The 57,671-nt window shown below is 32.0% G+C and carries 55 protein-coding genes and 1 tRNA gene (2 of these 56 running past the window's edge); 41 read left to right on the forward strand and 15 right to left on the reverse strand.

What is annotated here, in order from left to right:
* Both KFE69_06545 and KFE69_06550 read left to right on the forward strand, forming a co-directional pair.
* On the forward strand, window positions 1–466 hold the final stretch of the coding sequence (locus KFE69_06545) for an SGNH/GDSL hydrolase family protein (GenBank protein UTW43743.1). The gene continues 689 nt to the left of window position 1, outside the view; the window shows 466 of its 1,155 coding nt (coding positions 690–1,155); the start codon falls outside the window, past its left edge; it ends in the stop codon at window positions 464–466.
* 58 nt (window positions 467–524) lie between these two features.
* Window positions 525–2,201, forward strand: coding sequence for a S8 family peptidase (locus KFE69_06550; protein ID UTW43744.1), 1,677 nt, complete (start codon window positions 525–527; stop codon window positions 2,199–2,201).
* A gap of 21 nt (window positions 2,202–2,222) precedes the next feature.
* Here KFE69_06550 and KFE69_06555 read toward each other — a convergent pair whose 3' ends face one another.
* The gene (locus tag KFE69_06555) at window positions 2,223–2,627 is read right to left on the reverse strand and encodes a type IV pilin protein (protein UTW44028.1); all 405 of its coding nucleotides are present in this window, start codon (window positions 2,625–2,627) and stop codon (window positions 2,223–2,225) included.
* A 90-nt stretch (window positions 2,628–2,717) separates the two neighbouring features.
* Between KFE69_06555 and KFE69_06560 the strand changes: the two genes are divergently transcribed.
* From KFE69_06560 to KFE69_06610, 11 genes are all read left to right on the forward strand, one after another.
* Window positions 2,718–3,518 (forward strand): prepilin-type N-terminal cleavage/methylation domain-containing protein, encoded by an 801-nt coding sequence (locus tag KFE69_06560; protein UTW43745.1) that lies wholly within the window; start codon window positions 2,718–2,720, stop codon window positions 3,516–3,518.
* Entirely contained in the window at window positions 3,509–4,012 is a 504-nt protein-coding gene (locus KFE69_06565; protein UTW43746.1) for a hypothetical protein, read from the forward strand. The genes KFE69_06560 and KFE69_06565 overlap by 10 nt, the downstream gene beginning before the upstream one ends.
* Window positions 4,013–4,423 carry a hypothetical protein gene (locus tag KFE69_06570; GenBank protein UTW43747.1) on the forward strand — a complete coding sequence of 137 codons (411 nt, stop codon included), beginning with the start codon at window positions 4,013–4,015 and terminating at the stop codon, window positions 4,421–4,423.
* Window positions 4,424–4,517: 94 nt separating this feature from the next.
* Window positions 4,518–4,964, forward strand: coding sequence for a universal stress protein (locus tag KFE69_06575; protein ID UTW43748.1), 447 nt, complete (start codon window positions 4,518–4,520; stop codon window positions 4,962–4,964).
* A 21-nt stretch (window positions 4,965–4,985) separates the two neighbouring features.
* Window positions 4,986–6,125 carry a radical SAM family heme chaperone HemW gene (gene hemW / locus KFE69_06580; GenBank protein ID UTW43749.1) on the forward strand — a complete coding sequence of 380 codons (1,140 nt, stop codon included), beginning with the start codon at window positions 4,986–4,988 and terminating at the stop codon, window positions 6,123–6,125.
* Between the two features lie 227 nt (window positions 6,126–6,352).
* Window positions 6,353–7,591 (forward strand): hypothetical protein, encoded by a 1,239-nt coding sequence (locus KFE69_06585; GenBank protein UTW43750.1) that lies wholly within the window; start codon window positions 6,353–6,355, stop codon window positions 7,589–7,591.
* Window positions 7,592–7,700: 109 nt separating this feature from the next.
* On the forward strand, window positions 7,701–9,785 hold the full coding sequence (locus tag KFE69_06590) for a hypothetical protein (GenBank protein ID UTW43751.1): 2,085 nt from the start codon (window positions 7,701–7,703) through the stop codon (window positions 9,783–9,785).
* Between the two features lie 324 nt (window positions 9,786–10,109).
* The gene (locus tag KFE69_06595; protein UTW43752.1) at window positions 10,110–10,289 is read left to right on the forward strand and encodes a hypothetical protein; all 180 of its coding nucleotides are present in this window, start codon (window positions 10,110–10,112) and stop codon (window positions 10,287–10,289) included.
* Between the two features lie 59 nt (window positions 10,290–10,348).
* The gene (locus KFE69_06600) at window positions 10,349–10,531 is read left to right on the forward strand and encodes a transposase (protein ID UTW43753.1); all 183 of its coding nucleotides are present in this window, start codon (window positions 10,349–10,351) and stop codon (window positions 10,529–10,531) included.
* 129 nt (window positions 10,532–10,660) lie between these two features.
* Window positions 10,661–11,380 carry a hypothetical protein gene (locus KFE69_06605; protein UTW43754.1) on the forward strand — a complete coding sequence of 240 codons (720 nt, stop codon included), beginning with the start codon at window positions 10,661–10,663 and terminating at the stop codon, window positions 11,378–11,380.
* Between the two features lie 46 nt (window positions 11,381–11,426).
* On the forward strand, window positions 11,427–11,942 hold the full coding sequence (locus KFE69_06610; protein ID UTW43755.1) for a hypothetical protein: 516 nt from the start codon (window positions 11,427–11,429) through the stop codon (window positions 11,940–11,942).
* On the opposite strand, the gene hemL is transcribed toward KFE69_06610, so the two are convergent.
* The 4 genes from hemL to KFE69_06630 form a co-directional block, all read right to left on the reverse strand.
* On the reverse strand, window positions 11,939–13,231 hold the full coding sequence (gene hemL, locus KFE69_06615) for a glutamate-1-semialdehyde 2,1-aminomutase (GenBank protein ID UTW43756.1): 1,293 nt from the start codon (window positions 13,229–13,231) through the stop codon (window positions 11,939–11,941). The two genes, KFE69_06610 and hemL, sit on opposite strands and share 4 nt — an antisense overlap.
* A 17-nt stretch (window positions 13,232–13,248) precedes the next feature.
* A complete protein-coding gene (gene gshB, locus KFE69_06620; GenBank protein UTW43757.1) occupies window positions 13,249–14,214 on the reverse strand; it encodes a glutathione synthase in 966 nt (321 codons plus the stop codon).
* Between the two features lie 4 nt (window positions 14,215–14,218).
* Complete coding sequence (gene fmt / locus KFE69_06625) at window positions 14,219–15,175, reverse strand: methionyl-tRNA formyltransferase (protein ID UTW43758.1); 957 nt, start codon at window positions 15,173–15,175, stop codon at window positions 14,219–14,221.
* Window positions 15,176–15,243: 68 nt separating this feature from the next.
* Window positions 15,244–15,642, reverse strand: coding sequence for a hypothetical protein (locus KFE69_06630; GenBank protein ID UTW43759.1), 399 nt, complete (start codon window positions 15,640–15,642; stop codon window positions 15,244–15,246).
* A gap of 134 nt (window positions 15,643–15,776) precedes the next feature.
* Here KFE69_06630 and KFE69_06635 point away from each other — a divergent pair, with 134 nt between their 5' ends.
* The 4 genes from KFE69_06635 (at window position 15,777) to KFE69_06650 (ending at window position 20,879) form a co-directional block, all read left to right on the forward strand.
* Window positions 15,777–17,942: an anthranilate synthase component I gene (locus KFE69_06635; protein ID UTW43760.1), complete on the forward strand. Its 2,166-nt coding sequence runs from the start codon at window positions 15,777–15,779 to the stop codon at window positions 17,940–17,942.
* 70 nt (window positions 17,943–18,012) lie between these two features.
* Complete coding sequence (locus KFE69_06640) at window positions 18,013–19,119, forward strand: carbohydrate kinase family protein (GenBank protein UTW43761.1); 1,107 nt, start codon at window positions 18,013–18,015, stop codon at window positions 19,117–19,119.
* 34 nt (window positions 19,120–19,153) lie between these two features.
* A complete protein-coding gene (locus tag KFE69_06645; GenBank protein UTW43762.1) occupies window positions 19,154–20,383 on the forward strand; it encodes an MFS transporter in 1,230 nt (409 codons plus the stop codon).
* A gap of 61 nt (window positions 20,384–20,444) precedes the next feature.
* Window positions 20,445–20,879: a hypothetical protein gene (locus tag KFE69_06650; GenBank protein UTW43763.1), complete on the forward strand. Its 435-nt coding sequence runs from the start codon at window positions 20,445–20,447 to the stop codon at window positions 20,877–20,879.
* Window positions 20,880–20,883: 4 nt separating this feature from the next.
* Here KFE69_06650 and KFE69_06655 read toward each other — a convergent pair whose 3' ends face one another.
* Window positions 20,884–21,120 carry a hypothetical protein gene (locus KFE69_06655; protein ID UTW43764.1) on the reverse strand — a complete coding sequence of 79 codons (237 nt, stop codon included), beginning with the start codon at window positions 21,118–21,120 and terminating at the stop codon, window positions 20,884–20,886.
* Window positions 21,121–21,320: 200 nt separating this feature from the next.
* Between KFE69_06655 and alaS the strand changes: the two genes are divergently transcribed.
* The 3 genes from alaS (at window position 21,321) to KFE69_06670 (ending at window position 26,786) form a co-directional block, all read left to right on the forward strand.
* On the forward strand, window positions 21,321–23,933 hold the full coding sequence (gene alaS, locus KFE69_06660) for an alanine--tRNA ligase (protein UTW43765.1): 2,613 nt from the start codon (window positions 21,321–21,323) through the stop codon (window positions 23,931–23,933).
* A gap of 79 nt (window positions 23,934–24,012) precedes the next feature.
* Complete coding sequence (locus KFE69_06665) at window positions 24,013–25,347, forward strand: TolC family outer membrane protein (protein ID UTW43766.1); 1,335 nt, start codon at window positions 24,013–24,015, stop codon at window positions 25,345–25,347.
* A gap of 56 nt (window positions 25,348–25,403) precedes the next feature.
* Window positions 25,404–26,786, forward strand: coding sequence for a leucyl aminopeptidase family protein (locus KFE69_06670; GenBank protein UTW43767.1), 1,383 nt, complete (start codon window positions 25,404–25,406; stop codon window positions 26,784–26,786).
* On the opposite strand, the gene KFE69_06675 is transcribed toward KFE69_06670, so the two are convergent.
* Window positions 26,787–27,029: a BolA family transcriptional regulator gene (locus tag KFE69_06675; protein ID UTW44029.1), complete on the reverse strand. Its 243-nt coding sequence runs from the start codon at window positions 27,027–27,029 to the stop codon at window positions 26,787–26,789.
* Window positions 27,030–27,212: 183 nt separating this feature from the next.
* Here KFE69_06675 and KFE69_06680 point away from each other — a divergent pair, with 183 nt between their 5' ends.
* The 3 genes from KFE69_06680 (at window position 27,213) to KFE69_06690 (ending at window position 30,027) form a co-directional block, all read left to right on the forward strand.
* Window positions 27,213–27,995 carry an enoyl-ACP reductase gene (locus KFE69_06680; protein ID UTW43768.1) on the forward strand — a complete coding sequence of 261 codons (783 nt, stop codon included), beginning with the start codon at window positions 27,213–27,215 and terminating at the stop codon, window positions 27,993–27,995.
* A 7-nt stretch (window positions 27,996–28,002) separates the two neighbouring features.
* Window positions 28,003–29,052 carry an AGE family epimerase/isomerase gene (locus KFE69_06685; GenBank protein ID UTW43769.1) on the forward strand — a complete coding sequence of 350 codons (1,050 nt, stop codon included), beginning with the start codon at window positions 28,003–28,005 and terminating at the stop codon, window positions 29,050–29,052.
* Between the two features lie 147 nt (window positions 29,053–29,199).
* Window positions 29,200–30,027 carry a MipA/OmpV family protein gene (locus tag KFE69_06690; protein UTW43770.1) on the forward strand — a complete coding sequence of 276 codons (828 nt, stop codon included), beginning with the start codon at window positions 29,200–29,202 and terminating at the stop codon, window positions 30,025–30,027.
* Window positions 30,028–30,038: 11 nt separating this feature from the next.
* On the opposite strand, the gene KFE69_06695 is transcribed toward KFE69_06690, so the two are convergent.
* On the reverse strand, window positions 30,039–30,707 hold the full coding sequence (locus KFE69_06695) for a hypothetical protein (GenBank protein ID UTW43771.1): 669 nt from the start codon (window positions 30,705–30,707) through the stop codon (window positions 30,039–30,041).
* 22 nt (window positions 30,708–30,729) lie between these two features.
* Window positions 30,730–31,077 (reverse strand): (2Fe-2S) ferredoxin domain-containing protein, encoded by a 348-nt coding sequence (locus tag KFE69_06700; GenBank protein UTW43772.1) that lies wholly within the window; start codon window positions 31,075–31,077, stop codon window positions 30,730–30,732.
* Between the two features lie 98 nt (window positions 31,078–31,175).
* Here KFE69_06700 and KFE69_06705 point away from each other — a divergent pair, with 98 nt between their 5' ends.
* From KFE69_06705 to KFE69_06745, 9 genes are all read left to right on the forward strand, one after another.
* Window positions 31,176–32,525, forward strand: a complete 1,350-nt coding sequence (locus tag KFE69_06705) for a dicarboxylate/amino acid:cation symporter (protein UTW43773.1) — start codon at window positions 31,176–31,178, stop codon at window positions 32,523–32,525.
* 61 nt (window positions 32,526–32,586) lie between these two features.
* Window positions 32,587–32,662: transfer RNA gene (locus KFE69_06710), tRNA-Lys, on the forward strand.
* 213 nt (window positions 32,663–32,875) lie between these two features.
* Complete coding sequence (locus KFE69_06715; GenBank protein ID UTW43774.1) at window positions 32,876–33,286, forward strand: hypothetical protein; 411 nt, start codon at window positions 32,876–32,878, stop codon at window positions 33,284–33,286.
* 90 nt (window positions 33,287–33,376) lie between these two features.
* Entirely contained in the window at window positions 33,377–37,270 is a 3,894-nt protein-coding gene (gene hrpA / locus KFE69_06720; GenBank protein ID UTW43775.1) for an ATP-dependent RNA helicase HrpA, read from the forward strand.
* Window positions 37,271–37,346: 76 nt separating this feature from the next.
* Window positions 37,347–37,568: a hypothetical protein gene (locus KFE69_06725; protein ID UTW43776.1), complete on the forward strand. Its 222-nt coding sequence runs from the start codon at window positions 37,347–37,349 to the stop codon at window positions 37,566–37,568.
* A gap of 439 nt (window positions 37,569–38,007) precedes the next feature.
* Window positions 38,008–38,397: a hypothetical protein gene (locus KFE69_06730; GenBank protein ID UTW43777.1), complete on the forward strand. Its 390-nt coding sequence runs from the start codon at window positions 38,008–38,010 to the stop codon at window positions 38,395–38,397.
* Between the two features lie 239 nt (window positions 38,398–38,636).
* Window positions 38,637–40,364, forward strand: coding sequence for a hypothetical protein (locus tag KFE69_06735; protein UTW43778.1), 1,728 nt, complete (start codon window positions 38,637–38,639; stop codon window positions 40,362–40,364).
* A 75-nt stretch (window positions 40,365–40,439) separates the two neighbouring features.
* Entirely contained in the window at window positions 40,440–41,396 is a 957-nt protein-coding gene (locus KFE69_06740) for an AEC family transporter (protein UTW43779.1), read from the forward strand.
* Window positions 41,397–41,506: 110 nt separating this feature from the next.
* Window positions 41,507–42,676 (forward strand): hypothetical protein, encoded by a 1,170-nt coding sequence (locus KFE69_06745; protein ID UTW43780.1) that lies wholly within the window; start codon window positions 41,507–41,509, stop codon window positions 42,674–42,676.
* Here KFE69_06745 and rsmD read toward each other — a convergent pair.
* From rsmD to lptF, 5 genes are all read right to left on the reverse strand, one after another.
* On the reverse strand, window positions 42,668–43,231 hold the full coding sequence (gene rsmD, locus KFE69_06750; GenBank protein UTW43781.1) for a 16S rRNA (guanine(966)-N(2))-methyltransferase RsmD: 564 nt from the start codon (window positions 43,229–43,231) through the stop codon (window positions 42,668–42,670). The two genes, KFE69_06745 and rsmD, sit on opposite strands and share 9 nt — an antisense overlap.
* Before the next feature lie 8 nt (window positions 43,232–43,239).
* A complete protein-coding gene (locus KFE69_06755; GenBank protein ID UTW43782.1) occupies window positions 43,240–44,553 on the reverse strand; it encodes an insulinase family protein in 1,314 nt (437 codons plus the stop codon).
* Between the two features lie 73 nt (window positions 44,554–44,626).
* Window positions 44,627–46,000 (reverse strand): insulinase family protein, encoded by a 1,374-nt coding sequence (locus KFE69_06760; GenBank protein ID UTW43783.1) that lies wholly within the window; start codon window positions 45,998–46,000, stop codon window positions 44,627–44,629.
* Between the two features lie 37 nt (window positions 46,001–46,037).
* Entirely contained in the window at window positions 46,038–47,105 is a 1,068-nt protein-coding gene (gene lptG / locus KFE69_06765) for an LPS export ABC transporter permease LptG (protein UTW43784.1), read from the reverse strand.
* Window position 47,106: 1 nt separating this feature from the next.
* Entirely contained in the window at window positions 47,107–48,228 is a 1,122-nt protein-coding gene (gene lptF, locus KFE69_06770; GenBank protein UTW43785.1) for an LPS export ABC transporter permease LptF, read from the reverse strand.
* A gap of 170 nt (window positions 48,229–48,398) precedes the next feature.
* Here lptF and KFE69_06775 point away from each other — a divergent pair, with 170 nt between their 5' ends.
* The 4 genes from KFE69_06775 to KFE69_06790 all read left to right on the forward strand — a co-directional run bounded on the left by KFE69_06775 (window position 48,399) and on the right by KFE69_06790 (window position 52,916).
* Entirely contained in the window at window positions 48,399–49,898 is a 1,500-nt protein-coding gene (locus tag KFE69_06775; GenBank protein ID UTW43786.1) for a leucyl aminopeptidase, read from the forward strand.
* 111 nt (window positions 49,899–50,009) lie between these two features.
* Complete coding sequence (guaB, locus tag KFE69_06780; protein UTW43787.1) at window positions 50,010–51,470, forward strand: IMP dehydrogenase; 1,461 nt, start codon at window positions 50,010–50,012, stop codon at window positions 51,468–51,470.
* 81 nt (window positions 51,471–51,551) lie between these two features.
* On the forward strand, window positions 51,552–52,136 hold the full coding sequence (locus tag KFE69_06785) for a hypoxanthine-guanine phosphoribosyltransferase (protein UTW43788.1): 585 nt from the start codon (window positions 51,552–51,554) through the stop codon (window positions 52,134–52,136).
* 15 nt (window positions 52,137–52,151) lie between these two features.
* The gene (locus KFE69_06790) at window positions 52,152–52,916 is read left to right on the forward strand and encodes a TatD family hydrolase (GenBank protein ID UTW43789.1); all 765 of its coding nucleotides are present in this window, start codon (window positions 52,152–52,154) and stop codon (window positions 52,914–52,916) included.
* 33 nt (window positions 52,917–52,949) lie between these two features.
* Here KFE69_06790 and KFE69_06795 read toward each other — a convergent pair whose 3' ends face one another.
* On the reverse strand, window positions 52,950–54,950 hold the full coding sequence (locus tag KFE69_06795) for a glycosyl hydrolase 53 family protein (GenBank protein UTW43790.1): 2,001 nt from the start codon (window positions 54,948–54,950) through the stop codon (window positions 52,950–52,952).
* A 229-nt stretch (window positions 54,951–55,179) separates the two neighbouring features.
* On the opposite strand from KFE69_06795, the gene KFE69_06800 reads away from it, so the two are divergent.
* From KFE69_06800 to KFE69_06820, 5 genes are all read left to right on the forward strand, one after another.
* Window positions 55,180–55,416, forward strand: a complete 237-nt coding sequence (locus tag KFE69_06800) for a hypothetical protein (protein ID UTW43791.1) — start codon at window positions 55,180–55,182, stop codon at window positions 55,414–55,416.
* The gene (locus KFE69_06805) at window positions 55,416–55,835 is read left to right on the forward strand and encodes a hypothetical protein (GenBank protein UTW43792.1); all 420 of its coding nucleotides are present in this window, start codon (window positions 55,416–55,418) and stop codon (window positions 55,833–55,835) included. The genes KFE69_06800 and KFE69_06805 overlap by 1 nt, the downstream gene beginning before the upstream one ends.
* 12 nt (window positions 55,836–55,847) lie before the next feature.
* On the forward strand, window positions 55,848–56,441 hold the full coding sequence (locus KFE69_06810; GenBank protein ID UTW43793.1) for a phage baseplate assembly protein V: 594 nt from the start codon (window positions 55,848–55,850) through the stop codon (window positions 56,439–56,441).
* A 75-nt stretch (window positions 56,442–56,516) separates the two neighbouring features.
* On the forward strand, window positions 56,517–56,852 hold the full coding sequence (locus KFE69_06815) for a GPW/gp25 family protein (GenBank protein ID UTW43794.1): 336 nt from the start codon (window positions 56,517–56,519) through the stop codon (window positions 56,850–56,852).
* A protein-coding gene (locus KFE69_06820; protein ID UTW43795.1) for a baseplate J/gp47 family protein crosses the window boundary here: on the forward strand, window positions 56,849–57,671 show its 5' portion. The gene runs 26 nt beyond the window's last position; only the first 823 of its 849 coding nucleotides appear in the window; the start codon lies at window positions 56,849–56,851; the stop codon falls past the right edge of the window. Before KFE69_06815 ends, KFE69_06820 begins: the two co-directional genes overlap by 4 nt.

A 57,671-nucleotide genomic window follows, 5' to 3' on the forward strand; every position in this document is an offset into this window, starting at 1 on the left:
ATTATCAACACAGTCAATGGCGCAGTTTTATGCACCTCAAGGGGTTAAAATTGGTTCATATGATATGATGAGTTTATTCCATGATGCATTAACTTATCCTGAAAAATATGGTTTAACTGATACACGTCATGCTTGTTATACCGGTTCTATTTTTTCTATGACATTAACTGCAGACGGCCAATACACAGCTTCTGTAAGAAAACTTTCAAGACAGTGGAATGTGCCAGAAGATCAATTAGTTGAATTTTTAAGAAATAACCCTGTATTTGCTGATAGTATGCAATGGGTTTCTAAAGAGGATAATATTCAGTCTTTAGATGCGAGTGTTGCTTCATTTAATCCAGATGACTGTCAAGGGCATTTATTCTTTGATGAGGTGCATCCTACAACTGAAGTCCACCGCATTGTTGCAGATCATTTAAGGGATTACATGAATAACGAGTGGGTATATGAAAGCTTAAGTTAAACGAATGATATAATAGTAGGGGTGATTAACTTTTTATTAAATAATATGGAGATTAGATATGACCAAAAAGATAATCACACTGGTGATAGCCGGTATTTGCAGCTCTGCATACGCTGGTCAACTACAGTCAATTATTGGTTATACAGCAAAAAATAAAGTCAAGCATGAATATATTGTAGTTCTTAAGAAAGATAATAAGAGCTTATATGGTTATCAGACTACGTCAGATTTTGTTAATGCCCAAGCTAATAAAATGATCAATAATGGTATTAAGGTAATTGATCGTTATCAGCATGCATTAGCTGGCATGGCGATTGAAGCAGATGAGGCAAAAGTTAAACAGTTATTAGATGATCCAAATATTGATTATATTGAAGTTAATCAAAAGTTTCATATCAATGATGTTCAAGATAACCCACCTTCTTGGGGGTTAGATCGAATTGATCAACATGAATTACCAATGGATGGTGAGTATACTTATGATAATTCTGGGAAAGGGGTTAATGTTTATGTCATAGACACTGGGATTAATAGAACACATCAAGAGTTTAATAATCGAGTTGGTGTTGGTTATGATGCAATTGATGATAATAATAACCCTTACGACTGTCAGGGACATGGCACACATGTTGCAGGTACTATTTCAGGTAGTCTTTATGGTGTTGCGAAAAAATCGACCGTTCATGGCGTACGTGTTTTAGGCTGTGATGGTTATGGTACAACAGATGATATTGTTAAAGGAATTGACTGGATAATACAAGAGAATCAACATCCAGCAGTTGCTAATATGAGTCTAGGTGGCGGTATCTCACAGGCACTAGATGATGCGGTTAATAATGGTGTGGCAAACGATATTACATTTGTAGTTGCTGCAGGTAATGATAATCAAAATGCATGTAATTATTCACCTGCACGCGAAACAACTGCCATTACTGTTGGTGCAACGGATGAGTATGATCAGCGTTCAGTATTTTCTAATTATGGGAAGTGTGTAGATATATTTGCACCTGGTACAGATATTACTTCTGCTTCTAATAAAGATAATACAAGCTCAAGAGTTTTAAGTGGTACTTCAATGGCTTCACCTCATGTTGCTGGTGCTGTCGCATTGTATTTAGAAGATCATACCAATGCAAAACCTAGTGAAGTTAAATCTTATCTAATTGACCATTCGACTAAAGATGCAATTAAGAATGTGGGTTCTCGATCACCAAATCGATTATTATTTATTGGTAATAAAAAAGCACCAGATATTGAGAGTCTAATTCCAGCGGTTGCTAAATTAAATTTAGCTGGTGATACAGACTCAATGCAGTATTTTGTATTTACTGTTCCTGATAATCACCAAGGTTCAATTGATATATCTTTAGGTAATGGAGATGCTGATTTATACGTTAAGAAAGATCAAAAACCATCACTAAGTAATTATGATTGCCGTCCATATTTAGCAGGTAACGATGAGCACTGTACATTATCATCATCTGGAAAATACTATGTTATGTTACATGGCTATGATCAGTATTCAGGCTTAAAGCTTGTTGGTAATGTTTCAGGGGAGCCTGGTAATATTTGTCAAAATATTCCTTTGTGGTCAAATGATACGGTTTATCAACCAAATGACTATGCTCGTTATAATAAGAAGCAGTATCGATCATTAAAATTACATATGGGGGCTAATCCAGAAAATCCTTACTATGGTAAGCTATATTGGGAATATATTAGAAATTGTAGCTAATTTAGATAGCAATTATGCCATCTAGTGTTTCCAACAATTAGAAGGTTTGCGAATTGTTTTTTGATCATTAACTTCAAGGGTTAAAATAGAACAATTTGTTTTACCTTCTCGATCATCTTTTTGACTATCTATTGCTGATGCTTTTAAAATAAAGCTATTAGCTGAAATATTAGAAACACTTAATTGATAATAATGATTATCCGTTATGTTCGCATGTGATAGTTGTTTAAGTGTGGCATAAGTATCATATCTTAAATGGTGTTTTTCTTGTAGTAAATAAAGAGACTCTAATGCTGAGATGGCTTCATAACGTCGGCTGTGTTGAATATAGCTATAATATGAAGGAACGGCAATTAAAACAATAATGCTAATAATAACCATAACAATGATGATTTCAATGAATGTGAATCCTTGGTGTTGCTTCATAGTATATTTCCATTAAAGCGTCTAAGTTATCTATAATTATAGTATCAGTTGAGTATTTAAATTTAACTATGGCGTATTTAAGGGGCTAAATTGGATAGACAAAAAGGGTTTACTTTAGTCGAGCTATTAATTGCCTTATCATTAAGCTTTTTTATTATTACAGCTTTTCTATCTTTTTTTAGTTTTATTAATACTTATGAAAAAATTCAAACAAAGTCAGTTACTGAAAATGCAAAATTACAAAAAATTATTACTTCAGTCATGTCAAATGTAAGACGAGCTGGCTATTGGGCTTCTGCCAATAAAAATATAGGCATGGGGGTTAATAATAATCCATTTATGCAAGATAAGACAAATCTTTATGTTAACCAAGATAAAAGCTGTCTTTTATATTCATATGATGTTAATCAAGATGGTCAAATTTCACCACTTGGGCAAGTAGCTTCAGATGAACGTTTTGGTTTTCGCCTTAAAAATGGGCGTTTACAAGTGCGCCCTAAGTCATTAGCGACTTTTAGTTGTCAAGATGCTTATGATAAATGGATTAATTTAACTGAATTTGATGAGGTTAAATTCAAAGACTTTCAAATTAATTTGATCAAAATTAATCAAAATATTGAGACAAGTGGTTGGGTTGTTTCTCCAAAACTTCAAAAGAGATTAGTTCATATTCAATTTGAAAGTTTATTACCCCACACAAGTGATCCAATTGTAACAATAGATCAGTTAGTTTTTGTTAGGAATAATCAGTTTATTGCAGGTGTTAGAGATATTCAAAATATTATTATTTGTCATCAACTTAAAAGTAAGCATAAAGTAACACTGGCGGTTAAAAAAAGTGCCTTAAAAAATCATTTGGCTCATGGTGATCAGTTAGGAGTATGCCAGTGATTATTCAGTCATTAGATCAGTTAAGAAAACAACGGGGCATGATATCTACATTTGTTTCAATGATGATTTTAACTTTAATGTTTATTAGTGCATTTATTTTAATAAACTATTTACGTTTATTTTATAAGGAATCAGCTACTTTACTTAAAAATCAGCAAGCGCTAGATGCTGCGATATCAGGTATGGACTATGCACAAAACTTAATTAATCAAAATAAAAATTTAATAGTAAATCAAACTAAAAATGGTAATTTTCTATATACAAAAAATATACCAACTTCAATATCTGATATTCATACTAAAATTCAAATTAAAAATATAAAAATAAATGATTATAACTTAATCGAAATTCAATCAATTGTACAAATGGGTGATCAGTCAATTATTAAAAGTGTTAATGCGCAGTTTTTTTATCAAAATGATTATGGATTATCGGCTAAAGATAGCAATCAAGGAAAGTATGTAATGATTCCTGGGTCATGGAGGGATTTTTAAATGATTAAGCAAGAAGGCATTACATTAGTTGAAATTTTAGTTACTTTGTGTCTTATTTCGCTTGGAAGTGTTTTATTAATTATGTTATTAAATTCGGGTTATCAAAATATAAATACAATGCGCTCACAACAAAATGCTTATATGTTGGCTCAAAATAAACTAGAAGAGCTAAGTGCATTACCTAGTAATCAATCTGAGCTTACTTCTGGTAGTGATCAAGTAATTATTAATTTTGAAAAATTTAAACGGGTTTGGATGATTGATGAAAAATTAAAACCAGTTAAACATACATCAGTTGTTATTGATGTTAATTGGTTTGATGAAAAGAATAATCATAAGTCAGTTCAGCTAACGGGTGTACTACCACAAACAAATTCTAATTTAAGTGGAAAAATTTTGTTACCATTTTAGAATTTAAATAGTATTTTTGCTTTAAGGGTGGGTATAATAAAGTAACAAAATAAGTTTAATTCGACAATTGATTTTTATTTAGGAGCAATAATCAATGAAGCAATATCAGCATGTCTTACTGGCAACCGATCTACATAATGATAATGACTCTGTGATTGAAGAAGCTGTAGCATTAGCTAAACGTAATAGTGCAAAGCTTAGTGTTATTAATGTATTGCCTAAAATTCCTTATTATATGGCTTCAGGCATTCCTTCAGTTGCTGATTTGGAAGACCATCTTGAAGAAGAAAATTTGAGGAAATTAAAAACACTAGAGGCAAAGATTGATGTTGAAGCAGATTATCATTTATTGCATGGTTCACCTAAGCGTAAGATTGTTTCTTTAGCTAGAGAGTTAAGTTGTGATATTGTCGTTATTGGTAGCCATGGACGTCATGGTGTAGAGCGATTTATTGGCTCTACTGCAACTGGTGTATTGCAACGTGCGCATTGTGATGTATTAGTGATTAGAATTAATGCAAGAAAACCATCTCAAGTCTAATACTATAAAATAATTATATTTATGCTTCAACTGCCTCCATTATCCTTATATATCCATTTTCCCTGGTGTGTTAAAAAATGCCCGTATTGTGATTTTAATTCTCACCAACTAAAAACTAAATTACCTGATAGTGACTACCTCAATAGCTTACTAAATGATCTAAAAATACATTTAAATGATATGCAAGGCAGGCAGTTTCAATCAATATTTTTAGGTGGTGGAACACCTTCATTATTTCCAACGAATTCATTAAGTTTATTATTTAACTATTTATTTAATGAAAACCTAGTAGCTGAAAATGCTGAAATTACTTTAGAAGTAAACCCAGGTACAGTTGAAAGAGGTTTATTTAAAGATTATAAAGCTATGGGTATTAATCGTATTTCTTTGGGAGTACAAAGTTTTCAAAATGATAAATTAAAACAATTAGGACGTATTCATAATAAGGATGAAATTTATATAGCAGTTAATGAAATTAAAACAAGTGGCATTGAAAATTTTAATCTTGATTTAATGCATGGCTTACCAAATCAAAATACCAAAGATGCATTATTTGATTTATCAGAAGCAATTAAATTGAGTCCAACACATTTATCATGGTATCAGCTAACCCTAGAACCAAATACACAATTTGAGCGTCAACCACCATTATTGCCAGATGAGGCAATATTAGAGGCAATAGAATTACAAGGCAAAGCGTTATTAGCAGAGAATCAATTTAAACACTATGAAGTATCAGCTTATGCTAAAAATGGTTTATTTTCAGTACATAATATGAATTATTGGCAGTTTGGTGATTATATTGGAATTGGTGCAGGTGCGCACAGTAAAGTTACTTATGTTAAGCAAAATGCAATTAAGCGCTATTGGAAAGTAAAGCATCCTAAGTTTTATCTTAAATCAAATGCCTATGTTAGTGGATCAGAAATTGTTGATTCAAAACAGCTTATCTATGAGTTTGCTTTAAATGCTTTAAGGTTAAATTTTGGATTTAGCTATGATTTATTTGAGTCAAGAACTGGCTTAAATAGGAATGTTTTGACAACGATAATTAATAAAGCATTAAAATTAGAACTAATCGATAATACGATTGAAAATCAACTAATTCCAACATATAAAGGTAGACTTTATTTAAATAATTTAATTAACTTATTTTCATAGCCATTACATAAAATTAGTAAAAAAATCAAGAGATTTATATTTCAAATTTTTTGTATGATTTATCTATATTAGATTCAATATTTTTGAAAATAATATTTCACTGTTTGTTTTTTGTTCATTGATATTTATATTTGATTATTTTATGCTCAAAATGTCGGAACATGTAGGGGTGGGCCGATACCAAGGGGTTGCATCATGACAATGGATTGATGGTAAGGAGAAGTGTGATGCCTACAAGTCTTAATTTTAGTGAAGTCAGTCGATTACAATATGCATTTAGTTATATTAAACAGTATGGTTTATGCGCACCTGATGAAAATGTTTATAATTACTTTCGTTTTAGTGATCAAGTTCATCACAGAATTTCTAATTTCTTTTTTGTAAGTTATGATATGGCTTCATCAGATTTAACAAGAGAAAATTTGTCGCAATATGTTAGTTTAGGTGTTCCTTTTGGAGGTAGTGAAATATATAAAAAACCCGATAAAATTTTTATTAATCATGCAATTGATACCATTGCTGATCAAGAATCAGATAGGAGAAATAATTTATTTTTAGGCCTAGGGTTAAAAACTTCAGCAGATCGTTTAATTATTTTATCTAAAGTTTTAGAAAAGCTATATCAGCTTCAAAATGAAGAATCTCCATCAGAGCAGTTATTAGCATTGATTAATGTTTGTAATGTATTAGCTAGAGATGAACGAAATCAATATTCATCGAGACAAACTAATAATTTTAAATCATTATTAAAAATTGTTCGTGATGATTTATTAGTTGCATTAGGTGATATGTCAGTTATGGAATTACGTAAGACTTATGCTCAAACAGCTGAGAATGCGTTTAATTTCACTGATCGTGTTGCACAGCAACTAAGGCATAAATATAATTTTCAATCAGAAGAATTTTCTGAGTTTTGGCAATTATTAAAAAATAGCTATCGTGTTGAAGTTGCTGAAGGTAGTGAAAAAATAACAACAAAAATTCAACAAGTAAAAGATGCATTAAATGGTATGGCTAATGCTTTAGAAGATGAGCGCAGGTTAGCAAGTTCAATTTATAAGGATTATCCAGAGCTTAGTTGGTGGGATGTTTATTGGCACATCAATGAAGATCAAAGAGATGTTTGGAATCAGTTAAAGAATCGTATGCTTAAACAGGGTAATGATACATCTCATGTAAGTATCTGTCAGCAATTGGATGAGTATATTATTGATTTAAAAAATGATATTAAGCAGATTAACTTGTATTTAAATATAATTGAGGCAATGCCTAAAGTGAAAATTGCTCAATCATTAGAAGAGAGATTAAAACCAATTTCAGATGTTATAGAAGATATAAAAGTTCATGGAAATATTCCTGATGAACTTCAAGAAGAACCTTGGCTGAACCCATCCAGCCCAGATAATCCTTTTTTTCAAGCATTTAATTCAGCAGAAAGTGATCAACCCTATAATTTAAATGCATAAAATAGTCAGTCTGCTTGTCTAATTTTATATTTTTTATATTGTTATTTCATTAATATATATTTAAAATATTAATAATATTTCATTTATTTCTATTTAGAGGGTTGCTGATGTGAGTCATTTAATAAAATTTTTTAATGAAGAATATGATTTAGATAATAAAGATGACTATAAAAAATTACGAGTAAGATGTGATACGCTTTTAAGTGTTTATACATCAAGTGCTGGTTTAAGTAAGCACGAGCTCGGCTTATATATTCATACTTTAAAAGTATATTCAGAAGTACTAAAAAAACGCGAATATAATGATCGTTTAAATCAATTGAATCAATATAAAGAACAACTTGCTAATAGATTTGATAAAAATCAGATAAAAACAGCTTGTGATGAATATTGTAATTTGTTTTATGGTGGTGATGGGAATATAGCTGACTCAGATGAGGATGGAAATGAGTTTGATGATTATAATAGCCAAAGTAGTGTAAGGCAAAATAGATTAGACCCAGTATTACAAAGCGAATTGATAAGTTTTTTGTATAAATCTTCAAGTGAAAATGAAAATGAAGAAAATCTAGATAAAAATCAAATTAATGAAGAAGGACAAAAAAGTAAATTAAAGCATGGTATTTCAATTTTTGGTTTTGATGATGTTGGTGGTACTGATGCAGTAGGTGAATGGAATTTTACAAGGTTATTATCTAGTAGATTAAGATCAGCAGCAGAACTTTATGAAAAGTTAATTCAAGATAAATTTAATATAGCGGGTGAGGCAGCTAAAGAACACATTGGAAATGTAAATAATGGAACTAATGAATTTTTTAGTTATTTTGGTGCAGTCTATTTTGTGCCAAGATTACTTGAAAAGCTTGCTAATGGTATATATCACACTGGTAAAGATGGCGATCTTGATTATTTAGAAAGTAATATGAACACAGTGATTAATGACTCAACTTGGATAACTGCAAATACGATGGGATTATTTTCATCAGTAGCTGTCGCTGCAACTTTTGTAGGTGTTGGCTTTTATGCTATTGATTTTTTTAATGACTTACATAAAGGTTATAAGAAACTTAAAGCAATAGATGATATATTAGAACATTTAAGTGCGACAAACATTAGTGAAGGGAGTAAAGAGCAAGCTAAATTAGTTGCTGATATGAAACAACGCTTAATTAAGCGAAAAGAGTATGTTAAGGCTGAAACATGTGTTAATGCAGTCGTTAATACTTTATTTTATTGTGGTTCACTTGCTATGTTAACAAACCCATTAGCTGGCGCAACAGTTATGGTTGCAGCTAGTGGTGTACAATATTATTTAAACAACTATTATTTACCTCGAAAAGAAGTTGAATGTACACATGATCAACTTGGGCTGTTAGCGCATCGATTATTAGGGCATGTTGAAAAACAGATCAATCGGCTTAAAGGCGATACAAGTGGTAAACTTAATGCCTATCAAGAAGCTCATCAGCATTTAAAAGAATTATTGGCTGAAAATGAAGATTTAGATAAGGTTGAATTAAGAAAATGTCTAGATGAAGTAATTGCTGTAAGTAAAAGAAAAAGAGACCCATCATCATTAACTAATCCTAGTAGTGTTAAAGATCTTAGAGCAGTATTACGCCCTTTTTCTAGTGGTTTGATTAATGATGGTTTAAATAAAAGTGATTATCGAGCAATTCTTAAATCAATAGATAATTTTGAAAATGATCATTCAATGCTTACTTTTAACAAATTATCTTTTTCTGATGATCAGCATAATTGTAAGCTTTTGATAGAACAGTTATTAGTTCATGTTAGAAAACAACATAGTTATTTAATTAATCAGCATAAAAGATATGGTATACATTTTTCTAAAGCGGATAAATATAAAGAAGTTTATGATCAATTAAGTAAATTGAAAAATGAAAGTACGATTGATTCGGCTAAACTGAAAAGTTGTTTAGAAAAAGTTATTAAAGCAAGTGAAATGAAAAAAGATTTATTTCACTCATGGACAGATCCAAGTAGTATTAGAGATCTTAGAGAAATATTAGAACCTTTTACTGATGTTTTAGAAAGTAATGACATAAATAATATGATAAAAAATTATGATAAAAATCATGCAATACTACCTAAAGTAGAAATTTCTTTGCCAACAATTTTTGGTCCAAAAAATATTAGAAATGGAGCGTCTAGTGCAGCTCCAGAAGTGTAATTTTCATAGTTTAGTGCGCTAAAAAGCGTTGTAAGCGATGATAGGTTGAATCCACTTTAACTTTTAGTGGCAAAGCGATTAAAAGATTAACAAAACAATCCATTCTTCGCTTGTCCCAATTTAAAAATTTGTTTAAACTTCCTGTTAGCTCATTGGTCAATCTCATTTCCGTTATTCCTGAACAAGATTGTGAAAACTGTTATTATCAATGAGCCTATTGATTTTTAAAAGTTTTTTCTACTGTCTAATGCGTTATGTCGTGTACAGACTAATCAGAGTAAATTAATTGAACAGCTTCATGCAGAATTAAAATTGGCTTGGGCAGTGAGGTTTGGAAAATCATCTGAGCAACTTGTTGATCCTAATTATCCACAGGGATCGCTATTTGATTTACCTAGAAGTAGCATGTATCGTTGGCTTATCACATTAGGTCAAAAGGTACAACCAATTGTTGATGATATTATGGAGCAAATAAAAGAGTTACCTTATATTCAAGCAGATTAAACGACATTAACGGTATTAAAAGAAAAAATAAGCCTAAGCGGCTTACATAAAGGTTAAATATGGGTTTTAATAACTCCAATGGCTGTGTATTTGAATATAATTCATCTCGCAGTAGCTATGTGATTGACAAACTTGAAGAGTATACAGGCTATATTCAAACAGATGTTTATAGTGATTATAATCCTTTTATTCAAACATTTAATTCAGCAGAAAAAGATCAAGTTCATGATTTAAATACATAAAAGATTAACATGATCAAAAAACAATCAAAAATATATTGAATATAGTATATTATATATGTTATTATGCATTTTGTTCAGTTTTTACATACCTTCTGAGCATTTAATATAAATTTGAGTTTGAGGTGATTTATGAAAATAATAATAACAACTGCTCTAGTTAGTTTACTTGTATCATTTGCAGTGCCTGTTTGGGCAAATCAGTCAAATAATTTAGATAGAAATCTAATAAATAATCATACCATGAGTGGTTTTTTTGTTTCAGCATCAGCTGGTTTAGCTCAATCAAAATCAGTATATAACTATTCTTATTCTAATGTGCTTTATGGTTATAATATAAATACTAGTTTTCCTGCTCAGAATCAAGGAGCAGTTCATTTGGGTTTAGGGTATCAATTTGGTTTTGGAAACATAGATACTTTAAAGAATTTTTATACGGGCATGAGTGTTAATTATAACAATTATGGAAAAGTGGTTGACCCATTAACTAGTAAAGTTGTTAAAAAAGGTAGTAAAAAAGGAACAATACTTTCTACTAATTATATGCAGTTAAATACTATTAATTTTGAAGGGTTTATTGGAATGCATTTTGCTTCTCCAGTGAGTGCGCAGATTGGTTTAGGTGTTGGTAACAAGCTGGGGAATCAACAAAATTTTGGATGGTTTGGATTATTTAATGCTCAGATAGGATATAATTTAACAAAGCATCTTCAGTTATACTTACGATATACACATGCTGTTTTAGTAAAAGACAGTGTTGATCTACCAGCATTGTGTTTTTGGGTTGCCTCTTCAAGCGAATCTCAAATTAGAATAAATTCTGAGCAAATAGGTCTAAAGTATATTTTTTAAATAAAGAATCACAAAATTAATCAATAACTAAAAGAGGTATAAAAAAATGATTAATAAACTAATCACAATTGCTGGTTTAACATTAGTTGCATCATCAGCCGCATTTTGTCAGATTCAAAACACTTCCTCTAATAATCTTAGCCTTAGTCAAGGTACAGCTACTCAAGTTGATACTTTAGCTATTGTTTGTCCAGCATCAATTAAGATTAATAAAGGGCTTGAAAATTCCGTTGAAGGAGATCGGAGTATAGAAGTAAATGCTAAATACCTTTTACAACCAGGTAAAACTCAAGAGCAATGTTCTCTTGATTTGCGCGCCATTAAGAGTATGTCAATTGGTCCAAATTTTAAGACAATAGAGTTAGCAACATTTACATTATTTTCAGATGGTGTAATTACAAATGAAAAAACAAGTTATAAAGTAGGTGATAAACTAGGTCTTTTTTATATGGATGTTTATAAGAATGATAAATTAGAGCCTTTATCTGTTAAACAGTTAGAAGTGGTTAGCCATAAAGTTCTTTTTGTTGATAATTCTAGTCCAGCTACTGAATATAACTAAACATGGTTGTGCATATAAGAAAAATATGCTTTTGCCATGTTAATTGTGTTATCAATATCTTCGATACTATGTGCATTTGAAACAAAACCTGCTTCAAATGCAGAAGGTGCAAGATAAATACCTTGTTCTAACATATAATTAAAAAATGCTATAAAGCGATTAATTTCAGATTGATTAACTTCATCAAATGTTTTAGGTATATGATTAGAAAAGTATAAACCAAACATACTGCCGATTGACTGTGCTTTAAAATCAATTTGATGATCTTTAGCAACTTGGTTAAGTTGTTCAGTTAAGTAATTTGCTTTATTAGATAGGGTATCATAAAAGCCATTAGCTTGAATTAATTGTAAGGTTGTCAATCCTGCAGCCATTGCAATAGGATTACCTGAAAGTGTGCCTGCTTGATAGACATCACCACAAGGTGCTAGTCGTTGCATAATTTCTTTTTTACCACCAAACGCACCAACTGGCATGCCACCACCAATCACTTTACCAAGGGTAATTAAGTCAGCATTGATATTAAAGATACTTTGAGCACCATTAAGTGCAACACGAAAGCCTGTCATCACTTCATCAAAAATTAGCAAAGTACCATATTGATCACAGAGTTGACGTAATCCTTGGATAAATTCAATATCAGGAACAATTAAATTCATATTACCTGCAATGGGTTCAAGTATAATACAGGCAATTTCATCTGGATAAGTTTCAAAGCACTGTTTGACAGAATCTAAATCATTAAAGTTTGCAGTTAAGGTATCTTTAACTGTATCTTTCGGAACACCAGGTGAGCCAGGAATGCCAAGTGTTAAAGCACCAGATCCTGCGGCGACTAATAAATGATCTGCATGACCATGGTAACAACCTTTAAATTTAATCAATTTATCACGATTTGTATAAGCGCGGGCTAGACGAATAGCGCTCATTGTCGCTTCAGTGCCTGAATTAACAAAGCGTACCTGGTCCATATTAGGTATCAGTTCACAGACAGTTTCTGCTAATTGAGCTTCTAATTGGCAAGGTGCGCCATAACTTAAACCTTTTTCCGCTTGAGCTTTTACAGCTTCAATAACTTGTTCATTTGCATGGCCAACAATCATAGGCCCCCATGAACCAACATAGTCAATATAGCGATTGCCATCGACATCATAAATATAAGCACCTTTTGCATGATCAATAAATTTAGGTGTACCACCCACAGCTTTAAAGGCTCGAACTGGTGAGTTAACACCACCTGGAATGACAGTTTGTGCTTGTTTGAATAGTTTCTCTGAACGAGTTGTCATTATATTTGGTCCTTTCTTTATTTTTTATAGTTGGATTCAATAAAGTTCATTAATTCATCTGCAGCATTGTAGCCTGTGCCAAAATCTAGTTCTCTAACACAGGTAGGGCAAGTAATATTAATTTCAGTAATATACTCTCCAATAACATCAAGACCACAAAAAACAATACCTTTTGCTTGTAAAGTTGGTACAACTTGCTCAACTAACCAATGGTCACGATCTGTTAATGGTTTAACGATTGCTTGTGCGCCTTTAGCAAGATTAGCTCTTGTTTCTCCCTCTTTAGCTATTCTAGCAACCGAGTGGGTTGGTGCTTTGCCATTGACTAAAAGAATTCGTTTGTCACCTTGAGTAATTTCTGGGATATAACGTTGAATCATTGTATAACGACTTTCAAATGCTGTGATCGTTTCTATGATAACATTAATATTTGGATCACTTCGATTTAATTTAAATATTGAGCTACCTGAGCTGCCATCTAATGGCTTTAAAATAATATCACCATGTTCATATAGATAATCTTTAATATCACAAGCACTTCTAGTAATTAATGTTGCTGGTATACATTGTGGGAAATGAGTAATAAACATTTTCTCATTTGCATCACGTAAACTTTGAGGTTTATTAATTATCCAGCTACCTTTTCGTTCTGCTAGCTCTAAAATATAAGTTGCAAAGACAAATTCCATATCAAATGGAGGCTCTTTACGCATTTGAATGACATGAAAGTTTTCTAGCTTTGTTATTATTGGCTGATCAATTTTATACCATACTTTTGCAGTTATAAAATGATCGTTTAAAGTAATGGGGTATGCTTTTGCATAAGCGCTACCATCTTGTATATAAAGGTCATTCATTTGAATGCTATAACATTGCCAACCCTTTTTTAAGGCAGATTCAATCATTGCAATTGAACTGTCTTTTTTAGGGTTTAGTTGATCAAGCGGATCAAGAATAAATGCCATTTTTAAGTTAGTAGACATCTGTTTATACTCCTATGACCGTGCCAAGAACATCATTTAGTTCTCTGCCATTAATTAATTCACTAAGAGACATTGGCTTTTTTCCAGGAAATTGTAGTTTTGTGATTGCTAATATACCATTGCCTGTAGCAATCTGAATATCTTTTTTTGATAAATTAATTACTGTGCCTGGTTTGTATTTATGTGTTTGCTCAACAATATAGGCATCAAAAAGTTTGACATTTTTACCATTGATCAGTGTATAAGTACCAGGCCATGGTGTAAAAGCTCGAATTTTACGTTCAATTTTAACTGCACTTTGATTCCAATTGATTTTACCTTCTGATTTAGTAATTTTTTCAGCATAAGTTGCTTTTGTATTGTCTTGTTTGCTTGGATTAAGGCTATTATGTTGAATTTGATCAATCGTTTTGATAAGTGGGGTGATAGATAATTTTGCTAATTTATCATGTAGTGTTTGAGCGGTATCATCCTCTGAAATTTCGCAGCTAACGGTATTTAATATATCACCTGTATCTAAACTGTGATCCATTTGCATAATACTAACAGCAGTTTCTTTATCACCAAATTCAATTGCTCGCTGAATGGGGGCAGCGCCTCGCCATTTAGGTAGTAAAGAGACATGAATATTAATACAACCATATTTAGGTATATCAAGTACTGTTTGAGGCAAAATTAAGCCATACGCAATTACAATCATTAAGTCAGGTTCTAATAATTTTAACTGTTCAATTGCTTGAGGTTCTTTTTTGAATGACGATGGTTGAAATATGGCTATATTATGTGCTTTAGCAATTGTCTTTACAGGGCTTTCTTTTAATTTCTTGCCACGACCTGCAGCACGGTCAGGCTGTGTATATGCTGCTATAATGTTAACGCTATTTGATTGGATTAAATCAGTTAATACAGTTGCTGCAATATCAGGCGTTCCAGCAAAAACAACTGAGAGTTTTTTGTTCATGGTTTAAGCTCACTGGTAAGTTTTATAAGTAATTGTAAGATAAAGTAAAATGATTATATTTAGAAGATTTAGTAATTTAGTCGATATGCATAAGCTTGAATTTGTATTGCATCTAAAATACCTTGATTAGGTGTACGTGCAATTTGAACTGGACCAATTGCATTGGCGCCATATTTAGCAGCAAGTTTTTTTGCATAAGCAACTGATTGGTCAGCATCTGATTCTAATTCAGTTTGATTTGTGGATTGAAAATGCATTTGTGTATTGATTAAGCCAATCGGTTGGGCATTGGGTGGTACATTAATCATTTCTACTGCACTTGCTGGAATGCTTGAGTAGGTTTGTGTTGTTTGCGGTAGATAAATCCCATGAGGCGAATAAGTAGTTTTTGGATAAAATGCATAGAATAATATAAGGATAACGGCAATAATAATAAGGTGTAAAATATTTTGCAATTGTTGATTCATATGAAAATACCTATTATGATAGTAACAATATTATTGTTTTCAATGATAAGGGCTCGATTGAATAAAAACAATCTTTTTCAACTAGATTATGATTGTGTATTAAAGCCTTTAATTCACTCAAAAGGGGTAATTAAATGAATGTAATTGATAAGAGAGAAGAACTAATCACATCAAATGGTATTTTTGCACTGTTACAAAAGCACAAAATGAAATATAGTGAATCGTTGGATGATATCAAAGTAATGCTTAATCGTGCAAGGGGTATGTTGATGTCATCTGGGATTGAGTATCCAGGACGTTATAACCGTTGGGAAGTTGGTTTTATTCACCCGCCAGTTGAGTTTATTGCTTACGATGGCTTAGTTAAAGTTCGTGCTTTAAATCCCAGAGGCAATATGATTTTATCAATGATTAAACCTATTATGTCAGCGCCTGAGTCAGTCGAGATAATTGCTGAAGATGAGCATGAAGTTGATTTAAAAATTCATGCAAGTCGTGAAGCATTTCCAGAAGAGAAACGTAGTTTTCAACCATCTGTAATGACGCCGATTAGAGCTTTAACAACTGAGTTTAATCAGTTAAGTGAAAACATGTTAGGTTTATTTGGTGCATTTGGTTATGCTTTGATTTATCAGTTTGAACCAGTAGAAGAGGCAAAAGAAAAAAATCGTGATCAAAAGTTATATCACTTATATTGGGTGGATGAACTTTATGCAATTGATAAAAAGAAAGAAGAATCTTTTCTTTTAACACTTGAGTTAAAAAAGGGCCAGTACTCTACGCTAGGTACATCGACGGACCCATATGAACCGATGGAACCCGCGTATAATTATGATAAACCGTTTCAAGCACTATCAAAAATAACTTCTTCAATGTCGGATGATGCATTTGCTAATATGGTTGATAAAGCGCGTGAACACATGCGAGTTGGTGATGTTTTTGAAGTTGTTTTAAGTCGTCGCTTTGAGGCAAAAGTTCAGGGGCGTTTAAGTGAATTATTTGATAAAATGAAATCTCAAAATCCTTCACCTTATGAATATTTTTGTCAGTTTGGTGATGAACAGCTTATTGGTACATCACCTGAAATGTTTGTTCGTGTTGAAGGAGATCGAATTGAGTCTTGTCCGATATCTGGTACGATTCGTCGAGGCGATAATGCTATGGAAGATTCTGAAAGAATTGTGAAGTTATTAAACTCATATAAAGATGAAGTAGAATTAACCATGTGTACTGATGTTGACAGGAATGATAAATCACGTATTTGTCAGCCTGGTAGCGTTAATTTACTTGAGCGTCGAACCATTGAGCGTTATGAAGGGCTGTTTCATACGGTTGATCACGTAGAGGGAACTTTACGATCTGAATATAATGGTTTAGATGCATTTATGTCTCATATGTGGGCCGTAACATTAACTGGTGCGCCAAAGCCTCGGGCAATACGTCTAGTTAATCAATATGAAACCATGCCAAGAAACTATTATGGTGGCTCTGTTGGTGCAATTGGCTTTAATGGTGATATCAATTCAGCCATTACGATTCGTACAGTACATATCAAAAAAAATAAAGCAACTTATCAAGCTGGTGCAACATTAGTATGGGACTCTGAAGGCAAGGAAGAAGCAAAAGAGACGCATACTAAAGCAACAGCATTTAAACGAGCTTTAGGTACGATTCAATCAATTAAGAAAAGAGAGAAAGCTGTGTTTCAAATATCTAAACCTATTAAAGCCATTATGATTGATCATGAAGATTCTTTTGTTCACACGTTAGCTGATTATTTTAGGCAATGTGGTGTTGAGCTTGATACTTACAGAAGTGGTATTACCATTGAGGCTATCAAGAAAATTAACCCAGATATTGTTATATATTCTCCTGGCCCTGGTAAACCTCAAGATTTTAATTTGCCACAATTAATTAAAGATGTTACAGAAGCTAAAATACCACAGTTTGGTGTTTGCTTAGGATTGCAGGGAATGATAGAGGCGTTTGGTGGTCAGTTAAAATTACTAGATGTGCCTCATCATGGTAAAATATGGAAGTTAAAACATCAAAATCAAGGTATCTTTAAAGAAGTAGAGCCTGAGTGTGAAGTTGCAGCTTATCATTCTATTATTGCCGATGATAGCGTTATAGTAGATGATTTAGTTGTTACTGCAGTGAATGAGCATGGTCATATTATGGCTGTTGAACATAAAAATTTACCCTTAGCAGCAGTACAGTTTCATCCAGAATCTATTCTTACAATGAAAGATGATACAGGCTTAAGAATGATTTATAATGCAATTGAGCATTTAACTTGATCTTTAAATTCAAAACGTTAGACTCTGTTAAAAATAAATTTATTTATGCTTTTTTAAAGGAATTTTTACTATGGCGTTTAAACGCGTTTTAACAATTGGTGGAGCTACAGTAGATACAATTATCTCTTATGAAGAAATGGAAACAATGCAGATTCATAAAGCAAAAAGTTTGGAATCGTATTTGTTACTTGAAGAGGGAGCAAAAATAGAAGTAACTGATCAGAAAATTTATAGTGGTGGTGGCGCAACGAATGCTGCTGTATCTTTTAAACGACAAGGTTATGAGGTTGCTCTTTTTGGTAAAGTAGGTCATGATCGTTATGGAGATATGCTCTTAGATGAATTAAAAGATGTGGGTATAAATGTCTCTTATGCAAGGCGCTCAAATACCTATGCAACGGCTAATTCATTTATCGTTCCATCACTTAAAGGGGATCGTACTGTATTCGCTTATCGTGGTGCAAATACCTCAGTATTAACAGAAGACTTACCAGAAGAAGCGATTCAATCAAGTGACTTTGTTTATGTAACCTCTTTGAGTAAAGATTCTGCAGCTCGTTTTCCTGAAATTGTTAAATTAGCTAATCAATGTGATTCAAAAGTAGCAATTAATCCAGGAAATAGTCAATTAGTATTAGGTGGTGGATTTGTTAAATCAGCACTCGATGGTGTTGATATTATGCTTTTAAATTATGAAGAAGCGCAATTGTTGATGGTGTCATTAATTTCTACTGATAAACACATGAAAGAAACTTTAGCAGAAATGAATGACCACCATGGTGAAGAGTTATTGGGAAATCAATTTCAATATGAAGGTGTTTTTTTTAGTTTGAGGCAGTTTTTTAAAGTTGTATTAGGATTAGGTCCAAGAATTGTTGTTGTTACAAATGGTTCAGAAGGTGTTTACGTTGCCACCAATGAAAAACTGTACTTTCATCCACCATATAAGTATGGCAAGATTGTCAATACATTAGGTGCAGGAGACGCATTTGCTTCAGCTTTTGTTGGTACTATCTATGCAGATCAACCAGTGGAAGAAGCCATTCGTCATGGGATATTAAATAGTGGTTCTGTAATTTGTTATCCTGATGCAAAAACTGGACTATTAACAACAGAAGGATACACTCAAGCATTAAATCAACTAGATAAAAAATTATTAGTTACGATGGATTGGTAAATGTCTAAAATTGATGGAATATGGATAAAAGCTTATGTCGTCAAAAAAAGTTATTCTTCTAGCAGCTATAGGCAGTGCACTAGATTATTATGATTTTATGGTGATGGTATTTGTTTCTAATATTATAGGGGCTCAATACTTCCCTTCACAATATGTTTACAACTCAGTTTTAGCTGTATTTATGACGTTTACAGTTGGGTATTTAATGAGGCCATTAGGCGGTATTATTTTTAGTCACTTTGGTGATAAATATGGGCGGCGTATAGCATTCTATTTTTCAATTATATTGATTGCCATTCCTTTGTTTTGTATTGCTCTTTTGCCTACATACCAGGAAATAGGGGTGTTGGCGCCAATATTGTTAATTATTCTGCGTTTAATTCAGGGGTTGGCGTTTGGAGGTGAGCTGCCAGGAGCAGTGATCTATACATTTGAACATGTGGATTTAAAGTATAGGACAGTTGCAGTTGCCTTTATTTTTTCTATTTTGACATTTGCAGCTCTATCAGGCCAGCTATTAGTGACATTAATTAGTCATATGTTATCTAAGGAGGCATTTTATTTATGGGGTTGGAGGCTTGCATTTATTATAGGTTCGATTTTTTGTATCGCAGGTGGGTATTTGCGAAAAAACTTATCAGAGACGCCAGCCTTTATTGCATTAAAATCAAGAAAAAAAACTTTGCCAATAGCGCAGTTATTTGATAGTGATTTTATAACCTTGATTCAGGGCATATTATTTGCGTCAATCGTATCAGTCAGTATGTTTTTAATTTTTATATTTATGCCAATTTTTCTGATTGATTTTACTTTAATAGGTAATCATGGCCATATTGTAAATGCGGTTAATTTATTGAATGTTGCGATTTTAACTATGTTCTTTGGTTATATTTCAGATAAATTTGGCAAAAAAAATATATTCAAAATATCTTTATTTTGTATGGTCGTTATTGCTTATCCTGTATTTTGGGTTGTAACCAATACAACATCATTAGAAGTTGTAATGATTATGATTGTATTATTGGGCATTCCATATGCTATGATGCTTAGTACATATGCAACAATAGTTTCTGAACTATTTCCCACATCAGTTAGATATACGGGATTAGGGTTAGTTTATAATGTTTCAGCTATTTTATTTGGCGCGACAGCTCCTATGATAGTTATTTGGTTAATTAAATTAACATCTAATCCTATTAGCGTGGCATTTTATTTAATCTTTTTTTCATTTTTAGCATTGCTTGGCTTTAGGTTTAAAACATAATCTTATAACATTTAAGCAGAGTATATCGGAAAAAAACTAAAACACATGGAGTATAACTCATATGAATAAATATATAAGTGCAATGATAGCAGGTCTTATAGGCACAGTTGTTTTGTCTATTTTAATGATTATTAAAGCTAAAATGGGCGTTGCGCCACGGTTCGATGCCATAGGTGATCTTAGTCATTTTTCTGGTACTAACAGTATGGCGGTTGGTTGGATTGGCCATTTTGTAATAGGAATAGTTGTTTGGGGTATTTTATTTGCGATCATAGAAGGTTTTTTACCTGGTAAATACTGGCTACGTGGCTTTATCTATGGAATAATCCTTTGGCTTATTATGATGATTATTTATATGCCAGTAATGGGTTGGGGATTTTTTGCAGCAAAGCTTGGGGTTCAGGTGGTCATTATGACTTTAGTGTTACACATTATTTTTGGTTGGGTGATCGGTATTGTCTATGGTGCTTTAACTAAGAAAAAAGCTAAAGGTTAGGCCATTATGAACAACTAGGTATGTCCATTGTTGTTAATTGATCCCATGACGATTGGCTACAGTTCTCTGGTTTAGTATCAGGTATGCAATAAGATTGCCAAGTGCCCATATTTTTGGTGCTCAAGCAACTTTGAAAGCCATCAACACTTAGATATTCAGGTGGCATAACTGCAAAAGCATTATTGAAATAATAAAGACTCATTGTTAACACTGTAAATACTGTGAATTTTAGTTTATGCATTATCTTGCCATTAATTTAGTCTAATTACATAATCACATTTTTAGTGTTTATTTTTAATTATGCAATTACTTTTATAGCAAAATCTGCTCAAGATAAATATTAATAAATTGATAAAAACGCTAACGAAAATAATGCAAGTTGATTTAAATTTAGGTATCCTTCGTGTATTCTATTTTGATAATTTAATCGTAACTATATAAATGACTATGAATGTAAAAGATATCCGCCAAAAATTTATTGATTATTTTGTTAGTGAAGGTCATAAACATGTGCCTTCAAGTTCTCTTGTGCCACATAATGATCAGACATTATTATTTACAAACGCAGGGATGGTTCAGTTTAAAGACGTATTTTTAGGAAAAGATAAACGAGACTATACTAAAGCTGTAACATCACAACGCTGTGTTAGAGCTGGTGGTAAGCATAATGATTTAGAAAATGTTGGTTATACAGCAAGACATCATACCTTTTTTGAAATGTTAGGTAATTTTAGCTTTGGTGATTATTTTAAAAAAGAAGCCATTGAGTTTTCATGGAAATTTCTAACTGAAGTTGTCAAAATTCCAAAAGAGCGCCTTTGGGTAACTGTTTTTACTGAAGATGATGAAGCAGCTGATATTTGGTTAAATCATATTGGCGTAGATAAAAATCGTTTTTCTCGTATTGGCGAGAAAGATAACTTTTGGGCGATGGGTGATACAGGTCCTTGTGGCCCTTGTACTGAAATTTTTTATGATCATGGTGAAGATGTTCCTGGCGGTCCTCCAGGCTCAAAAGGTGAAGAGCTAGATCGTTATATCGAGATATGGAACTTGGTATTTATGCAATATAATCGCTTGCCTGATGGAGTACTTGAAGCTTTACCGAATCCATCAGTTGATACTGGAATGGGAATTGAGCGTTTAGCAGCCATTTTACAAGGAGTGCATAATAATTATGAAATTGACTTATTTCAGTATATTATTACAGCCATTGCCAATATATTAAACGTTAAAGATTTAACATTACCATCACTTAAAGTAATTGCAGATCATATTAGAGCGTGTAGCTTTCTAATAACAGATGGTGTTTACCCTTCTAATGAAGGTCGTGGTTATGTATTAAGAAGAATTATCAGACGTGCAATTCGTCACGGTTATAAGCTTGGTGCTAAAGAGGCATTTTTTTATAAAATTGTACAAGCATTAGTTGATCAAATGGGAGAAGCTTACCCTGAATTAAAAATAGCTCAAAAACAAATAGAGGCTACCTTAAAGAAAGAAGAAGAACAATTCGCTAAAACACTTAATTCAGGTATGCGCCTCTTAGATGAGGCCTTAGCTAAAATTCAAAGTGACAAGTTATCTGGTGAAGTTGCATTTAAGCTATATGATACTTATGGATTTCCAGTTGATTTGACTGAAGATATTTTACGAGAAAAGTCAATGACTGTGGATATTGATGCGTTTGAACAATTAATGCAAGGGCAACGCGATCGAGCTAAAAAAGCATCATCATTTAAACAAGACTATAGTCAATCAATTCAGACACATACTCAAACAGACTTCTTAGGGTATGCTCATGCAGTTAGTGATGCAGTTGTAGTTGAGTTACTAGATGATGAAAAAAAACCAGTAAACTTATTAGCTGAAGGTAGTAAAGGTTGTATTATTTTATCTCAAAGTCCATTTTATGCTGAAAGCGGTGGTCAAGTTGGAGATAAAGGTATAATAGAAGCTTTAGGCGCTAAATTTGAAGTTGTTGATACACAGAAAATTAATGATGCGATTTTACATCAAGGTATTGTCAAATCTGGTACATTTAAAATTGACCAAGAAGTCACAGCAATTATTGATTTATCATTTAGAGAGCAAACAGCATTAAATCACTCTGCAACGCATTTATTACATGCAGCTTTAAGAAAAGTATTAGGTCCACATGTTCAGCAGAAAGGATCATTGGTTGCACCAGATCGTTTACGCTTTGATTTTACATCAAATGAGCCTATGACATTAGAGCAAATAGAGTTAGTTGAAGATTTGGTTAATGAGCAAATTAGAAAAAACCATCTTGTTGAAACGATTGTAACAACACATGAGCATGCTAATGAAATAGGTGCCATGGCATTATTCGGTGAAAAATACGGTGATCAAGTTCGTGTGTTACGTATGGGTGATTTTTCAATGGAGCTATGTGGCGGAACACATGTTTCAAGAACCGGTGATATTGGCTATTTTACAATTATATCTGAAGGTGGTATTGCAGCAGGCATACGACGTATTGAAGCAGCAACTGGAAAAAATGCCGAGCAGAAAATAAAACAAGAAAAATTATTATTACGTCAAATTACTTCTGAGTTAAAGGCAAAGCCACAAACGGTAATTGATAAGTTAAGTAAAATGAAAACACAGCTTAAGCAACTTGAAAAAGAAGTATCAGAATTGAAAGTTGCATTAACTAAAGGTTCAGGAGTAGATTTATCAACTCAAGCAACTACCATTGGAGATATTGCAGTCTTAAGTGCTGAAGTTAAAGGTGGTGATATGACAGTACTCAGATCGCAAATGGATCAACTGAAATCTAAATTAAAACGGGCTGTGATTGTTTTAGCATCAACAAAAGATGATAAAGTACAGCTTTGTGCAGGTGTCACAAATAATTTAACAGATCAGTTTTCAGCAGGTGAGCTAGTTAATTATGTAGCACTACAGCTTGGAGGTAAAGGTGGTGGGCGACGAGATATGGCTCAAGCAGGTGGTAAAAGCCCTGAAAAACTAACTCAGGCACTTCAAAGTGTGAAACCTTGGGTTGAAAAGTATTATATTAATGCCTGATCAACTTTAAAAGAAGTGCTAAAGTTAAACTAGGGATTAAATATTAAGTATAAATATGATTAATTTTGGATGATGAAATATGCTTAAACGAGTTTCACAAGTTGCAATCTCTGTTACGCTTGGATGTATGGTGGCACCACAGGCTTGGGCAGTGAATTTGCTACAAGTCTATCAACAGGCATTAAAAAATAACTATTCGATTCGAAGTGATTATAATAGTTATCAATCAACTGCAATGGCAGAGAAAGTTAACCTTGGTGCATTATTTCCGAGCTTTTCTGTTACAGGTACAGCAAGCACAAATAACATTGATAATTTAAATGGTAGTGGTAACTATCAAAGTGTTGGTTATCAATTAAACGTTAGTCAAGTTTTATTCGATTATGGTTTGTATAAAACTTATAAAGCATCAGAGAAAACTACTTTACAGTCTTTGGCTAGTTACCGATACAGTAGGCAACAATTGATGTTAAATGTTGCTCAGGCTTATTTTAATATTTTATTAGCAAAAGATCAGTTAGAGTTTGCAGATGCCAATGTTAAAGCATTAAAAAGTGCTTTAGATCAGGCAACGGTTAAGTTTAAAGTTGGAGTTTCTACTGATACAGATGTTAAGCAAGCTGAAGCATCTTATTATAATGGTTTAGCAGAGCAAGTTGCTGCTCAAAATAATTTAGATACCAGTTACTATTCTTTGTATCAATTAACAGGTAAGCTAGAGAAAGACTTAGCACCACTAAAAACGAATATCATATATAAAGAACCAACGCCAAATAATATTAACGACTGGGTTAAAATTGCTAAAGTAAACAATCAAAATTATTTGTCACAAAAATATCAACAATACGCAGCGTATGATACCATGCAAGCAAGCTATGGTGCATTTTTACCATCGATTTCTTTAGTTGCTCAATATAACAATACTTTTAATTCTGGTGATGAAGATGCCTATCGAAGTGCAGCAGGATTAACGAATCATCCAGTGACAGGTTATGTTGGTTTATCACTTACTTGGAATATATTTAATGGTGGAAGTGATTATGCCACTAAAGTTCAAAATGCTAGATTATATACAGCAGAAGAATTTAACTCTTTAGATGTATTAAGAACATTAATTCAAGATACGCGTTCAGATTATTTGAATATTCAAGCATTTATTAGTCAGATTGAAGCATTACAGCAATCTGTAAAAGCATCTGAATTGGCATATCAGCAGTTTGTTGAGCAATATAATGTTGGTACAGCAACGATTACTGATGTATTAGATCAGTTAAAAACATTATTTGAAAGTAAAAGTAATTTGGCTGAAGTTAAATATAATTACTTTAACGGTTTATTGCAGTTAAAGTTAGATGCAGGCACATTATCTGTTAAAGACATTCAATCAATTAATCAACAGTTGCAGAATACTTAGTTTAAATTCTAGGTATGCGGTAATCAAACTAAAAACTTACTTAGAGAGATTTTTTTATGAAACATGATTTGTTTTTTGATGATTTATCAGAAACCTATATAAAATTAATTCCAGTTGACAGCCATCATTTAAATGAACTTCAATCACAAATTAGTGAAATGCAATGGCAATACCTTTTAGACGTCGGCTTTAATGCACAAGCAAAATCATTTTTACACCTGCCAGATGCAAATGGCAAGGTTGATTGTGTTTTATGGGGTGTTGAGGGGTTAAGCCAATTAGAATTATTAGGTTATTTAAAACGTTTATTGCCTGAGGGAAATTATAAATTAGATGATGTATTGAATTTAATTTCTACGCCAGAACTTGCGTATTTAGGCTTTGCTTTAGGTAGTTATCAATTTGTCAGCTACCATACCTCAAGAGCATCAAAAAGCGTTAAGTTATATTGGCCAGAATCTGACATTGATGCCGTTATTCTAAAAGAGATTGAAGCAGTCTATTTTGTTAGAAATTTAATTAATACACCAGCAAATGACTTAGGGCCAATTCAGTTTGCAATGGAAGCAGAAACAGTTGCTAAATCATTCAATGCTGACTTCGAATGTATTGTTGGAGACCAACTTTTAGCTGAAAATTACCCATTAATTCATGCGGTAGGCAGAGCTTCAATTACACCACCGCGATTGGTTAAATTTAGTTGGGGAGATAAAACAAACCCACATATAGCATTGGTAGGTAAAGGTGTATGCTATGACACAGGTGGCTTGTCATTAAAACCGACAGCTGGTATGAAACTAATGAAAAAAGATATGGGTGGAGCTGCACAAACTTTAGGTTTAGCCCAGTTAATTATGAGTTATCAATTACCGGTAAGGTTAACAGTCTATCTGCCTATGGTTGAAAACGCTATTGGGGGTAATGCTTATCGACTAGGCGATGTTATTAATGCACGTAATGGTAAAAGCGTTGAAATTTTAAATACAGATGCAGAAGGCCGTTTAATATTAGCAGATGCATTGACAGCTGCCAGTGAAACAGATGCGGAGTTAATTATTGATTTTGCGACACTAACGGGCGCATGTCGTGTCGCTTTAGGAATGGATATTGGTGCTATTTATTCAAATAATGATACAATTGCAAGAGCAATTGAAACACGTTCTGAAATTGTAGAAGATTTGTTATGGCATATGCCATTATATTCACATTATAAAAAAGGTTTAAAAGGTAGAGTTGCTGAATTAACGAATGTTAGTAGCTCACCTTATGCAGGTTCTATTGTCGCAGCACTATTTTTAGAAGAGTTTGTTGGTAATAAACCATGGGTACATTTTGATATTTCTGGATGGCGTGATACAGAGCAAGCAATTTCTGAAATAGGAGGAGACGCAATAGGGCTAAGAGCAGTCTTTGATTATTTATGTTCCAGGTATGCCTAATTATGATTGAATAATATGTATATTTAATGCATGAATGTCTGTTTCAAATAAATCTATAACCGACTGATAGATTTTTTGATGTGCTTTTAATCTAGTTAGTCCCTCTAAACTTTGTGCTTTTATTTTTACAATAAAATGACCTTTGCCTGATTTAGCACCTGGATGGTTTTTATGTCTTTGTGAATCATCAATAATTTCAATTAGCTCTGGAGATAGTGATTGGGTAATTCTTTTTTTAATCAATTCTATACGTTTACTATTATCCATATTATCTCATTTTAGATTATTAATTAAGTTAAGTAGAGAGTAGCAGCTTTTTAAAAAATAAGTCAATCATTAATGGAAATCGAATCTTACTTGACGCTTATCAATACTATCCGATAGAATGCTTTCATATCATTGATAATGACGGAGTAAAATAATCTTATGGGATTTCTACAAGGTAAAAAAATCTTAGTTGTTGGTTTATTAAGTAATAAGTCAATTGCCTATGGTGTTGCTGAGGCATTACATCGTGAGGGCGCAGAGTTAGCGTTTACCTATCAAAGTGAGCGTTTTAAAGATCGAGTTCACAAATTAACGGATAAATATAATCCATCAGCGCTTGTTGAGTGTGATGTTAGTAATGATGAACAAATCGAAAATGTATTTAAAGTTTTAAGTGAAAAGTGGGATGGTTTAGATGGAATTGTACACTCTGTTGCTTATGCACCAGCCGATCAATTAAGTGGTGATTTTATATCAGCAGTTAATCGTGATGGTTTTAAAATTGCTCATGATATTAGTGCTTATAGCTTTGCTGCTTTAGCGAAAGCTGGTAGAGATATGATGAAAGGACGAAATGCATCTCTAGTTACAATGACCTATTTAGGTTCTGAAAAGGCTATGCCTAACTATAATACGATGGGTGTGGCAAAGGCATCATTAGAAGCAACTGTTAGATATTCAGCTTTAGCACTAGGAGAGGACGGTATTAGAGCCAATGCAATTTCAGCTGGACCAATTAGAACATTAGCAGCTTCTGGTGTTGGCAATTTTAAAAAGATTCTAGATTATAATACCAAGGTTGCACCATTAAAGAAAAATGTAGATATAATGGAGGTTGGTAATACTGCTGCATTTTTATGTTCTGACTTATCTAGTGGCATTACTGGTGAGGTTATTTATGTTGATGCAGGCTATCATTGTGTAAGTATGGGAGCTATTTAATTAGATCATGAATCATGTTATTCAAGCAAAAGCACGACAATTAATTGATGTTTATTATGAATGTTTAAAAGCTCATATTCAAAGATATGGGTTTTGTGGTGAATTTATAGAGTCAGACTATACGCCAGATTTAAAAGAAACGCGCCTTTTATGTCAGTGTCGAAGTATTTTCTTTTTACTTGATTATGCAGAAATAACTGGCGATGAAACTTGCATTGAGCTTGCATTTGAGCTTTATATTGTTATTCAAGCAAATTATTTTAATGATGAGAAGCTTACTTGGAGTCAGTATCCAGGCGGGAATTCTAACACATTATATGAATATGCGTTTGTCTTATTAGCATTTACAAAATTATACAAAGTAAAATCGCTGGATTCATTGAACAATGCGATTAATCGTGTTGATGAAATATTGCAAAATGAATATATATCATTTAAGAGTAGTTTTGCAAATTTACAAGGCTCTGATGGAAGACTGTGCCAGAATGCTTTAATGCATTTATTTGAGGCTTATCTTGAAGCCTATAAAACATTTCAAACCAATCACTACTTGAATACAGTTGAATTATTATTAGATACGTTAATGAATTTATTTTTAAGTCAAAAAATGAATTTAATTAGTGAGTATGCCCCATTAGATAATGTAAATGATATTTTTGAACCAGGACATTCATTTGAATGGGCTTCCTTATTATTTGAGGCAGAAAAATTAGGTATTAAAGTGCCTACGCATAGTAAACATAAACGAATTGTTGAATCTGCTGAGAATTTAGGTGTAATTGATAATACATTGGTTGTAGGGCAATTAAAAATAAATACAGAGAAAGATCAATCACGTTTTCGCGTTTGGCCATTGTTTGAACGTTTAAGATATTATGCAATGACTGATGATCAAACTAAAATTGAATCTATTTTTAATTCGTTTGTAGAGATCTTTTTTGATACTAATAACTTTCCAATTGAATATGTTAATCAAAACCTTAAAGCAGACTTTCAGCATATTAAAGCGACAACTTCTTATCATTTAATCAACTGTTTTAAATATTTATTACCTTAATTTTTGGTTGTTAACTACTTTCTATGGTTTAATGAAATAACAAAAAACAATAAAGATATGATAAAAATTACAAAAATATAAAGAAATTGTTTTATTTTCGACTATACTAAGCACGGAAAAACACAGAGAGGCGATTAGGGTAGAAATATGAAACTAAAGTTATTGGGTTTAGCTGTTGCATGTACGATTACAACAACAAATCTTTATGCAAGTGATAGTCAAAACACAAATACTACAAATACTGATACAGATCAAACTTTAGATAATCAAGATAAACCAAATACATGGGGTGTTGGAGTTGCAGGTTTAATTTCTCCTGTGCCTTATAAAGATACATCTTCTACAATTCTACCTTTACCTGTAATTAGTTATCAGGGAGAAAACTTAAGAATTTCTGGCCCTTTTGTTAGCTATAAGTTTTTAAACTATGAATATGCTAAAACATCTGTGCAAGCGTTTTTATATCCGCAGCATTTCCGTTCAAATAAGTCAACTGATGGACAGATGAAAAGGTTAGACAATAGAAATTATATTGTGATGGGTGGTATTAATCAGAAGTTTTTAAGTCCATATGGTATTTTAAATTTCTCATTTAATGTTGATATGACAGGTCAGTCAAATGGATTTAGTATTATAACTCGATATAATATCCCATTTGTATTTAATAAAATCTTTGGTAATGACCGTTTAGTCTTAAATCCAGGTATTGGACTTCAATACAGCAGCCACTTATTAACGAATTATTATTATGGTATTTCGTCATCAGAGACAAATAGTTCAGGTTTAGAAACTTATCATCCTAGTGGTGCAATCTCGCCATTTTTTAGTTTAACAACGGCTTATTCATTTGCCAATCACTGGACTTTAGCTTTAGTAAATACATTTACGCGCTTAGATAATACAGTTTATGATAGTCCTATGGTTGAAAAACGTTATATTATTACAACTTATGGGTCAATTGTTTATAAGTTCTAAACACGGTTAGCTTAGCCAATAATGTCGCTATTAATATCACTAATTATATGTAATTTGCTCATAAGGCCGGTATTGGTTAAGTAAATATTATATTGTGCATGATTAATAAGTGGCATAAAAACAGCATTGCCATATTTTGCCTCTACAAACCAAGAGGTAATCGTTGGGTAATTTGTTAATAACTGCCATAAATCAATGCTGGAACGTTGCTCAATTGGGTAAATCGTTTTATGTTGAGTCTGTTCCATTTCTATATTATCATAAATGCCACTTAAAGTGCCTAGGCGATATAATGGTTTTAAATTTAAAAACCTAAGCCAAGGTTTTAGTTGTATTACTTGAGCGCTAAACATCCATTGATCGCCTGAAATATGATAACAGCGATTTGGTTTATTGGTAATTTTATTAGATTTAAAGTTTAAATTTATACAGTAGTCATGCTCTGTTTTTTGTGTAATATAAAGACTTGCAATAAGCGTGTTTTCAGATGCACTTTGCCATTGGTTGGTTGCAATTGATAATAAAAATAATGTACTGGATAAAATTGAAAAAATTAACGTGCTGGTGAGATGCTTTATTGTTGAGATTGTTTTTGCTTGAAAGGCACTTTTAATGATTTTATAGAATGAATAAATAGCACAGAGTGCAAAAATTAGACATATTATTTTAATGACAACCACATTAAACCTTAAAGCAATTTTTTTATTCTTTATCTAATAAGTATTCAGTTACAATATTACCATTAATTATATGCTCTTGAATGATTCTTTCCAGTATTTTTGGTGAACAAGAGTGATACCAAATACCTTCAGGGTAGACAACGGCAATAGGACCATTTTGACAGACTCTTAAACAATTTGCTTTTGTCCGGTATACATGTCCATGTTGACTTAATTGTAATTCTTGTAGTCTATTTTTTAGGTAACTCCAAGATTCAAGTGATTGTTCATGATTACAACATTTTGGTTTAGTTTGATCACAGCATAAAAAAATATGGTGTTTTATATTTTTGATTCCTAACTTTTTTATCTTTTCTTCAATTGTTAACATGATAATTATTCCTAAATTTGCATTTCATAAATTTTTTAATTGAGCTATGATATCAGATTCCAACAACAACATAAACTAGCTAAAAGAGGATGATAGTTATGTATACCAATTATCTGGCATTGATTGTGCTGGGCATTATTTTAATCATATTTGGCATTTTGCAAAAAATGAAAGTCAGTTTTGCATCTCGTTCGTTATTGTCACTGGTTGTTGGGTTAATTTTCGGTTTCTGTTGTAAGTTTTCATCCTCACTTTCGACTGACCAATCTTTAATCATGCAAGTATTAGCATTTATTGGTGATTTATATTTAAGCCTAATTAAAATGCTAGTTATTCCTTTAGTATTTACTGCAATTATACATGCAGTGGTTAATATGCGTCATCAACAAGGTGAGTATTTAACAAAAATATCAGTTAAAGTCGTCGCAATTTTATTAATTACGACAGGTATTTCAGCTTTTATTGCTTTTGCATTGGGTGTTGCATTAAATATTGGTCATGGGTTTGGAATTCCTAGTGAGATATGGCAACCGAATCATGTTAACCCAGGGATATTGGGTACGTTATTAGAGATGCTACCTACAAATCCTGTAGCGATTATGGTTAATGGTAATGTGATGGCATTGGTTATTTTTGCATTATTAATCGGCATTGCATCATTAAGAGCTTATCGTGAAAATAAAACATTGGCTGAACCATTTATTAACTTCATTCATTCAACGTTTGATGTAATAAAAAAATTAGCTAATATGGTGATTGGATTAACGCCTTATGGTGTGATTGCATTAATTGCGCATACTGTTATGATGCAGGGTATTTCATCATTACTGACAATGCTTTCATTTATTGGTGCTGTATATTTAGCATTAGTATTAGTATTAACAATGCATATACTGTTATTATTAGCAGTAGGTAAAAACCCCATTAGTTATTTTAAAAATGTCTATCGTGCTTTATTAGTTGCATTTACAACTAGATCTAGTTTTGGAACACTACCTTTTACAATGGATGCACTAAAAAGGGTAGGCGTTAATGATAGTATTGCTAATTTTGCACCAGGAGTTGGTGCAACAATTGGTATGAATGCATGTGCTGGCGTTTTTCCTGCAATGTTAGTTGTTTTAACGATGGTTGCCTCAGGTTATCCAATATCGTGGGAGTATTATATTATTGTGCCATTAGTAAGTATGTTGGCATCTATGGGCGTTTCTGGAATCCCTGGCACTGCTTATATTGCCGCTGGCGTTATGCTAACAACACTTGGTTTGCCATATACTTATGTTGCTTGGGCTATTGCTGTTGATGCAATCTTAGATATGGGGCGTACTATGACAAATATTAATGGTGTTATGGTTGCAGCAGTAGTAACAGATGCAACAACAAAAGTTGATGAAAATGCTTTTGAAGTCTCTGATGATAGTACCTTAGAAGCAAACTTAGCTAAATAATTGATAAACGATTAATTAATGGTTGACAACACATATCAGTGACTTATAATGTCATCCCGTTGGGTCGTTAGCTCAGTCGGTAGAGCAGCTGGCTTTTAACCAGTTGGTCATAGGTTCGAATCCTATACGACCCACCATTTTTCATAAAAACCTTACTTGTAAATACCATTTATAATTTTAATTATTTCAAAATAGGTTATCGATTTATATAGAAAAAAGTTAATTTAAAGAAATAATCGTTACAATACAACTAGCTTTAGTACTTTTCTTAAATAAGCAATTTTGCTAGAATAACATGCGAAGAAGATTATAATTGATAATAACAATAAGTTATAAAGAGGTATGAGAAAATGACTGAGAAAAATAAACTTGCAATGAGCATTATAGAGCGGATGTTGATTGATTCTAATATGTCATTGGAAAACTTAACAGCTGAACAAATTCAATTTGTATTGCAAACTGCAATTGAATCTGGAAAGTTAACATCAGATCAAGTGGCTAAATTAATTCAGCAAGCAATTGCTACTGGTAATATGACTGCAATGCAGCTTGCAATGATACAGCGTGAATTTGCTAATTTACAGACAGCTAATGTAAATACTAATCATCAGTTTAATGTAATATTTCAGTCTGCTAGTGATCTTCAGGTGAAAAATGCAGAGACTGCTATGAAAGAGAAAGCAGAAAATGATTTATTTTTAGCTGAGCAGCAAAAAAAACGTCAACAACAAAACAATCAAAGTTTTGATACTAAAAAATAGAATAGGGAAATTCTTTTAAGTCAATAGTCGCTTTCTTTATAATCTGTTACTATGAGCCATTATTTATATTAAATAGTTTATGATATTAAAATGGCATCTTCTATTTTAGAAATTCAAAATAAATTAAATTTGATCACCACAGAGTCAAGGGCACTTGTGATCACCTATTTGCGTCAATTAAGGGCATTAGAGAAACAACAAAAACCAATTGACCAAGAATTAGAAAGCCTCAATGAAATTATTGACTCTCTATTGGCATCTGTTGAAGAAAAAAAATTAAATCGTCCTAAAATTGCTTATCCAAAATTACCAGTTACCGACAGATTAGATGAAATTAAATCAGTTATTTCTAATCATCAAGTGATTATTATTGCAGGTGAAACAGGCTCTGGAAAATCAACTCAATTGCCTAAAATTTGTCTTGAACTAGGGTTAGGCTGTAGGGGATTGATTGGTCATACACAGCCAAGAAGACTAGCAGCAAGATCGGTTGCTCAAAGAGTCGCTGAGGAATTAAATTGTGAGTTTGGTAGTTATGTAGGTTATAAAGTAAGGTTTAATGATAAAACATCTGAGAATACCTATATAAAAGTTATGACGGATGGTATTTTACTAGCTGAGTTACAAAATGATCGTTACTTAAGCAAATATGATACAATTATTATTGATGAAGCGCATGAACGCAGTTTAAATATTGATTTTATTTTAGGTTATCTAAAACACTTATTGCCTAAGAGACCAGAGTTAAAAATTATTATTACATCAGCAACGATTGATCATAAGCGATTTTCCGAGTATTTTAATCAAGCACCAATTATTGAGGTTTCAGGTCGAACCTATCCAGTTGATATTCGTTATCATGCAGATTGGCAAGAAGGTGAATCAAGTGATAAGTCTCAACCTGAGCGTATTTTGGATGCCATCGAAGAGTTAACTTTAGATGGGAATGGCGATATATTGGTATTTTTTGCGACCGAACGCGAGACTCATGAAACAAAAGAGTTTTTAGAAAAAGCAAATTTAAAACATACAGATGTTTTACCCTTATATGCACGCTTATCTTCTAAGGAACAACAAAAAATATTTCAACCATACCATAAACGCAGAATTATTTTATCAACTAATGTTGCGGAAACTTCAGTTACAGTGCCTGGTATACGCTATGTTATAGATACAGGTAAGGTAAGGATTAGTCGTTATAACTATCGTAATAAGGTGCAGCGTTTGCCAGTAGAGCTAATTTCACAGGCATCAGCTAACCAAAGAGCAGGTCGTTGTGGACGGGTAGCAAAGGGTATTTGTATTAGGCTATATTCACACGAAGATTATTTATCTCGTAATCAGTTTACAGACCCAGAAATTTTAAGAACCAATCTTGCATCAGTCATATTGCAAATGAAAGCACTTAAATTAGGTGATATAGAAGCATTTCCTTTTGTTGAACCACCAGATAACCGCTTTATCAAAGATGGTTTTCGCCTTTTAGATGAATTAAATGCTATTGATGATAAAAAGCAATTAACAGAGATTGGTAAAATAATGGCTCAAATACCAATAGAGCCAAGATTTGCGCGCATGTTGATTGAAGCTAAAACAAAAGGTGTATTAAATGAAGTATTAATTATTGTCAGTTTTTTAAGCATTCAGGATCCAAGAGAGCGTCCTAAGGAATTTCAAGAGGCATCTTATCAAAAACATATAGCTGATCGAGATAAACAGTCTGACTTTATGAGTATTATTAATCTATGGCAGCGTATTCAAAGACAAAATAAAGCACTATCAAATAATCAGTTTAAACGTTATTGTCGTAACGAATTTTTATCCTATTTGCGTATTAGAGAATGGCGTGATATTTATCAGCAACTTAGAGAGTTAACAAATCAATTTAAATGGCCTCTCAATCAAAGTAAGGCGAATAATGATTTATTACATCAAGCTATTATCTCTGGATTATTAAGTCATATTGGCTTTAACCATGATGAAAGAGAATATCTTGGTGCAAGGGGATTAAAGTTTTATATTTTTCCAGGTTCATTTGTATTTAAAGAAACACCCAAATGGATTGTTGCATCTGACTTAATTGAAACGACAAAACTTTATGCACGTGTTGTTACAAAAATTAATGTTGATTGGTTAGAAAAACTAGCAGCACATTTAATTAAGCGTCATTATTTTGAGCCACATTGGCGCAATAAGGCCCAGGATGTTGCAGCATTTGAGCGTGTTAGTTTATATGGATTAGATATTGTACAAAAACGTATTGTTTCTTATGGTAAAATAAAACAAGATGAATCAAGAGAAATTTTTATACGTGATGCATTAGTTGAAGGTAATTTAAATACAGATGCAGCATTTTATCAGCATAATTTGAAATTATTAGATGATATCGATGATTTGGAAAATAAAGCTAGACGTAGAGATATCATGGTAGATGAAGCAGCATTATATGAATTTTATCATCAACATATTCCTGAAAATGTTTATAATTTAGCAACCTTTAAATCTTGGTATAAAGCATTATTTAAAGAAAAGCAAAAGTATCTTTATTTTGATTTCAATGATGTGGTTCAGAATGATACTTCAAATATTAATGAAAAAAATTATCCCAATTATTTTGAAACAAATGGCTTAAAGTTACCATTAACTTATCATTTTGATCCAACGAACCATGCTGATGGCATTACAATGACCGTACCACTACCACTAATAGAGCGTGTATCAGTTGAACAAACTGATTGGTTAGTTCCTGGTATGCTAGAAGATAAAATTACAGCATTAATGCGTGCGTTACCAAAGCATATACGTAAACATGCATTACCGATTGCACATTATGCAAGAGCATTAACAGAAAGTATTACCTACAACCCGAATAATAATTTACGTCAACAACTTGTCAAAGAACTTATAAGGATTACTGGCGTTAAATTTGGCTTATCGGTTTGGGATAATGTTGAGATTGAACCTTTTTTGATGATGAACTATCGTATTGTAGATGAGAAAGCTAAATTTTTAAAAGAAGGTAGAAATTTAAGGCAATTAATAACGCAATTAAAAAATAAAAATAAGCTATCTGATCAAAGTATTAATAAATTAAAAGATCAAAAAATAAGTCAACAGCTCTATCAACGCTGGGAATTTGATCGCTTAGATGATAAGAAGCAAGTCAAACGCTTTGATGTATTATTAGATGTTTATCCATGTTTGGTTGATTGTAAAGAGGGGGTAAAAATTAGCCATGAAAATACATTAGAAAAAGCACAAAAGATGCATTTTCTTGCTATTAAACGATTGCTTGATTTTGAATGTAGATATTTATATAAAACAATAAAAAATAATATTAAAAATAGGCAGAAATTAGCATTATATTTTTCACTGATTACTAAAACTGAAGAGCAATGGTTAGAAGATTTATTTCAAACAAGTTTAATTTATGCCTTTCTATTAACTGAAGAAAGAGCTTGGCAAATTAAAGGCTATGATGATTTTGAGAAATTAGTTAAACAAGGTAAAGGTCAATTAGTTGAGGTATCAGAGCAAATTACGAAAATATTAAATCAATTGATGCCATTATTTTATGAAATTAATAAAAATCTAACAGCTAAAAATATTGCCTTAGACTTAGTTAAAAGCTATCAAGATATGAAGTCACAACTAGAAGCAATGATATATCAAGGTTTTATGAGTAAAACAGATAAAAAGTGGTTTGATCGTTTATCTATATATTTATTCAGTATAAAAGAACGTATATTAAAGCTTTCACGCAACTTAAATCAAGATAAAGCGTTTATGCTTAGTGTAGATGAAATTTATGAGCAATTAGATCGACAAATAGAACAAAAAAATATATCTGATGATGATAAGCGTATTGTAGAGATTGAATGGTTAATCCAAGAGTTATGGGTTTCATTTTATGCACAGCAATATAAAACAATTCAACCTGTATCTGCAAAAAGAATTTTAAAAATAATTAATAATCTTCAATAATGCTATAAAAAAATTCACATCTAAAGTAATTTAAGTGCTATAAAAATAATAAATTTAATATTGGTTGCGATTATAGATGACTTTAGAGGAATTTTTATCTGGAGTAAGAGAGTTTACTGTTTGGGTAGCTGAAAATGATCCAGAACTAAATTATATTGCTGGTACTGGTGTTGCTTTGGCAACTGATGGGACTGTATCTAATCATTTATTAAACACACACGCAAATATCTCTGAAGGTGCATTAAATGATATTGGTAGGTATGAGATCATGGAGGTTTGTTGTATCTACAGTATGTGACTTTAGTATTGCTGTATGGGATTTTTATAAAAGTGCTAGAAAATATTGGGATTTTGATTATTAGTTTGAAGAACAATTATGTGAGTTAGATTATTTAAGTTGCAAAATTTCTGAAATTGACGATATATTAGAAAAAGAATTAATTGAGGATGATAATCAAAGAAATAAAATTTATGATCAGTTAGATAATTATAAAACTAGAAAAAATAATCTAATTGAAGATATTAAAGTCTACTCTGCTTATTATTTTTATCAAAAACTTCAAAACTCTAATTTAGATGATAAAAGAAAGTATGCTAATCAATTTGTAGTATCTTTTAATTTAAGCTTTAATAAAGCTTATGCAAAACAAAATCTTGTTAATATTCATGAAGATGATCGAAATACTATTTTAAATCAAGTATCAGCAGAAAATATTCAAACAAAACCATCTTCAGATGTGATTGAAAGAGCTCAAAATATTAAAGAGAGTTTAAAAAATGACACTAAAGACAAAGGCATTAAGCTTACTTTAAAAACATTTAGTATGGTTGGTATGACATTACTTGCCGTTGGTGCAATTTGTCATCCAATAGGGCTTGCAATTACAGCTTTAGTTGCTGCAGATTATTTATTATATTCATTTGGTCTTCCTGCAGCAAAAAAATTATGGAATAAATGCTTTGATTCATCTGAAAAAATGATGCCAGCTAACCCAGTATATAATGAAGATGATAGTCAGATAGTAGATGACCCTCCAATGTTGATGAGTAATGGAGATAATTCTAACATATCTTCAGATGAAGATTATTATGGTGATGATGAAAGCTATGCAGTCGTTAATGGATAGTTTATCTAAATTAACGGAATCTTCGCTTTAAAACCTGTAATGAATTATTTCATAATTTTAATTATATAAGTTTATGATTTGTATCTATATAATAGGTTGTCTCTAGTTATAATTAATAATATAGTTTCAAGTTTGCATTAAATTAACCATGCATTAATTAACTAGTCATATTTTTTTGTTATAATTTGCCATATATTTGCTTAGTAGGTCGCTATTTCATAGGTTGGGTTGCGTTTATAATGACGTTAGAAGAATTTTTATCAGGTGTACGTGAGTTTACAGGGTGGGTTGCAGAAAATGACCCTGAATTAAACTATATCGTATTTACAGGTGTTGGCTTAACCACTGATGGAACAGTTCCTAATCACTTATTAAATACGCATGCAAATATTTCTCAAGGCACATTAAACGGTATCGCTGCAGGATGGAATTATGCTGATGCTGCTTGCTCTATTATTACTGTAGGTGAATTATTATTACAAAATTATTTTGATGAGGTAAATGATAAAAATCGCATTGAAAATTATGCAAAAGCTGCGGTTTTAACTGCATCAGTGACAACTCTAATTGCAATGACTGCTGCAGGAATGGGTGCTTGGGGCTTTGCTATAGCAACGATTTGTGATTTTGGCATTGCTTCTTGGGATTTTTATCGTAGTGCTAGAAAGTATTGGGATTTTGATTATTGGTTGGAAGAACAGCTTTATGAATTAGATTATTTAAGCCGAAAAATCAGTGAACCAGATGTCGGTGATAAATTAAGTTATTTTCAAGCTAGAAAAACTCATATAATTAAGAATATCAAAGCTTATTCTACTTATCATTATCATCAAAAATTAATAAAGTCTGATGTAGAGGATAAAAGCAAGGAGGCTAGAGAGTTTGAAGCAAATTTTAATGAAAGTTTTAATAAAATATGTGCAAGCTATAACTTTACTCATATCAAGCGGAGTGATAAAGCTGAAATCTTAACTCATGTTTCATCGAAATATATTCAGATACCAAGAAATTCAGATAAGTTTAGAGCTAAGCAAATTAAAGAAAATCTAAAAAAAGATACTCAGGATAAAGGCATTAAACTTGCTTTAAAAACAGCAAGTATGGTTGGTATGATATTATTAGCTGTTGCTGCCTCTTGCCACCCAGTAGGGTTGGCAATAACAGCCGGTGTTGCTGCTGGGTATTTACTTTATTCATTTGGTTTTCCAGCAGCAAAAAAATTATGGAATCATTGTTGTAAAGCTCCTGAAAAAACATTATCAAAGTTTCAGTTACAAACTGATGAATTGTTGAGAGTTGAAGATAAAATTATTTCAAATAATCTTGATGATGATAAAATTGATCTTTTTGATTTGTTAAATAATAATGGTTTGTTTTATTCAAACAAAAATGCAACAAATATTGATGATAAATTTAGTTCTTATGCTAGAAGAGTTCTTGCAAGTATAGATAATGAAGAAGCTAATGATTTTCTTGACTTTTTTTATGATCAAGTAGATGAACAGCATCAGGAAGAATTATTACCCGTATTACTAGATGATTTTATAATATATAAGGATATTGGCAGGATTAGTCAATTAAATAAGTCTTATGATAATTTAATTAAAGGTCAAGCAACTAATGATCATAAATATTCTAAAGTAAATGGTTATCTTGAAGATACAATTACTGAAAGTATTGCTAAATATGCAAAAAGATTGAGACAAGATGAAACATTACCAGTTAAAATTCAGCTTGATAAGTTTAAAAAATTCAATGACTTATTAATAAAAAGAGAAACAGATATGATGGGGTTTTATTTAAATCGAAAAAATAAAATTGGTAGATTAGAGCTTGAAATTGATGTCAATGAGTTTATTTCATTTGTTGAGCATGGTCTAAATTACAAACATACACCAGCTAAGTTATTTTATAGTGAAAGTAGCTATCAGAGAGATGATATTGATAGCTTAACAATGGTTGGCTGATTTAATTATAACTGTAGTTTTTTAAGATTTAATTTATAATAAAACCATGACTTAAAAATGGAATTATATTTAATAATGCTTAGCGTATTTAGCACTACTTTTGTTTTATTCTTTACTATATTTCTTGGGATGATTTTAGGAAAAACGCGTATTTTTGATACAGGTTCAGATAAAGTACTAATTCATTTTGTTTTCTATATTGCACTTCCAATGCAATTATTTTTAAGTTGTTATAAAAGTAGTTTGGAATTATTTAATCCAGGTTATATAGCTTCTTATTTTATTTCTATGATTATCATAATTGTAATTACCTGTTTTATTAGTATAAAGTTTTTAAAAACTTCATTTGCTGCTTCTGCATTAAATACGATGTCAGTAACACAAATAGATGGTGCATATTTTACAATTCCTCTTTTTATGTTGGTATTTTCTTCAGCAGCTTTTGCAATCCCTTTAATGGCAATTCAGAATGTTATATTTTTTACATTTACTGTTTTAATAATAGAGTTGACAAGTCAAAACAATAAATTAGCTAGTAATACTAAATTTAATAGCTATACATTTATCTTAAAGCGCATCATTAAAGTAATTACAACAAACCCTATTATTGTATCTTCTATTTTAGGGTTTGTTCTTGGAGCAACAAAAGTTCCTTTGGAAAAGCATTTAATTGATGTACTTGGATTCTTGGGAAGAACTTCAGCACCTGTTGCACTTTTTTCATTGGGGTTATCATGTTCATTTAGCTTTGCACATATAAGAAATTTTGATGAGAGTATAATAGTCATAGTTCTATCTATTATGAAATTGATATTATTTCCAATAGTTGCTGTAATTATTGGTCTTTTATTTGGCTTAGATCATCAATTACTGCTTGCTTTAGCTTTATTAACAGCAAGCCCTACCGCAACGCATAACTATATTATTGCTAATCAATATAATTTAAAAGCTGAAATTCAAACATTTGTTGTTGTATTAACAACTATTCTAAGCTTTATTACAATCAATATTTGGCTGTTTTTACTGCAGTAATTGTTTATAGCTATTTATATATTATTACTTGTTATGATATAATATATTAAAATGTTTTTTAATCAAAATATAAAATAGTTGATTATGTATTAATAATCATGGGGGGTGGCATGTCATTTTTAGATGATTCCTGGAGTTATTTAGTTGAAGTATCAGCTAAAGTTCCTGATTTAGACTATATAGTTGGTACGGCTGTATCAACGACAGCTAAAAATAATGGTTTATTTCGCACATCAACACATATTGGTTCTCAGACTGTAACAAAAGTAGGTAATGGTTGGAATTATTTAGATTCAGCTGTTTTGCCATTTTTGATTGGATATTTATATTATCAAAATGAAACGGATCAAGTTAATGACAAAGTAAGGCAAGAAAACAAAGCTAAAATGGCACTTTTATCATTATCGTTTGTAACTTCTATTGCATTAACAGCGACAGGGTTTGGCTCTATTGGATTTGCAATTGGTACAGGCTTAGACTTTTTATCTGCAAGTTATGATTTTTATGATAGTGCTAGAAAATACAGGGATTATGAATATTGGTTAGAGTGTGAGTTATTTAAGTTAGATCATATCAACAGACATATAGATAAACTAAATCAGATAGATAGAGATCTTGAAGATAAAGAAAAATCTCTTTTAGATCAATTAAACAAACTGATTGAGCAGAAAATTAATATATTATCTGATATAAAAAATAATACGATTAGCCATTATCACAATAACTTTCAATCTAAATATATGGGTGCTGTAATATTACATGATGTATCATATAAAGATGATTTTGATCAAACATTAAAAAAGATAATCAATAAAAATAATTTTGAAACAATTGAATCTAATAATGATATTGGCACTTATATAACAAGCAATCAATTATCATTTAATCATGACAGTAAAGATTCTGAAGGAATCAAACAAGCAGAACAAAATACTCAAAAAATTAAATCATCTCTAAAAGCAGACTTAAATGATAAGGGTGTTATGTTGGTATTAAAAACAGCTAGTATGGTGGCAATGACTTTATTAGCTGTTGGTACAATATCTGCTGTTGCTGCAGTACATGCAAACCCCATTGGTTTGGCGATTAGTTTATCTGTTGCAGCTGGTTATCTAGTTTATAGTTTTGGTTTGCCCGCAGCAAAAAAATTGTGGAATAGCTATTGTGATAAACAAGAATCAAGCAATCAGCAAAATAAGGCTGAAGCACCAACATTTTTCGATAAAGTGCTAAATTTTTTGCCAAAAACAAAAGAAGAAAAAATAGTGCTTTCAACTTAACTTTAAGAGGCCATAGTGGACGTTACCAGATACTTTATTTTTAACTAGCTGCCAATGATCACTGTCTAAAATTAATTTAAGCTCATTTTGAGCATCTATTTCAAAGTAGACTAATCCATTGGGCTTGAGTAGTTTATTTTCAATAATAATGGCTAATAGTTTAGCCAATAAATCTTGTGAAAATGGTGGGTCAAGAAAAATAATATCGTAATTATTATCAAGTTTAGCTAAAAGCTTTAAAGCATCACCAGATAAGCAAGTTGTATTTTGGGCATTTAGTAATTTTAAATTTTTTTTAAGCTGTAAATATGCCCGATGAGATTTCTCTATAAAAGTACAAGCATTTGCACTACGAGATAGTGCCTCAATGCCAAGCGCACCGCTACCAGCAAATACATCTAGGCAATTGTTTCCAATAATATCTTGCTGTAGCCAATTAAATAGAGTTTCTCGAATCCGATCAGCAGTTGGACGTAGGTGTTGAACATTACTTGGGAAGTTAAGTTTACGGCTACGCCATTGACCACCAATAATACGTAGTATTTGATTTTTCATCGTATTAATTAAGCTTTATCTGTATGCTTGGGAATATTACCAACTGTAACGGTTATCATATGATCTAAGTTAATAATCTCATCAAATGTATCTTTGACTTGAGATTGATTTAATGAGTTAACTTTATCTATATATGTATTAAGATAATTAAGTGGTAAATTATAAAATCCAATCACACTTAATAGGCTTAATTTGCTGCGATTGGTTGCTACAGATAATGGAAAGCTACCAATCAAATAGCGTTTTGCTAAAGTTAATTGTTCTTCTGTTGGGCCTTGTTTATTAAAGTTAGCAAGTACTTGATTGATTGTTTCGATACTTTCATATGCTTTGTCATTACGCGTTTTCGCCTCGATTAAAAATACGCCTTTAACTTTCATTGTTCGAATAGCACTGTGAACACCATAGGCTAAACCTTTATCTTTTCTTACATTTTGAAATAATAGTGAAGTCATGCCATCACCACCGAGTATTTGATTGGCAACCATTAAAGCAAAAAATTCGTCACTGCCTTTTTTGATACTTAAGGTTCCTTTTAAAATGGTCGTTTGATTGGATGGGAAAGGAATATGAATGGATTCTGACTTAGTTAAGGCTTTAGGTTCTGCAATTGCTGGTGCTTGTTCACCTTTAGGCATGCCTTCAATAATTTCATTTGAGATATCTCGAGCAGTTTTTTCGTCAATGTCACCAATGATCGCAATAGATGCATTACTTGCAACATAATACTTATGGTAGAAATTAATAGCATCTTTAAGTGAAATCTCTGTTACAGACTCACTAGTTCCATCAATTGGGTGGCCATAAGGATGCTCAGGATAAAGCGCTTTGATTAAAGCTTTATAAGCAACTTCATCAGGGTATTGCTCTTCTATAGCAATTGATGTTAAATGTTGTTTTTTAGCCCGTTCAAATTGTGACTCAGGAAATGTTGGTGTAGTTAGAATTTTTTTGAACAAGTCAATTGAAGGTGTTAAATATTCTGGCATTGACATTGAGCGTAACGTAAATGTTGCAGCGTCTCGTGATGACTGTTCACTAAAATGTGCACCTTGTAGTGTTAATTGATTGATAAGTTCATCTTCATCCATACCTTTAACACCAGTTTCAAGTAAACTTGCAGTTAATGATGCAAGTCCATATTGTTTAGCATCATATGCAGAACCAGCTTGAAAGCTAATTTGAATATCAACAATTGGTACTTCATTACTTTGAATAAAATATACTTTAGCACCATTTTCTGTATGCCAACTATGTATATTAGGTTGGTGTGTTTGTTCAGTAATTTGAGATGATTTTGTTTCAGATGCGATTGCATTCATAGTTATGCTAACTCCAATAATAATCAGTAAATTTTTTAGAAGATACTTAAGTTTTAAAGACATAATTAAACCCTTAAGGTGACTCTGACTCTTTCTGTTTTAAGTACGTAACTACCATATTGTCTTCTGTTAAATATTTATTTGCAACTTGTTGTATTTGCTCAGGGGTTACTTCTAATAAGTATTTAAGGTAATTTTGAGCTTGGTTAGGATTTAAGCCAATAGAAGCAAATGATCCAAGTAAAAAAGCTTGTGAGTTTAAAGAGTCTATTGAATAGATTTTACTGGCTAATACATTTACTTTAACACGCTGTAATTCTGTGTCACTAATGCGGTCAGTTTTTAAAGTTTCTATTTGACTTAAGATTCCTTTTTCAAGTAATTCTAATGTAAAATTAGGTGTTGGTAATGCAAAAACAATTAATTGTGTTCCATTAAGCGCAAACGGTTCGTATTCTGAACTGACAGTTGTAGCAACTTCTTTTTTTCTAACTAAGTTGGTTTGTAGTCTTGATGAAGCATTACCACCTAAGATGGAATCTAATACCATAAGTGCATACGGCTCCCAGTCATGTTCAGCAGTTTTTATACTTGGGGTATTATAGCCAATGATAATAGTAGGTACTTCAACTTTAGGGCGTTTGACCTCGATACGCTGAATACCAGATGCAGGCTGTACATAATGTGTTTTTGTCTCAGGTAAAGTAGATTTTGGGATATCATTGAAATAATATTTTGCATCTTTATAGACACTTTCAGGGTCAACATCACCAATAACAACTAAAGTAGCATTGTTAGGTGCATACCATTGTTTGTACCAATTATTTAAATCATTTAATTGATATTGTTCAATATCACCTCTCCAGCCAATAATTGGATGGTGTCTTGGGTTTGATAAATTAGCTGCAGCCATATGACGTTCAAATGCATAACCAATTGGATTATCTTCAGTACGCATGTTTCTTTCTTCTAAAACAACTTGTTTTTCGTTATTAAACAATTGTTGATCGAGTTGTAACTGATGCATGCGATCTGATTCAATTTTAAAACTTAGTTTTAAATTATCTTTGCCCCAGTATTGATAATATGCAGTGTAGTCATAGGATGTAAATGCATTTTGTTGACCACCATTTTCTTCAACTAGTTTATCAATATCACCTGGTTTGAATGTTGCAGTACCTTTAAACATCATGTGTTCAAGCATATGAGAGATGCCTGTAATACCATTTGGCTCATAAGTAGAGCCAACACGATACCATATTTGTGATAACACTACTGGTGCTCTATGATCTGGTTTAACAATAATTTTCAGTCCATTATCTAAGGTGTATTCATAGACTGGATTACCTTCTGGAAGCGTAATTTCTTTTGCTGAGTCAGCATATGATGACGTCATTGACAGTAAGCTTAAAGTTAATGCAGAAGACAGTGTAGTTTTAAAAGTCATTGAAGTGATTACTCCTTTAGTAAAAAATGTTTTAAGTTTATTCTCTCATTTTTATAAATAAAAAGATAAGTACGATTATAAAAATAACACTTGGTGATGCAGCACCAATTAATGCAGGTAAGTTATAAACTTCAGAAAATGGTCCAAAGAATTGATTAATAATAAAAAAGACAAATCCTAAAAATAAACCGGCTAATATTTTTAAACCCATTGCTGAAGAACGCATAGGGCCAAATACAAATGGAACAGCCATTAACATTAAAATAATCACTGAAATAGGTTGAAATATTTTTTGCCAGAATTGTAATTCAAGTAAGTTAGTATCTTCTAAATTTTGTTTTTTAAACGAAATATATTCCCATAAAGCTATCAAATTTAAATAATCTGGATTAACACCAATCACATTAACAAGTTTGGGTGGAATTAAATTTTTCCATATTGCTTTATTTTGTTTGGTTGTTTTAACTTGATCAAAGGATAAGTCCGTTGTTGTTATATTATTAACTTTCCAACTACTTTTTTCAAACTCAGCATTATCAGCAAGTGTTATTGATTTTACTTGACTATTTTGGATGTTATAACGGGTTATGTTAATTAGTTCATGTTGTGCAAAAGAGCCATTTACATGAATAAAATCATTACCACTTTTAAACCATAATGACTGGTTTCCTGAAAGGGCAGCACTACTATCACCTGATGCTAATGCTTTATAAATATCAGCTTCTTTATTGTATTTAGGGCCGAACCATGCGCCAAGTAATAAGCAAAAAAGCATTAATAATACACTAGCAACAATAACCCCTTTTGATATTTGAAAAATAGATAAACCTGAAGCACGCATAACAATTAATTCACTATTATTTGCAAGTATGCCTAACCCCATCAATGAGCCTAATAAACAACCCATTGGTAAAATTAAATAAAGGTTATAAGGTATTTCATAGATAACATAAATAAATGCGCTCAGTGTTGTGTAATTACCGGTACCAACATCACCCATTTGAGCAATAAAAGTAAAAATAATAAATATAGCAATAATACTTAAAGTAACGATAGTAGTTGTCATCAAAACTGTTTTAGCAACATAACGTGTTAATCTCAGCATTTTAATGTCCTATCATCTTTTTCTTTGCAGTTGGTGACGTATAGTTAAATATAGGGCCATTAAGCTTTAAAATAGCAAGTAAAGCAATTAGAGCAAATACAAGGTGCACCCACCATAAACCTATCCAGGGAGGAATGAGGCCACTATCTAACCAAGACTTAGCAATTGATAATAAATTAAAATAAGCAACAAAGACAATCACAGCAGGCAAAATACGACCATATCGACCTTGCCTTGGGTTAACTTTACATAACGCAACGGCAATCATAGTCGTTACAAAAAGTGCAATTGGAAAACTAAATCGCCATTGAAACTCAGAAGCTGCTTCAAGCGAATGATCTTTCATTAAATTTGTAAAGGACATACTTTCATAGGATTGGTATCGTGAAGTATTTTCAGCCCCTGTATTTATAAACTGGGATGCTGTTTTAAATTTTGCTTGCTGGTAATTATCTTTTCCAGGGGTGCCTTGATAAAAATAACCATTTTCAAGTACAACATATTTGTTGCCTTTTTCATCAGTTTTTTGATAACCAGATGGTGCAATAATTGTAACTGCTTTTTGAGGGCTTGATTGTTTGTCATTTTGTTGGTGAATAAATACGTTATGTAGTGTGTTATCATTTGTATTAATTTTTTCAATATAAATAACCTGTTTACCATCATTAAATGTCATAATTTTTCCAGGCTGTAAAAAATTAAGTACATTTTCACTACTAACCGTGTTTTGTACTGAGTTTTTAAAGCTTAGCATATAAGGTATTAACGACAAACTAAGATAGCATTCAATCACAAACAGAAAAATAACAGGGAAAAATGTAATTGCAAGTAACTTAAGCCAGCTCATACCACAGGCAAATGCAACTGTTAATTCATTATTGCTGAATAAGCGACCATAGACTAAAAGAATAGAAAAGAAGTAGCTAACAGGCAGTAAATATGCGATATATTTGGGTAACATAATACCTAAAAGTTGAACAACTGCAGAACCAGTTAATCCACCACTAGCAGCAATGTTTAAATAACGAATAAACATATTACTGATAACAAGTACCAATAAAATTGTAACAACCGCTAGCATTGCATGAACAACTTCACGATTTAAATATCTTAAAATTTGCAAATTGCTTTACTCCGATAAGCTATCATTTCTTTCCCTTGCTTATCATAATTGAAACTTAGATCATAGCCAAATAAATTGCAAAAAAAATGCTTATTTACTTGAAAAAAATAATAAACGCTGCAAAATTGATCTTAATTCAAAATATCATATAACATACGATGAGGTGAATAATGGAGTATGTTGTTAAAAGTGGCAACCCTGAAAAACAAAGAACTGCGGCATTGGTTTTAGGTGTTTTTGAGGGGAGAAAACTTTCACATGATGGTGAATCAGTAGATAAAGCATCTAATGGGACGTTAAGTAAAATTTTACGTCGTGGTGATATTGAAGGTGGTATTGGCCAAACTTTGATGTTATTTAATATTGAGGGAACTTTAGCAGATCGAGTTCTTTTAATTGGATGTGGAAAAGAAAAGGATTTAGATAGCAATCAGTATCGTCAAATTATAAAAAAAATGGTATCAACCTTAAATGAGACAGGCTCAATGGATGCTGTTTGTTATTTAACACAGTTAAGTGTTAAAGGTGCTGATAATGGTTTTAGAGTTCGTCATGCTATTGAAGCAACGATTGAAACACTTTATAGCTTTGATCAATTTAAATCAAAAAAGAAAGAAGTTAGAAGACCTTTACGTAAATTAACGCTAACAGTGCCTTCAAGAGCAGATCTTGTGCATGCTGAAAAAGCTTTAATTGAAGGTAAAGCAATTGCAGAAGGGGTTTCTTTTACAAAAGACTTACAAAATATGCCACCAAATATTTGCTCTCCTAAATATTTAAGAGATCAAGCTAAGGCGCTTGCTAAGAATTATAAATCACTTGATTTTGAAGTATTAGATAAAAATCAAATGAAAGAAAAGAAAATGGGGGCGCTATTAGCAGTATCAGATGGTAGTGATTTTGATCCTTTTTTAATTTCTTTAAAGTATCAAGGTGCTAAATCAAATCAAAAGCCTGTTGTATTAGTAGGTAAAGGATTAACTTATGATACAGGAGGACTGTGTCTTAAGCCTTGGACAGGAATGCCGGCAATGAAAATGGACATGTCAGGTGGTGCAGCGGTAATGGGGATCATTAAAACGATTGCTGAATTACAACTACCGATTAATGTTGTAGGTGTTGTTGCTGCTGTTGAAAATTCTATTGATGGGAAATCTTTTAGACCAGGTGATGTCTTAACCAGTATGTCTGGACAAACCATTGAAGTGATTAATACTGATGCCGAAGGTCGCCTAGCATTATGTGATGCACTAACTTATTCTGAAAAATACGACCCAGATGTGATCATTGATATGGCAACGCTAACCGGTGCAATGATTGTTGCATTAGGTAATGATTTAACGGGTGTCTTTGGTAATCATAGTCCTTTAGTTAATGATTTATTAAATGCGGGTCGCCAAAGTGGAGATGTTGGTTGGCATATGCCACTTCATGAGCCTTATCAAGCACAGCTTAAAAGTGATATTGCGGATATGAAAAATTTAGGCTTAGGTGGTGCTGGTAGTACTGTGGCTGGTTTATTCTTAAAGCGTTTTGTCAAAAAATATCGTTGGGCGCATTTAGATATTGCTGGTTCTGCAATGGGTGACTTTAATAAAGCAACAGCGACAGGACGCCCAGTACCAATGATTATGCAATATCTTTTGAATCGTTTGAATGAGCGTGCTTAGCTAAGACATTTTTTAAAAGAATTAATTACTTTTTTATTTCCAAATATCTTAATTATTGATAGAATGCCACTGTAATTATTTAACAAGTAGAATAATTACAAGGTTGATCCCATGTTAAGAATAATCGAAAATGCTATTACATTTGATGATGTATTGTTAGTTCCTGCTTTTTCAAAAGTTTTACCCAATGAAGTTAAGTTAGCAAGTCGCTTAACAAGAAATCTCCATATTAATATTCCTTTAGCTTCATCTGCGATGGATACTGTTACAGAAGCACGCCTTGCTATTGCCATGGCACAAGAAGGGGGTGTTGGGATTATTCATAAAAGTATGTCAATAGAAGATCAAGCACATCATGTTCGTAAAGTAAAAAAATATGAAAGTGGTATGGTTAGAGATCCAATTACGGCAACACCAAAAACGAGTATTCGTAAATTATTAGAAATTACCCAAGAGCACCATTTTTCAGGTGTACCAGTTGTTGAAGGCAAACAATTAGTTGGTTTAGTAACTAGTCGTGATATGCGCTTTGCTGAAGATTTGAGCCAACCAATTTCAAGCATTATGACAACAAAAGAAAACTTAGTAACTGTAAAAGAAAATGCCTCAAGAGAAGAAGTTGAGCGTAAACTACATGAGTATCGTATTGAAAAAGTCTTGGTAGTGAATGACAATTTTGAGCTATTAGGATTAATTACAGTTCGTGATATTGAAAAAGCAATTGAAAAGCCATTAGCTTGTAAAGATAAAGATGGTAGACTACGCGTTGGTGCAGCAGTTGGTACCTCACATGATACAGAAGAGAGAGTGCATGCACTTGTTGATGCGGGTGTTGATGTTATTGTTGTAGATACAGCACATGGCCACTCTCAAGGTGTTATTGAACGGGTAAAATGGATTAAAGAGACTTATCCCGAAGTTGAAGTGATTGGTGGCAATATTGCCACAGCAGATGCTGCAAAGGCTTTAGTTGATGTTGGTGCTGATGCAGTTAAAGTTGGTATTGGTCCTGGTTCAATTTGTACAACACGAGTTGTTGCTGGTGTTGGAGTGCCACAATTAACAGCTATTTCTAATGTGGCTGAGGCATTAAAAGATACGGATGTACCTTTAATTGCAGATGGCGGTATTCGTTATTCTGGTGATATTTGTAAAGCAATTGCTGCTGGTGCTTCTTGTGTGATGATTGGAAGTTTATTTGCTGGAACAGAAGAGTCACCTGGTGAAGTTGAACTATATCAAGGGCGTTCTTATAAATCGTATCGTGGTATGGGTTCATTAGGTGCTATGTCAAAAGGCTCATCAGATCGTTATTTTCAAGATTCAGTTGATGCTAAAAAATTAGTACCTGAAGGTATTGAAGGTCGCGTACCTTATAAAGGAACATTAAATGCAGTGATTCATCAATTATTAGGTGGTTTACGTTCAGGTATGGGATATACTGGCTGTGATACAATTATTAGAATGAATCAAGAAGCGAAATTTGTGCAAATTTCATCTTCAAGTGTTAGCGAAAGTCATGTTCATAATGTGATGATTACAAAAGAGCCACCAAATTATCAAGTCAGGTAATTGATCGTTAAATTTTGACTACGAATTTTTTAAATCTTAAGGTAAAATACACAAAAGTTTAAAAGTGAGGTATGAAAAAAAATGACTTCAACAGCAACGCCACCTGTAACAAGTGAGTTTATTGAAGAAGTATTACGTGATGCAAAAGAAATTGTATCAGAAGCACGACTAATGCAAGCTTTTGACCAAATGGCTGAAGCAATCACACTAAATTTAAAAGATAAAGAGCCATTATTTTTATGTGTGATGAATGGTGGCTTTATGATGGCGGCAGAAGTTTTAAAGCGTCTAAAATTCCCACTAAAAATGCATTATATTCATGCAACACGTTATAATGATACCTGTTTTGGTTCTCAAATTGAGTGGATACAAAGACCACCAAAAGAAATTGAAGATCGTGAAGTTGTCTTATTAGATGATATTTTAGATGGTGGTATTACTTTGGCTGAAATTAAAAAGCATTGTTTAGCTCAAGGTGCTAAAAGGGTCCACACAGCAGTGATGTTGGATAAAAAAACCAATCGGGAACATGAAGGATTAAAGTCAGCTGATTTTATTGGTCTTGAGATTCCAGATGAGTATGTTTTTGGTTTTGGTTTAGACTATCATGGATATTTACGTAATATTCCAGGTATTTTTGCTGCAGCAAGACATCATTATATTTAATGGATTAAAAAATAAATGTTAATTGACTCACATTGCCACTTAAATCGCTTAAAATCTGATAATGGATTAGATCAAATTATTGAAAATGCTTATTCTAAAGGTGTAAATAAAATTATCTCAATTGCAGTTGATTTAGAAGAAGTTGAAGAAATTCGATCGATTGCAGAGCGTTATGAGGGCGTTTATTTTACAGTGGGTAAGCATCCAAGTGAATTTGATGGTGAATCAGTTAATTTTGAACGCTTAGTTGCTTTATCATCACATCCTAAATGTGTTGGAATTGGCGAGACAGGTTTGGATTATCATTATAACAATGAAGATACTTATGAAGATCAAAAGGCACGTTTTATCACACACCTTAAAGTAGCAAAATCTGTTGATAAACCTGTTATTGTTCATACTCGAGCTGCTAATAAAGATACCATTGAGATACTAGAAACTTATGCAAACGATTCAGTTAAAGGTGTTTTACATTGCTTTACAGAGTCTTATGAGTTAGCTAAAGTGGCACTTGATTTAGGTTTTTATATTTCATTTTCAGGGATTGTTACCTTTAAAAACGCTCAAGATTTGCAAGAAGTTGCAAAAAAAATACCTTTAGATCGTATTTTAGTTGAAACAGATGCACCTTATCTAACGCCTGTACCTTTTAGAGGTAAGCCAAACTACCCGGAATATGTTTATTATGTTGCATCATTTTTAGCAGAGCATTTAAATATTCCATTTGAAGAGTTTGCGGCAATAACAAAAAATAATACAGAAACTTTGTTTTCAATATAATTTATTGATATTCATATGGTTAATTATATAAATTCAAGTATAGCCAAATGTTAAATTAAATGGATTACCAGCTGTAGAGTTTTGTACTGAGATACAGCCTTCTGATTGAGGGTTTTCAAGGTGGTATCCAATTAATAGTTGATGGTTATTAATGGTTGTCCAATCTAATTTAATCAGGCAATTGATATAAATTGGCTGATGTGTATTCGGATCAGTTGTTTTTGACTCTAAAATAAACTGATTTGTTGAGAGTGTTGGAAAATACGTTGTACATCCTTGAGGGTTCCCAACATCACATTTTTGTGTATTTGTATCAATTGGATTGATAGGTTGATTAGCTTTAGGTGAAATAGTAGACTCATTTTTATCTGCATTATTTAAGTTAATGCCATAAGCATAATTAAGGTTAAATGAAAAGGTTAAAGTCCATGGAATAACATTATCTAATTGATGATGCATTAGATTTTGAGACTGTATTCTAACCTTTAACGATCTTAAAGTAGAGAGATCACGTGTAGATTTATTTAATTTGATTAAGTAATAACCTAATTGAGCATCTTTTGGTTTAATATACTGACAACTACCAATATCGTGGTTAAGATAGCATTTTTGATCACCTAAAATTGCCTCTTCATTTGAAGCAATTTTAATGATTCCATATTGATATTGTATCACGCCATGTATATCAAAAGTAGGTAATAAATAAGCGATCGTTGTATTAAACCCAGGTGTAACTTTTAACGGTTGTAGTTGTTTTTTAGCACTTGGGTAAAATTGGATTAAACTATATAGCTCTTCAGGCTTAATAAAATTTTGGTTACGATAAAAGGCTTGCCAATTAATCAGTACTGATGGACTGTGTGAGTAAGCATTAACACGACTGTCTCCCCAAAAATCACTTATTTGATCTTTGGCTTTTTTCCAACCATAGTATCCCCACAGTTGGTTGATATAACTTAATGCTTTAATATTGGGGTAGTCATACATAACTTTAGCTAACCAACCAATAGGATTACTACCATGTGCAAGTGTTGCAAAATAACTATTCATTGTTTCTGTGCCATCTGCTGGATAGTCTTGTGGAAACCTTGGTGAAGCTTCCGCAATTATAATTGGTTTTTTTAGTGTATTGATTACATAAGGGTAAAATGAAGTTAAGTATTGATTAATATCATTAGCTTCTTGATTAGTTGATGGAAAATAAGAAAATCCAATCCAGTCAATATCATCGATTGGAATAGGTGAATTATTATTACTACTGTTAGCTGTTACAAACTTTTTCAATCGATTTATATCTGGCATTGCTAAGTGTAAAATATAGGCAACTTTATATGTTTTTGGATTACCTGTGACTTGGCCAAGATCATAATTTAGACGGCTATGAATATATTGATAGGCTTTATTATAAAGTTCAGGATTATAATTATCGATTTCATAACCTATACGAAGAAAGACAGGGCGGTTAATTAATTGAATATAGTTAGCAAGTTCATCAATTGTAGAATCAGCAATATGATTGATATCTTTTCCATGGCTAGATTGATCCCACTTTTCTGCTAGTTGTGGTAATACCCACTGACCATCTTCACCCGCATCTTTTCCTAAATTTAATGCAAGTTGTATTGCAGCTTGAGATGTTTTTAGATTATTGATAACAGGTCTACTTTCATTTAGACTACTATTTATGCCTGACCAACCAAGTATTGCACGTCTAAAAGTATAACTTGAATTATAACCTGGTACATTACTACATTGGTAAGCTTCATTGATTTGAAACCCTGATGGTGGCTGATTACAGCTTAGGGGAAAAAAATCTTCCATATTTGCATAAGAGCTATAAGTCATGATGCCATCAAATGGATAATCTTTACCTAAAACTTGATTATAATCTAAAATTGCTGGAATATTCTGACCTATAAATAGCAATTTGCCTTGCTGTGGTTCAAATACAGATTGAGCATAACTTGTTGTGATTGCTGAATAAGCAATTAAACTGATCAATGAAATTGGTTTAAGACAATTGAGTATGTTCATTATACAATAATTCCTTTATGTTATTTCAACTTTTAATGCTTCAGTGAAACATCATTTAAGATTATATATTTGATTATTGCTGTAAATGATTGATTATTTATTAAGAAAATTGATTAACTTTTATTTAACCATACTAATTTTTAAATCTGACAAATAAGCCAATTTTATAAATTATTTAATAGTAAATTAATAATAAATAAGTAAGTCATTATCATAGGAGGTGGTAATAATGATTGTAAATAATATCAAAAATAATTTTCATGATATGGTTATGTTTTTTGATTATTTTAATATAGATAACTCAATTGCTTATAATTATGCAATCGATAAAAATAACCCTTTTGAAAAGATAATTATGGAGCAATTAGGGATAAATGAAGAAAAAATACTAAAAAAATATCAACATATACAAGCATTAGATGATTTTTTATATCACTGGAATTTAAATAATATGGAGATAATGTAATGGGAAATATGCACTATAAAATGTTAAATAATGTTGTTGGAGAACACTATACAAAAGATATTTGTAATTATTTACAAGAAAAGGGAACTGATCGTATTTTAATTCCATCTAAGTTTAAAATGAGTTCTAATTTAGCAGCAGTATTACCTGAGTCTATTTTTAAAAAACTAGTTATTGAGCTTGGTGGTATGCGATTAAGACCAATTGAGATAACCGAGAATGATCGTCTTAGAATTACTCAAAAAGCTGTTAGTATTTTAGAAAAAGAACTTACAGAAGATGAAATTGCATTAGTTTTACAACGATCTGTAAGAACAATTCGCTATGCTTATCGTTATAAAAATACAAACAATCATCTAGCTTATGACCAAGTCAAAGAGCCAATTAAACAAATGAATTTATTTGATCATTTAGATTAAAAGGGTATTTATATGACTGAATTAGAACGTCTTTGGGAATTAGAGCGTCGTTTGGCGAATCTGATTAGAATTGGAAGAATTCAATCAATTGATTTTAGCTCTACTAGAGCTAAAGTTGTTATAGGGCAATTAGAGAGCGATTGGTTGAAATGGTTAACTCAAAGAGCTGGTGATTGCCAAAGTTGGTGGACGCCATCAAAAGGCGAGCAAGTGGTGTTACTTTCCCCATGTGGTGAATTAAATAATGGCGTTATTTTACCGGCATTATTTGCTAATAATGAACCGACTAATAACGCTTCTATACATTATTATCGCTATAAAGATGGTACTGAAGTTAGTTATGATTATGAAAAGCAAAAATTAACGGTTAATGCTACGGGTTTAATTGAAATTGCTGCAGAAAAAGAAGTTAAAATAAAATCTAATGCTGCACAAATTAAGTTAAACCAAATTGACATTGATGTACCTGAAATTTCAATAAAAGGCAATTTATCGATTAATGGTAGTATTATTGTATCACAAGGTGATGTTATTGCTGATGGTAAAGCACTGAAAATGCATACCCATATCGGTGATAGTGGAGGCATAACTTCATCTGCAAAATAATATATTAAATTAGCCAAAAATGCTTAAAAATACAATTTATAATCACAATCAAGTCAACTAAAAAGATAAATTGCAATGAATGGAATATCAAAATATGGAAATAAAATGCTTGAAGATTTTGAGCATGTAAAACAAAGCATTGAAGATATCTTAACAACACCAATCGGTTCAAGAGTAATGAATAGAAATTATGGCTCTAAATTATTTAATTTGATTGATCAGCCGTTTAATCAAATAACACTGGCAAAAATATTAAATGCAACATTAGAAGCAATCTCTATTTGGGAGAAGCGTGTACGTGTTAGTCAAATTAAAGTTAATCGAAATAGCTTACACCATATTCTATTAGATATTGAATTTATTTATTTAGCTAATGGAAAGAAAAATAATTTTTGGGGTATTGTAATATGAAAAAAATAGACTTATCCAAACTACCTTTACCTGCAGCAATTCAAAAAGTCGACTATGAAGATAATTATAATTTATTGTTAAACGACTTTAAAAAGAGACTACCAGAGTATGATGCAGATATTACTTCTGACCCCGCAGTTAAAATACTTCAGTCTTGCGCATATGGCTTAACCTTATATCAAATGAGAATTAATGATGCAGTTAAATCGGTTTTGATTTCATCAGCTAAAGGTTCTGATTTGGATAATCTAGGAGCTTTATTAGCAGTTTTTAGAGAAAAAGATGAGTTAGATGATCGTTTCAGATTGAGAGTAATTAGTGCATTAGAAAAAACATCAACTGCAGGCAGTCAATGTGCATATGAAGCATTAACGATGGAATCTGATGCAAGAGTAATCGATGTTGTAGCTTATGATGATAACCATAAACCAGGCATTGCATTTATACTAATTCAAAGTTGTGAATATCAATGTGGTCGAGCATCTGAAGAATTAATTGCTAAGGTAACCAGTTATTTATCTGCACCAGAACGGAAACCTTTAGGGTGTAAAATAGTTGTTTCAAGTGTTAAGCCACGACATTATTCAATTGAGGCAAAGATTATACTTGATAAACAGTCAAATCAATCGCTAGTACTTAAAACACTTAAAGATAATATCAAATTGTTTACACAAACACGCCATCGTATTGGTCAATCAATCCCTTTATCTGAAATATATGCACGACTAAACATAGAGGGTGTTAGCTATGTTGATCAGTTAATACAACCTGTAGAGTCAATTAATACTTCAAATAGAGAAACACCTTATTGTAGGGAAA

Source organism: bacterium SCSIO 12844 (genome assembly GCA_024397935.1).
Classification (GTDB): Bacteria; Pseudomonadota; Gammaproteobacteria; order Francisellales; family Francisellaceae; genus M0027.

What these genes read in the sequence shown, in the direction of transcription:
- KFE69_06565 (UTW43746.1), top strand. Translation starts at nt 3,509, where the DNA reads ATGCCAGTGATTATTCAGTCATTAGATCAGTTAAGAAAACAACGGGGC.
- KFE69_06715 (UTW43774.1), top strand. Translation starts at nt 32,876, where the DNA reads ATGACTGAGAAAAATAAACTTGCAATGAGCATTATAGAGCGGATGTTG.
- KFE69_06685 (UTW43769.1), top strand. Translation starts at nt 28,003, where the DNA reads ATGAATCATGTTATTCAAGCAAAAGCACGACAATTAATTGATGTTTAT.
- KFE69_06570 (UTW43747.1), top strand. Translation starts at nt 4,013, where the DNA reads ATGATTAAGCAAGAAGGCATTACATTAGTTGAAATTTTAGTTACTTTG.
- gshB (UTW43757.1), bottom strand. Translation starts at nt 14,214, where the DNA reads ATGTCTACTAACTTAAAAATGGCATTTATTCTTGATCCGCTTGATCAA.
- fmt (UTW43758.1), bottom strand. Translation starts at nt 15,175, where the DNA reads ATGAACAAAAAACTCTCAGTTGTTTTTGCTGGAACGCCTGATATTGCA.
- KFE69_06725 (UTW43776.1), top strand. Translation starts at nt 37,347, where the DNA reads ATGACTTTAGAGGAATTTTTATCTGGAGTAAGAGAGTTTACTGTTTGG.
- KFE69_06635 (UTW43760.1), top strand. Translation starts at nt 15,777, where the DNA reads ATGAATGTAATTGATAAGAGAGAAGAACTAATCACATCAAATGGTATT.
- KFE69_06665 (UTW43766.1), top strand. Translation starts at nt 24,013, where the DNA reads ATGCTTAAACGAGTTTCACAAGTTGCAATCTCTGTTACGCTTGGATGT.
- KFE69_06550 (UTW43744.1), top strand. Translation starts at nt 525, where the DNA reads ATGACCAAAAAGATAATCACACTGGTGATAGCCGGTATTTGCAGCTCT.
- KFE69_06645 (UTW43762.1), top strand. Translation starts at nt 19,154, where the DNA reads ATGTCGTCAAAAAAAGTTATTCTTCTAGCAGCTATAGGCAGTGCACTA.
- KFE69_06650 (UTW43763.1), top strand. Translation starts at nt 20,445, where the DNA reads ATGAATAAATATATAAGTGCAATGATAGCAGGTCTTATAGGCACAGTT.
- KFE69_06575 (UTW43748.1), top strand. Translation starts at nt 4,518, where the DNA reads ATGAAGCAATATCAGCATGTCTTACTGGCAACCGATCTACATAATGAT.
- KFE69_06640 (UTW43761.1), top strand. Translation starts at nt 18,013, where the DNA reads ATGGCGTTTAAACGCGTTTTAACAATTGGTGGAGCTACAGTAGATACA.
- KFE69_06800 (UTW43791.1), top strand. Translation starts at nt 55,180, where the DNA reads ATGATTGTAAATAATATCAAAAATAATTTTCATGATATGGTTATGTTT.
- KFE69_06755 (UTW43782.1), bottom strand. Translation starts at nt 44,553, where the DNA reads ATGAATGCAATCGCATCTGAAACAAAATCATCTCAAATTACTGAACAA.
- KFE69_06555 (UTW44028.1), bottom strand. Translation starts at nt 2,627, where the DNA reads ATGAAGCAACACCAAGGATTCACATTCATTGAAATCATCATTGTTATG.
- guaB (UTW43787.1), top strand. Translation starts at nt 50,010, where the DNA reads ATGTTAAGAATAATCGAAAATGCTATTACATTTGATGATGTATTGTTA.
- KFE69_06795 (UTW43790.1), bottom strand. Translation starts at nt 54,950, where the DNA reads ATGAACATACTCAATTGTCTTAAACCAATTTCATTGATCAGTTTAATT.
- KFE69_06655 (UTW43764.1), bottom strand. Translation starts at nt 21,120, where the DNA reads ATGCATAAACTAAAATTCACAGTATTTACAGTGTTAACAATGAGTCTT.
- KFE69_06785 (UTW43788.1), top strand. Translation starts at nt 51,552, where the DNA reads ATGACTTCAACAGCAACGCCACCTGTAACAAGTGAGTTTATTGAAGAA.
- KFE69_06705 (UTW43773.1), top strand. Translation starts at nt 31,176, where the DNA reads ATGTATACCAATTATCTGGCATTGATTGTGCTGGGCATTATTTTAATC.
- KFE69_06610 (UTW43755.1), top strand. Translation starts at nt 11,427, where the DNA reads ATGATTAATAAACTAATCACAATTGCTGGTTTAACATTAGTTGCATCA.
- hemW (UTW43749.1), top strand. Translation starts at nt 4,986, where the DNA reads ATGCTTCAACTGCCTCCATTATCCTTATATATCCATTTTCCCTGGTGT.
- KFE69_06700 (UTW43772.1), bottom strand. Translation starts at nt 31,077, where the DNA reads ATGTTAACAATTGAAGAAAAGATAAAAAAGTTAGGAATCAAAAATATA.
- KFE69_06735 (UTW43778.1), top strand. Translation starts at nt 38,637, where the DNA reads ATGACGTTAGAAGAATTTTTATCAGGTGTACGTGAGTTTACAGGGTGG.
- alaS (UTW43765.1), top strand. Translation starts at nt 21,321, where the DNA reads ATGACTATGAATGTAAAAGATATCCGCCAAAAATTTATTGATTATTTT.
- KFE69_06760 (UTW43783.1), bottom strand. Translation starts at nt 46,000, where the DNA reads ATGACTTTTAAAACTACACTGTCTTCTGCATTAACTTTAAGCTTACTG.
- hrpA (UTW43775.1), top strand. Translation starts at nt 33,377, where the DNA reads ATGGCATCTTCTATTTTAGAAATTCAAAATAAATTAAATTTGATCACC.
- KFE69_06815 (UTW43794.1), top strand. Translation starts at nt 56,517, where the DNA reads ATGAATGGAATATCAAAATATGGAAATAAAATGCTTGAAGATTTTGAG.
- KFE69_06605 (UTW43754.1), top strand. Translation starts at nt 10,661, where the DNA reads ATGAAAATAATAATAACAACTGCTCTAGTTAGTTTACTTGTATCATTT.
- KFE69_06680 (UTW43768.1), top strand. Translation starts at nt 27,213, where the DNA reads ATGGGATTTCTACAAGGTAAAAAAATCTTAGTTGTTGGTTTATTAAGT.
- rsmD (UTW43781.1), bottom strand. Translation starts at nt 43,231, where the DNA reads ATGAAAAATCAAATACTACGTATTATTGGTGGTCAATGGCGTAGCCGT.
- KFE69_06690 (UTW43770.1), top strand. Translation starts at nt 29,200, where the DNA reads ATGAAACTAAAGTTATTGGGTTTAGCTGTTGCATGTACGATTACAACA.
- hemL (UTW43756.1), bottom strand. Translation starts at nt 13,231, where the DNA reads ATGACAACTCGTTCAGAGAAACTATTCAAACAAGCACAAACTGTCATT.
- KFE69_06805 (UTW43792.1), top strand. Translation starts at nt 55,416, where the DNA reads ATGGGAAATATGCACTATAAAATGTTAAATAATGTTGTTGGAGAACAC.
- KFE69_06775 (UTW43786.1), top strand. Translation starts at nt 48,399, where the DNA reads ATGGAGTATGTTGTTAAAAGTGGCAACCCTGAAAAACAAAGAACTGCG.
- KFE69_06790 (UTW43789.1), top strand. Translation starts at nt 52,152, where the DNA reads ATGTTAATTGACTCACATTGCCACTTAAATCGCTTAAAATCTGATAAT.
- KFE69_06670 (UTW43767.1), top strand. Translation starts at nt 25,404, where the DNA reads ATGAAACATGATTTGTTTTTTGATGATTTATCAGAAACCTATATAAAA.
- KFE69_06810 (UTW43793.1), top strand. Translation starts at nt 55,848, where the DNA reads ATGACTGAATTAGAACGTCTTTGGGAATTAGAGCGTCGTTTGGCGAAT.
- KFE69_06600 (UTW43753.1), top strand. Translation starts at nt 10,349, where the DNA reads ATGGGTTTTAATAACTCCAATGGCTGTGTATTTGAATATAATTCATCT.
- KFE69_06745 (UTW43780.1), top strand. Translation starts at nt 41,507, where the DNA reads ATGTCATTTTTAGATGATTCCTGGAGTTATTTAGTTGAAGTATCAGCT.
- KFE69_06585 (UTW43750.1), top strand. Translation starts at nt 6,353, where the DNA reads ATGCCTACAAGTCTTAATTTTAGTGAAGTCAGTCGATTACAATATGCA.
- KFE69_06630 (UTW43759.1), bottom strand. Translation starts at nt 15,642, where the DNA reads ATGAATCAACAATTGCAAAATATTTTACACCTTATTATTATTGCCGTT.
- lptG (UTW43784.1), bottom strand. Translation starts at nt 47,105, where the DNA reads ATGCTGAGATTAACACGTTATGTTGCTAAAACAGTTTTGATGACAACT.
- KFE69_06740 (UTW43779.1), top strand. Translation starts at nt 40,440, where the DNA reads ATGCTTAGCGTATTTAGCACTACTTTTGTTTTATTCTTTACTATATTT.